The 57,671-nt window shown below is 72.2% G+C and carries 48 protein-coding genes and 1 pseudogene (1 of these 49 cut by a window edge); 24 read left to right on the forward strand and 25 right to left on the reverse strand.

The features are described from left to right. Positions 1-66, forward strand: partial view of a glycosyltransferase 87 family protein gene (locus KBX06_RS12900; protein WP_210834746.1) — the final stretch only. 1,377 nt of this gene lie to the left of the window's left edge; 66 of the gene's 1,443 nt are visible here — the last part of the coding sequence; its start codon lies beyond the left edge, outside the window; the stop codon is at positions 64-66. A 16-nt stretch (positions 67-82) separates the two neighbouring features. Here the strand turns inward: KBX06_RS12900 and KBX06_RS12905 are convergent, their stop codons facing one another. The 4 genes from KBX06_RS12905 to moaC form a co-directional block, all read right to left on the reverse strand. Further along, entirely contained in the window at positions 83-547 is a 465-nt protein-coding gene (locus KBX06_RS12905; RefSeq protein ID WP_210834747.1) for a molybdenum cofactor biosynthesis protein MoaE, read from the reverse strand. Beyond that, on the reverse strand, positions 544-1,803 hold the full coding sequence (locus KBX06_RS12910; protein ID WP_210834748.1) for a molybdopterin molybdotransferase MoeA: 1,260 nt from the start codon (positions 1,801-1,803) through the stop codon (positions 544-546). Before KBX06_RS12910 ends, KBX06_RS12905 begins: the two co-directional genes overlap by 4 nt. Positions 1,804-1,915: 112 nt before the next feature. After that, positions 1,916-2,386: a molybdenum cofactor biosynthesis protein B gene (locus tag KBX06_RS12915; protein ID WP_210834749.1), complete on the reverse strand. Its 471-nt coding sequence runs from the start codon at positions 2,384-2,386 to the stop codon at positions 1,916-1,918. Further along, positions 2,383-2,874: a cyclic pyranopterin monophosphate synthase MoaC gene (moaC, locus tag KBX06_RS12920; protein WP_210834750.1), complete on the reverse strand. Its 492-nt coding sequence runs from the start codon at positions 2,872-2,874 to the stop codon at positions 2,383-2,385. The genes KBX06_RS12915 and moaC overlap by 4 nt, the downstream gene beginning before the upstream one ends. A gap of 903 nt (positions 2,875-3,777) precedes the next feature. Between moaC and KBX06_RS12925 the strand changes: the two genes are divergently transcribed. The 5 genes from KBX06_RS12925 (at position 3,778) to KBX06_RS12945 (ending at position 9,535) form a co-directional block, all read left to right on the forward strand. After that, entirely contained in the window at positions 3,778-6,282 is a 2,505-nt protein-coding gene (locus KBX06_RS12925) for a putative bifunctional diguanylate cyclase/phosphodiesterase (RefSeq protein ID WP_374225625.1), read from the forward strand. Between the two features lie 67 nt (positions 6,283-6,349). Then, positions 6,350-7,666: a glycosyltransferase family 87 protein gene (locus tag KBX06_RS12930; RefSeq protein ID WP_210834751.1), complete on the forward strand. Its 1,317-nt coding sequence runs from the start codon at positions 6,350-6,352 to the stop codon at positions 7,664-7,666. After that, positions 7,663-8,295, forward strand: a complete 633-nt coding sequence (locus KBX06_RS12935; protein ID WP_210834752.1) for a phosphoribosyltransferase — start codon at positions 7,663-7,665, stop codon at positions 8,293-8,295. The genes KBX06_RS12930 and KBX06_RS12935 overlap by 4 nt, the downstream gene beginning before the upstream one ends. Positions 8,296-8,317: 22 nt before the next feature. Then, on the forward strand, positions 8,318-8,737 hold the full coding sequence (locus KBX06_RS12940; protein ID WP_210834753.1) for a zf-TFIIB domain-containing protein: 420 nt from the start codon (positions 8,318-8,320) through the stop codon (positions 8,735-8,737). 111 nt (positions 8,738-8,848) lie between these two features. Further along, positions 8,849-9,535 carry a maleylpyruvate isomerase N-terminal domain-containing protein gene (locus tag KBX06_RS12945; RefSeq protein ID WP_210834754.1) on the forward strand — a complete coding sequence of 229 codons (687 nt, stop codon included), beginning with the start codon at positions 8,849-8,851 and terminating at the stop codon, positions 9,533-9,535. A 36-nt stretch (positions 9,536-9,571) separates the two neighbouring features. Here the strand turns inward: KBX06_RS12945 and KBX06_RS12950 are convergent, their stop codons facing one another. Then, on the reverse strand, positions 9,572-13,744 hold the full coding sequence (locus tag KBX06_RS12950; RefSeq protein ID WP_247685826.1) for a replicative DNA helicase: 4,173 nt from the start codon (positions 13,742-13,744) through the stop codon (positions 9,572-9,574). Positions 13,745-14,154: 410 nt separating this feature from the next. Between KBX06_RS12950 and KBX06_RS12955 the strand changes: the two genes are divergently transcribed. Beyond that, positions 14,155-15,699, forward strand: a complete 1,545-nt coding sequence (locus tag KBX06_RS12955; RefSeq protein WP_210834756.1) for a hypothetical protein — start codon at positions 14,155-14,157, stop codon at positions 15,697-15,699. Positions 15,700-15,819: 120 nt separating this feature from the next. On the opposite strand, the gene rplI is transcribed toward KBX06_RS12955, so the two are convergent. The 4 genes from rplI to rpsF all read right to left on the reverse strand — a co-directional run bounded on the left by rplI (position 15,820) and on the right by rpsF (position 17,473). Beyond that, positions 15,820-16,266: a 50S ribosomal protein L9 gene (rplI, locus tag KBX06_RS12960; protein ID WP_210834757.1), complete on the reverse strand. Its 447-nt coding sequence runs from the start codon at positions 16,264-16,266 to the stop codon at positions 15,820-15,822. A 14-nt stretch (positions 16,267-16,280) separates the two neighbouring features. After that, complete coding sequence (gene rpsR / locus KBX06_RS12965; RefSeq protein WP_007073789.1) at positions 16,281-16,520, reverse strand: 30S ribosomal protein S18; 240 nt, start codon at positions 16,518-16,520, stop codon at positions 16,281-16,283. Positions 16,521-16,561: 41 nt separating this feature from the next. Continuing rightward, the gene (locus KBX06_RS12970) at positions 16,562-17,101 is read right to left on the reverse strand and encodes a single-stranded DNA-binding protein (RefSeq protein ID WP_210834758.1); all 540 of its coding nucleotides are present in this window, start codon (positions 17,099-17,101) and stop codon (positions 16,562-16,564) included. A gap of 81 nt (positions 17,102-17,182) precedes the next feature. Next, positions 17,183-17,473 (reverse strand): 30S ribosomal protein S6, encoded by a 291-nt coding sequence (rpsF, locus tag KBX06_RS12975; protein WP_074315517.1) that lies wholly within the window; start codon positions 17,471-17,473, stop codon positions 17,183-17,185. Between the two features lie 642 nt (positions 17,474-18,115). Between rpsF and KBX06_RS12980 the strand changes: the two genes are divergently transcribed. Together KBX06_RS12980 and KBX06_RS12985 are read left to right on the forward strand one after the other, a co-directional pair. Continuing rightward, positions 18,116-18,907: a deoxyribonuclease IV gene (locus KBX06_RS12980; RefSeq protein ID WP_210834759.1), complete on the forward strand. Its 792-nt coding sequence runs from the start codon at positions 18,116-18,118 to the stop codon at positions 18,905-18,907. Further along, positions 18,904-21,108: a hypothetical protein gene (locus tag KBX06_RS12985; RefSeq protein WP_210834760.1), complete on the forward strand. Its 2,205-nt coding sequence runs from the start codon at positions 18,904-18,906 to the stop codon at positions 21,106-21,108. The genes KBX06_RS12980 and KBX06_RS12985 overlap by 4 nt, the downstream gene beginning before the upstream one ends. Positions 21,109-21,157: 49 nt before the next feature. Here KBX06_RS12985 and KBX06_RS12990 read toward each other — a convergent pair whose 3' ends face one another. The 3 genes from KBX06_RS12990 to KBX06_RS13000 form a co-directional block, all read right to left on the reverse strand. Then, entirely contained in the window at positions 21,158-22,663 is a 1,506-nt protein-coding gene (locus tag KBX06_RS12990; protein WP_210834761.1) for a glycosyltransferase family 87 protein, read from the reverse strand. 118 nt (positions 22,664-22,781) lie between these two features. After that, complete coding sequence (locus tag KBX06_RS12995; RefSeq protein WP_210834762.1) at positions 22,782-25,715, reverse strand: transglycosylase domain-containing protein; 2,934 nt, start codon at positions 25,713-25,715, stop codon at positions 22,782-22,784. Between the two features lie 197 nt (positions 25,716-25,912). Continuing rightward, entirely contained in the window at positions 25,913-26,380 is a 468-nt protein-coding gene (locus KBX06_RS13000; protein ID WP_210834763.1) for a DUF5318 domain-containing protein, read from the reverse strand. Between the two features lie 174 nt (positions 26,381-26,554). On the opposite strand from KBX06_RS13000, the gene KBX06_RS13005 reads away from it, so the two are divergent. Together KBX06_RS13005 and KBX06_RS13010 are read left to right on the forward strand one after the other, a co-directional pair. Then, positions 26,555-27,193 carry a PadR family transcriptional regulator gene (locus KBX06_RS13005; protein WP_210834764.1) on the forward strand — a complete coding sequence of 213 codons (639 nt, stop codon included), beginning with the start codon at positions 26,555-26,557 and terminating at the stop codon, positions 27,191-27,193. 23 nt (positions 27,194-27,216) lie between these two features. Further along, positions 27,217-28,296 carry an inositol-3-phosphate synthase gene (locus tag KBX06_RS13010; protein ID WP_121397427.1) on the forward strand — a complete coding sequence of 360 codons (1,080 nt, stop codon included), beginning with the start codon at positions 27,217-27,219 and terminating at the stop codon, positions 28,294-28,296. Between the two features lie 315 nt (positions 28,297-28,611). Here KBX06_RS13010 and KBX06_RS13015 read toward each other — a convergent pair whose 3' ends face one another. Together KBX06_RS13015 and KBX06_RS13020 are read right to left on the reverse strand one after the other, a co-directional pair. Next, positions 28,612-29,091, reverse strand: coding sequence for a methylated-DNA--[protein]-cysteine S-methyltransferase (locus KBX06_RS13015; protein WP_210834765.1), 480 nt, complete (start codon positions 29,089-29,091; stop codon positions 28,612-28,614). Between the two features lie 88 nt (positions 29,092-29,179). Next, entirely contained in the window at positions 29,180-29,584 is a 405-nt protein-coding gene (locus tag KBX06_RS13020) for a hypothetical protein (RefSeq protein WP_210834766.1), read from the reverse strand. Between the two features lie 334 nt (positions 29,585-29,918). On the opposite strand from KBX06_RS13020, the gene KBX06_RS13025 reads away from it, so the two are divergent. Beyond that, positions 29,919-30,440 carry a hypothetical protein gene (locus KBX06_RS13025; protein WP_307854611.1) on the forward strand — a complete coding sequence of 174 codons (522 nt, stop codon included), beginning with the start codon at positions 29,919-29,921 and terminating at the stop codon, positions 30,438-30,440. 32 nt (positions 30,441-30,472) lie between these two features. Then, positions 30,473-31,990, forward strand: coding sequence for a flotillin family protein (locus tag KBX06_RS13030; protein ID WP_210834768.1), 1,518 nt, complete (start codon positions 30,473-30,475; stop codon positions 31,988-31,990). Between the two features lie 201 nt (positions 31,991-32,191). Here the strand turns inward: KBX06_RS13030 and KBX06_RS13035 are convergent, their stop codons facing one another. Continuing rightward, positions 32,192-33,652 carry a CCA tRNA nucleotidyltransferase gene (locus KBX06_RS13035; protein ID WP_210834769.1) on the reverse strand — a complete coding sequence of 487 codons (1,461 nt, stop codon included), beginning with the start codon at positions 33,650-33,652 and terminating at the stop codon, positions 32,192-32,194. A 134-nt stretch (positions 33,653-33,786) separates the two neighbouring features. Here KBX06_RS13035 and murJ point away from each other — a divergent pair, with 134 nt between their 5' ends. The 7 genes from murJ to KBX06_RS13070 all read left to right on the forward strand — a co-directional run bounded on the left by murJ (position 33,787) and on the right by KBX06_RS13070 (position 42,398). Next, a complete protein-coding gene (gene murJ / locus KBX06_RS13040; RefSeq protein ID WP_210834770.1) occupies positions 33,787-35,538 on the forward strand; it encodes a murein biosynthesis integral membrane protein MurJ in 1,752 nt (583 codons plus the stop codon). 493 nt (positions 35,539-36,031) lie between these two features. Next, positions 36,032-37,636 carry a protein kinase family protein gene (locus KBX06_RS13045; protein WP_210834771.1) on the forward strand — a complete coding sequence of 535 codons (1,605 nt, stop codon included), beginning with the start codon at positions 36,032-36,034 and terminating at the stop codon, positions 37,634-37,636. A 43-nt stretch (positions 37,637-37,679) separates the two neighbouring features. Beyond that, on the forward strand, positions 37,680-38,498 hold the full coding sequence (gene sigM / locus KBX06_RS13050; RefSeq protein WP_210834772.1) for an RNA polymerase sigma factor SigM: 819 nt from the start codon (positions 37,680-37,682) through the stop codon (positions 38,496-38,498). After that, the gene (locus KBX06_RS13055) at positions 38,495-39,598 is read left to right on the forward strand and encodes a hypothetical protein (protein WP_210834773.1); all 1,104 of its coding nucleotides are present in this window, start codon (positions 38,495-38,497) and stop codon (positions 39,596-39,598) included. The genes sigM and KBX06_RS13055 overlap by 4 nt, the downstream gene beginning before the upstream one ends. Positions 39,599-39,775: 177 nt before the next feature. After that, positions 39,776-40,729, forward strand: a complete 954-nt coding sequence (gene trxB / locus KBX06_RS13060) for a thioredoxin-disulfide reductase (RefSeq protein ID WP_210834774.1) — start codon at positions 39,776-39,778, stop codon at positions 40,727-40,729. Between the two features lie 31 nt (positions 40,730-40,760). After that, on the forward strand, positions 40,761-41,084 hold the full coding sequence (gene trxA, locus KBX06_RS13065) for a thioredoxin (protein ID WP_092381342.1): 324 nt from the start codon (positions 40,761-40,763) through the stop codon (positions 41,082-41,084). A 150-nt stretch (positions 41,085-41,234) separates the two neighbouring features. Beyond that, positions 41,235-42,398, forward strand: a complete 1,164-nt coding sequence (locus KBX06_RS13070; protein ID WP_210834775.1) for an N-acetylmuramoyl-L-alanine amidase — start codon at positions 41,235-41,237, stop codon at positions 42,396-42,398. Between the two features lie 98 nt (positions 42,399-42,496). Here the strand turns inward: KBX06_RS13070 and KBX06_RS13075 are convergent, their stop codons facing one another. Further along, positions 42,497-43,162, reverse strand: a complete 666-nt coding sequence (locus KBX06_RS13075) for a GNAT family N-acetyltransferase (RefSeq protein WP_210834776.1) — start codon at positions 43,160-43,162, stop codon at positions 42,497-42,499. A 293-nt stretch (positions 43,163-43,455) separates the two neighbouring features. On the opposite strand from KBX06_RS13075, the gene KBX06_RS13080 reads away from it, so the two are divergent. Next, entirely contained in the window at positions 43,456-44,769 is a 1,314-nt protein-coding gene (locus tag KBX06_RS13080) for a PLP-dependent aminotransferase family protein (protein ID WP_210834777.1), read from the forward strand. 7 nt (positions 44,770-44,776) lie between these two features. Beyond that, positions 44,777-45,775 (forward strand): D-alanine--D-alanine ligase, encoded by a 999-nt coding sequence (locus tag KBX06_RS13085; protein WP_210834778.1) that lies wholly within the window; start codon positions 44,777-44,779, stop codon positions 45,773-45,775. Positions 45,776-46,179: 404 nt separating this feature from the next. On the opposite strand, the pseudogene KBX06_RS13090 reads toward KBX06_RS13085, so the two are convergent. From KBX06_RS13090 to KBX06_RS28365, 3 genes and pseudogenes are all read right to left on the reverse strand, one after another. Then, a pseudogene (locus tag KBX06_RS13090) lies at positions 46,180-46,852 on the reverse strand (hypothetical protein); the annotation flags it as partial. Between the two features lie 1,321 nt (positions 46,853-48,173). Next, positions 48,174-49,232 (reverse strand): ParB/RepB/Spo0J family partition protein, encoded by a 1,059-nt coding sequence (locus KBX06_RS13095; protein ID WP_210834780.1) that lies wholly within the window; start codon positions 49,230-49,232, stop codon positions 48,174-48,176. A gap of 27 nt (positions 49,233-49,259) precedes the next feature. Beyond that, the gene (locus KBX06_RS28365; protein ID WP_307854620.1) at positions 49,260-50,336 is read right to left on the reverse strand and encodes a ParA family protein; all 1,077 of its coding nucleotides are present in this window, start codon (positions 50,334-50,336) and stop codon (positions 49,260-49,262) included. On the opposite strand from KBX06_RS28365, the gene KBX06_RS28460 reads away from it, so the two are divergent. Beyond that, positions 50,218-50,502 carry a hypothetical protein gene (locus KBX06_RS28460; RefSeq protein WP_210834781.1) on the forward strand — a complete coding sequence of 95 codons (285 nt, stop codon included), beginning with the start codon at positions 50,218-50,220 and terminating at the stop codon, positions 50,500-50,502. The genes KBX06_RS28365 and KBX06_RS28460 overlap by 119 nt on opposite strands. Positions 50,503-50,852: 350 nt before the next feature. Here the strand turns inward: KBX06_RS28460 and rsmG are convergent, their stop codons facing one another. From rsmG to rpmH, 6 genes are all read right to left on the reverse strand, one after another. Then, positions 50,853-51,719, reverse strand: coding sequence for a 16S rRNA (guanine(527)-N(7))-methyltransferase RsmG (rsmG, locus tag KBX06_RS13110; RefSeq protein WP_210834782.1), 867 nt, complete (start codon positions 51,717-51,719; stop codon positions 50,853-50,855). Positions 51,720-51,723: 4 nt separating this feature from the next. Continuing rightward, on the reverse strand, positions 51,724-52,314 hold the full coding sequence (locus KBX06_RS13115; protein ID WP_210834783.1) for a R3H domain-containing nucleic acid-binding protein: 591 nt from the start codon (positions 52,312-52,314) through the stop codon (positions 51,724-51,726). A gap of 216 nt (positions 52,315-52,530) precedes the next feature. After that, a complete protein-coding gene (gene yidC / locus KBX06_RS13120) occupies positions 52,531-53,520 on the reverse strand; it encodes a membrane protein insertase YidC (protein ID WP_210834784.1) in 990 nt (329 codons plus the stop codon). Between the two features lie 3 nt (positions 53,521-53,523). Next, positions 53,524-53,763, reverse strand: coding sequence for a membrane protein insertion efficiency factor YidD (gene yidD / locus KBX06_RS13125; RefSeq protein ID WP_210834924.1), 240 nt, complete (start codon positions 53,761-53,763; stop codon positions 53,524-53,526). 44 nt (positions 53,764-53,807) lie between these two features. Continuing rightward, the gene (gene rnpA / locus KBX06_RS13130; RefSeq protein ID WP_210834785.1) at positions 53,808-54,224 is read right to left on the reverse strand and encodes a ribonuclease P protein component; all 417 of its coding nucleotides are present in this window, start codon (positions 54,222-54,224) and stop codon (positions 53,808-53,810) included. Positions 54,225-54,261: 37 nt separating this feature from the next. Next, positions 54,262-54,399: a 50S ribosomal protein L34 gene (gene rpmH / locus KBX06_RS13135; protein ID WP_089002791.1), complete on the reverse strand. Its 138-nt coding sequence runs from the start codon at positions 54,397-54,399 to the stop codon at positions 54,262-54,264. Between the two features lie 635 nt (positions 54,400-55,034). Here rpmH and dnaA point away from each other — a divergent pair. Continuing rightward, positions 55,035-56,879: a chromosomal replication initiator protein DnaA gene (gene dnaA, locus KBX06_RS13140; RefSeq protein WP_210834786.1), complete on the forward strand. Its 1,845-nt coding sequence runs from the start codon at positions 55,035-55,037 to the stop codon at positions 56,877-56,879. Positions 56,880-57,671: the final 792 nt, after the last annotated feature.

Raw genomic sequence — 57,671 nt, forward strand, 5'->3', positions numbered from 1 at the left:
GGCGCCGAGCCGGCCTTCTACGCCGACCGGTTCGGCCGCCAGGCCGCGCCGAGCCTCCGCCGCTGACGGGGTGGCCCGCCCCTCAGGGGCAGTTCACCCACTCCTCGGTGCCGTCGGCGAAGACCTGCCGCTTCCAGATCGGCAGCCGCGCCTTGACCTCGTCGACCAGTCGGGCGCAGGCCGCGAACGCGGCGGCCCGGTGGGCGGTGCTGACGGCCGCCACCAGGGCCGCGTCGCCGATGGCGAGCGGGCCGACCCGGTGCGACACCGCGACCGCGTACACGTCCGGGTCGGCGGCCACCTCGGCCGCGACCTCGCGCAGGATCCGCTCGGCGCTCGGGTGGCCCTCGTACTCCAGGCTGGTCACCGCGCGGCCGTGGTCGTGGTCGCGGACCACCCCCTGGAACGAGACCACCGCGCCGGCCCGGCGGTCCGCGACCGCCGCCTCGTGCGCCGCGAGGTCGAGCGGCCGGTCGGTGACCTCGCCGAACGTCGCGGGCGGTCCGGCGGCGGGCCGGCGCGACGCGTCGGCCGTCGGCGCGGTCACCACGCCCGCTCCCCCGGCAGCAGCGGCAGCGGTACGACCGGCACCCGGTCGCCCGGCTCGCCGGTGGTGCCGGGGCGGACGACGGCGAACCCGTCGGCGCCGGCCAGCCCCCGCAGCATCGCCGAGCCGACGTGCCGGACCGGGTGCGCGGTGCCGGCGGTCCGGTCCACCCGGACCAACGCCAGGTGGGTGTACGCGCCCCGACCGCGCACCGGCTCGGCGAGCGTGACGTGCGGCAGCACCGGCATCGGGCGGCCCGCCAGGCCGGCCACCAGCGGGGCGACCAGCGAGACCAGGGCGACGATGGCCGACTGCGGGTTGCCGGGCAGCCCGGCGACGAACCGGACCCGGCCGTCGGCGTCGGCGAGCCGCGCCAGCAGCATCGGGAACCCCGGCCGCACCGCCACCGTGTTGACCACGTAGTCGGCGCCGAGCGCCTCCAGCGCCGGGTGCAGGTGGTCGACCGGCCCGTGCATCGTGCCGCCGGTGGTGCACACCAGGTCGGCGGTGCCCAGCGCGGCGCGCAGCGCCGCCACGTGCGCGGGAAGCGTGTCCGCCACCGGCCCCACCACGTCCGAGGGACGGACCAGGCAGCCGTACCGGCGCAGCCAGGCCGGCACCGCCGGGCCGAGCGCGTCGCGCACCCGCCCGGCGCCGGGCGGGCCGGCGGTCAGCAGCTCGTCGCCGAAGACCAGCAGCGCGGCGCGGGGCTGCCGCCGCACCAGCAGACGGTCGTGCCCGCAGGAGGCCGCCAGGCCGATCAGCGCCGGGTCCACCGGCGTGCCGGCGGGCACGAGCTCCTCCCCGGCGTACGCCTCCTCGCCCGGCTCGCGCCACTCCGGCGACGGCCGCGGCGTGCCGTCGACGAGCCCTTCCGGCGTACGGCGGGACTCCTCGACCCGCAGCACGGCCGTCGTGCCCTCCGGCACCATCGCGCCGGTGGCGATCTCGACGGTCGTCCCGTCGTCGGTCAGCGGGGCGGGGGTGCCGCCCGCCAGCACCCGACCGACTGCCCGCCACGGCCCGGCGCCCCGCACGGCCCAGCCGTCGACGCTGGAGGTGGGAAAGGCGGGCAGGTCGGTGCGGGTCGCCAGCGGCTCGGCGAGGGTGTGCCCGTCGATCTCGGCGAGCGGCCGGCTGACGGCGGGGAGCGCGGCGGCCAGGCCGACGGCGTACACCCGGGACCGGGCTTCCTCCCAGCCGGCGGGCGGGGGCGCGGTGGCCGTCTCGGCGGCCGGTGCGGTTTCCGTGCTCACCGGCCGAGCCTAACGGTGTGGCAGCGCGGTCGTGCCGTCAGCGGCACCGCGCCCACCGGTCGGAAGCGGCCACCGCCCGACGGCGGCCGGAACCGTCCCGCGGCCGGGTTCGTCAGTGGTCGCCGCCGCGGAGCTGGTCGACGGCGTGGGCGAGGATCGGCCCGAGCACGGCGAGGCCGTCCCTGGCCCCGCCGGTCGAGCCGGGCAGGTTGACCACCAGCATGCGGCCCACGACGCCGGCGAGCCCCCGGGAGAGCGCGGCGGCGGGAACCTTGTCGCGGCTGTGCGCCCGGATCGCCTCGGCGATGCCGGGGATCTCGTGGTCGAGCAGCGCCCGGGTCACCTCGGGGGTGCGGTCGGAGGGGTTGATCCCCGTACCGCCGCTGGTCAGCACCACGTCGATCCCGTCGGCCAGGGCGGCCCGCAGCGCCCCGCCCACGGGCTCGCCGTCGGGCACCACCACCGGCCCGTCCACCTCGCAGCCGAGGTCCCGCAGGCCGGCCACGAGCAGGGGCCCGCTGGTGTCCGCGTACACCCCCGCGGCGGCCCGGTTCGACGCCACCACCACCCGCGCCCGGATCACGGCCGCTCCTCGGGGCGGACCCACCGGCCGGTCCTGCCGCCCTCCTTGCGCAGCACCCGGACCGCGTCGACGCTGGCCGCCGGGTCGACCGCCTTGACCATGTCGACCAGCGCCAGCCCGGCGACGGCCACCGCCGTCAGCGCCTCCATCTCCACGCCCGTGCGGTCCGCCGTCCGCGCGGTGGCGGTGATCTCGACGGTGTCGTCGGTGAGGGTCAGGTCGACCGCGACGCCGTGCAGGGTGATGGGGTGGCAGAGCGGGATCAGCTCGGGGGTGCGCTTCGCGCCCATGATGCCGGCGAGGCGGCCGACCGCCAGGGCGTCGCCCTTGGGCAGCCCGTCGCGGCGCAGCAGCTCGACGACCTCTGGCGTGGTGCGGAGCCGGCCGGCGGCGACGGCCAGGCGGCCGGTGACCGCCTTCGCGGAGACGTCGACCATGCGGGCCGCGCCCGCCGGATCGACGTGGGTGAGCTGCGCGGGATCGGTCACGGTCGCGAGCCTATCTTTCCGTACGCACGGAACCGGCCGCCGGTGCGGGCGGAACCGGCCACCGGCACGGGCACGCCGCGCCACCGCCGGCCGCCGGGTGGCCGGCCTCGCCGCGCGACGGCGCCCGTCTTCGCGGGAGTGGCACACCCGTTCGCGAATTGGCCGGGAGAGAAACGCGTTTCCGCCCCGTCGCCCGGCGACCGTTTCCAACCCGCTTCACGGGTCGGTCCGATAGCCGCCCACGCCGGCGCGACGGTGGGTCGGGATACCGTCCGGTGACCATGTGACGTCATCGACTCTTCACCCACACGGCAGGCGATCATCACCGTCGGGGAATTACCGGCTGCCGATCGCTCGGGAGGGCCGCCGGCAACGTACGGAGTGCATCTTGCCCTGATCACTGCGTGACGTCGCTCGGGTCGACCACGCGTGGCCGTCGACAGAACTGCCTGGTGGACGAGACGTGGCGGCACGCAGGCGGCGGCCTCGGCCACGCAACGTGTCCGAGGGGCGCCACACGACCCGGCGCCGGAGCCATCTTCCGCTGCAAAGTGCACCCTCGTGCCCGATGCCGCCGACGCTCTCGCCGGGTCATTATCTAGCGTTAACCGGAAGCCGATGGAACACAGCACGGAGTTCCCGCTCCGAAGCAGAAAGTCACCCCACAGGGCGCGCTTCTCATCCATTGCCCATAGTCACATATATCCCTCCATAATTGGCCGAACCGCACTTAGGCTGTTGGCGTCGCGGAACACAGCGGCGCAAGGGCCAACGCGAGAGCGGGGAGGGGACAGCGATGTCGGCACACGAGTGGAACTGACGATTGTGGCTGGCGCGTGACCGCAGGTAATCTTGGCGTGCTGAGCAGGCGAGGGCAGTCGGGATGCGGTGACACGACTGAACGTGGGCAAGACAGAGGCCGAGCGGCGGCTGACGCTGCACGTCGGCCTCGTCTGCGTTGTGGCCGCCATCGCGGCCACCGTGTGTCTACGCGAGCTGACCCGCCTGGACTGGTCCCGCACCCACCTGACACTTTCGCTCACGCTGATCTGCCTGGCCTTCCTGGGCATGACGATCAAGTGGCGGATCCGCATCCGCGCGACCCTGCACGCGATCTCCTGGAGTGAGACCGCGATCATCCTGAGCCTGGCCGTCGCGCCGACTCCGCTGGTCATCCTGGCCACCGGGATCGGGGTGGCGATGGCCCAGTCGCTCGCCAAGCTCCCGCCACTGAAGGCCGCCTTCGGAGTGGCCAAGACCATGCTGCTGGCGGTGGGCGGCGGGGCAGCCCTGCACGCCGCCGGCGGGTCGCCACCGGTCACCGACCCCTGGCAGATCCTCGGCCCGATCGGGGTCGCCTACGCCGTCACGGTGGTCCTCGACGAACTGCTGACCCTCCCGGTCATCGCACTCGCCACCGGCACCCGCCTCAGGCACCTCTTCCGCGAGGGCCTCGGGCTGCGCCTGACGAGCGCGCTGGCACGCTTCGTCCTCATCGTCACCACGCTGTTCATCCTGCACGCGGACCCCCGGCTCCTGCTCGCGGTGCCGCCCCTCGTACTCAGCCTCCACCTGCTCTACTCCAACCGGGTGAAGGCCCGCACCGAACAGCAGGCGTGGCAGCGCCTGGCCCGCACCACCGACGCGCTCAACGTGGTCGACCTGGACAAGGTCCTCACCACCGCGGTCACCCGGGCCGCCGAGTTGTTCTCCGCCGACGAGGTGGAGATCGAGCTGCGCGACGGCGGCCGGACCGTCCGCGGTGGCGCGGTCGCCATCACCTACGACGGGCCGGCCGGCGAGCCCACCTCGGTGGACGGCACCGTGGTCCCCGCCGCGCTCGAGGGGCACGACCGGACGGCCGACGTGGGCATACTGCGACTGCGGTTCCGCGGGCCCGTGGAGCTCTCCGAGCGGGAGCAGTACACGCTGCGCACCTTCGCCTCGGCGCTCTGCACCGCCGTGCGCAACGCGCAGGCGTACGCCGAACTGGCCCGGGTCGCCGACCAGCACGCGTACGCCGCCACCCACGACGCGCTGACCGGGCTGGCCAACCGCCGACACCTGCTCGACCGGGGCGGCGAACACCTCGACACCCGGCACGCCGACGGAGTGACCGCCCTGGTGCTGATCGACCTCAACCACTTCAAGGAGGTCAACGACACCCTCGGGCACGCCGCCGGAGACCAGGTACTGGTGCAGGTCGCCGAACGGCTCAGCGGTGCCGCCCAGGACGGCGATCTGGTGGCCCGGCTCGGCGGCGACGAGTTCGCCGTACTCCTGCGGGGTCTGCCGGCCCCGGCGGTGGCCGCACACCGCGCGGAGACCCTGCTCGCCGCGCTGCACGAGCCGTTCGACCTCGACGGCATGCGGATCAGCGTCGAGGCGAGCGGCGGGATCGCCGCCGCCCCCGCCACCGGGGGCATGCCGGAGCTGCTGCGCCGCGCGGACGTGGCGATGTACCAGGCCAAGCGGGCCGGGCAGCGGACCTCGACGTACGCCCCGACCCGCGACACCGCCGACCTCGGCCGGCTCACCCTCGGCGGCGAACTGCCGCGGGCCGTCGCCGACCACGAGTTCACCGTCAACTTCCAGCCCATCGTCGACCTGGGCACCGGCCGGGTCACCGGCGCGGAGGCCCTCGCCCGCTGGCGCCACCCCACCCACGGTATGATCGACCCCCTGAGGTTCCTGGAGGCCGTGGAACGCTCGGGCCTGCTCCCCGCCTTCGCCGAGGCGATCCTCGACCAGGCCCTCATCGCGGCGGGCAGCTGGCGCGACGCCGGCTTCGACGTGCCGGTGGCGGTCAACGTGTCGCCACGCAGCCTGCTCGACGCCCGCTTCCCCGGCTCCGTGCTGGCCCGGCTGCGGGCCCACGACCTGCCCCCCGACCGGCTGGTGCTGGAGCTGACCGAGACGCTCACCCTCAGCCAGCTCGACGTGGTCGACCGGGTGCTCAGCAGGCTGCGCGACGAGGGCGTCCGGCTGGCGCTCGACGACTTCGGCACCGGCTACTCCTCCCTGTCGCTGCTCTCCCGCATCCCCGTGCACGAGTTGAAGATCGACCGCAGCTTCGTGACCGCCATGGAAAGCTCCGCCGAGGCCGCCGCCGTCATCCGCTCCACCCTCGACCTGGGGCGCAGCCTCGGGCTCGACGTGGTGGCCGAGGGCGTGGAGAGCGAGCCGCAGCGCCGGGCCCTCTGGGAACTGGGCTGCACGGCCGGCCAGGGGCACCTCTTCGCCCGGCCGATGCCCGTCGGCGCGCTCCTTGCGGCCTTCCGGCGCGGCTCCGGGGGCAGCCCCGGCACGCTCGCGCCTCCGCTGCACGACGCGGGAGCCGTCATCCGGTTCACCCCCGGCCGCCGGCAGGGCGGGCGCGGGCGCACCGACCGCCACCTGCCCGCCTGACGCGGCGGCAGGTGCCACGCTGCCCGCCCTGACGCGGCGGCACGCACCTGCTGCCAGACTGGCCCGCGTGACCGCCGCCCCGACCACCCGCCGCCGCGGCTGGCAGCCCCTCGACTCCGCCGCCGGCGGCCTGGCCCTCGACCTCGGCCTGTACGCCGCGTCGGCCGCGTTCGCCGCGATCACCGCCGCCGCGTCCACCCTGGTACCGCACCGCGCCTGGGGCGGCGTCGCCGCCGTCGGATATTTCCTCGCCGCCCTCGCCGCGACCGGCCAACTCCTGGCACACCGCCGCGACCCCGGATCGCCGCTGGCCGGACTGCCGTCCCGCTGGGCGGTCACCGGGTTCGCCTGGTTCGGCACCGCCCTGCTGCCGCTGGCCTGGCAGAGCATCCAACGGTCCGGCGGACGCACCGACCGGGCACAGGAGGAGGTGCTGGTCGTCGAGGAGTCCGGCCAGCGGCTGGTCGACACCGGCACGCCCTACCTCGGCCCCGACGCGATCGCCGCCCTGCCACCCGGCGAGCAACTGCTCGGCTACACCCCCTACCAGCCGGGAATGGCGCTGTTCGGGCTGCCCCGGGCAGCCGTCGACGCCTGGTGGACCGACGCCCGCGTCTGGTTCGCCGTCGGCACCGCGCTGGCGCTCACCCTGGCGGTCCGTGCCCTCACCCGCGGCACCAGCCGGCCCGCCAACGACCACAGCGGCGCCGCCCTCCTCCGGGGCGTACAGGCCGCCACCGTCCTCCCCATCTGCGCACTCACCCTCGCCACCGGCGGCGACGACCTGCCCGTACTCGCGCTCTGCCTGCTCGCCCTCGCCCTCGCCGCCGCCGACCGACCGGGCCGGGCCGGCCTCGCGGTCGGCCTGGCCGGGGCGCTGAAGCTCTTCGCCTGGCCGGTCGCCCTCGTGCTGATCGTCTGGGGCCTGACCCGGCGGGCCGGCCTGCGGGTCGCCGCGGGCGCGATCGGCCTGCCCGCCGCCGCCCTGCTGCCGGCACTGCTCGTCGACCGCGACGCGCTGGTCGAGAACGTGCTCCGCTTCCCCCTCGGGCAGGGCCTGGTCACCAGCCCCGCACAGTCGCCGTTCCCCGGCCACCTGATCGCCACCGCCCTGCCCGCCGGCCGCGCCGTCGCCGTCGCCCTGCTGCTCGCCGCCGGGCTGGCCATCGCCGTCCGGCTCGTCCGCCGCCCGCCACGCACCGCCGTCGCCACCGCCCTGATCTGCGGGTACGGCCTGCTCGCCGCGATCCTGCTGATGCCCACGACCCGCTTCGGCTACCTGCTCTACCCGCTCGCCCTCCTGGCGTGGGCCCCCACCCTGGCCCCCCGGTTTACGCCAACTGGCGGGCGGAGGCCCGCGGCACGGCGTAGACCTGAGGCATGACCACCTACCGCGACCGCGAAGAGGCGGGCCGGGCGCTCGCCGACCGGCTCACCGCGCTCATCGGCGAACCGGACGTCATCGTGCTCGGGCTGGTACGCGGCGGCGTGCCCGTCGCCCGGGTGGTCGCCGAACGTCTCGGCGTGCCCCTGGACGTGCTGGTCGTCCGGAAGCTCGGCATGCCGTGGACGCCCGAGGTGGCCTTCGGCGCGCTCGGCCCCGACGACGTGCGGGTCCTCAACGACGCCGTGGCCAGCGGGCTCACGGAGGACGACGTCGCCGAGGTCGTCCGCCGTGAGCAGGCCGAACTGGAACGCCGCGAGCGGCTCTACCGCGCCGGCCGGCCGCCACTCGACCTGACCGGGCGCACCGCCGTGATCGTCGACGACGGCCTGGCCACCGGGGCCACCGCCCGCGCCGCCGTCCAGGTCGCCCGCCACCTCGGCGCCCGCCGGGTCGTGGTCGCCGTCCCGGTCGGCTCGCAGGAGGCGTACGAGATGCTGGCCGCCGAGGCCGACCAGGTCGTCTGCGCCCAGCACCCGCCGGAGTTCATGGCGGTCAGCGCCTACTACGAGGACTTCCACGAGCTTTCCGACTCCGAAGTCACGGAAGCGCTCACCGCGACCGCATGACCGAAGCGGGTACGGTCGGAGGATGAGCATGAAGTGTCCCAAGTGTCACGGGGAAATGCGCCAGTACGAGCGCAGCGGCGTCGTCATCGACCAGTGCGGCGAGTGCCGGGGGATCTTCCTCGACCGCGGCGAGCTGGAGAAGCTGTTCGAGGCGGAGGCCAACTGGAGCCGCCAGCAGGGCGGGGCAGCCCCGGCGCAGCCCACCCAGCAGGGCGGCTACCCCGGTCAGCCGAGCCACCAGCAGGGCGGCTACCCGCCGCCACCACCGCCGCCCGCCCCCGCCCCGCACCAGCCGGGCTACGGCGCCGTCCCACCGCCGCCCCCGCCGACGCACGGCTACCCGCCGGCCCCCGCGTACGGGCACGGCCAGCAGCACCACGGCTACCACGGCCACTACAAGCGCAAGAAGCACAAGAGCTTCCTGGACGAGATGTTCGGCTGAGCCACCCCGTCGACCGGGCCGGCGCACCTCGACCGGCCCGGTCACCATGTTCCGCGCGCTCCCGCCGCTGTCCGCCGTGCCGGCCGACGGCAGCCGTGCGACGCTGCCCCCATGACGCCGCACACGCTGCACCACCCGCTGGCGCAGGCGTACGACGGGATCACCCGGGTCGTCGCCGACCTCGACGACGCCGCCCTGCAACGGCCCACCCGGTGCCGGGGCTGGCTCGTCGCGGACCTGCTCCTCCACGTGCTCTGCGACGCGCAGCGGGCCCTGGTCGCCCTGGCCAGCCCCGCCGAGGGTCCACCCGACGTGGACGACGTCGGCTACTGGCGCGCGTTCTCGCCCGGCACTGACGACGACGGCGGCGACGCGCGACACGCCTGGTGGGTCCGCCGCTCCGCCGTCGCCTTCGACCGCCCCGGCGGGATCGTCCGGCTCTGGACCGACACCGCCCCCGCCGCCGTACGCGCCGCGGGTGCGGCCGATCCCGACGGCCACGTCACCACCCGGGGGCACGTGCTGCGGGTGCCGGACCTGCTCGCCACGCTGACCACCGAGGCCGTCGTGCACCACCTGGACCTGGTGCTCGACCTGCCCGACGCGCCCCTGCCCGGTGCGCTCGCGACGGGCGTCGCCGTGGCCACCATCGACGGCCTGCTCAGCGACGACGCCGTCCGACCGGCCGCGTGGAGTGACGCCGACTACCTGCTGAAGGCGACCGGGCGGGGACCGCTGACCGACCGCGACCAGCTCGAACTCGGCGAGGTCGCCGGCTGGTTCCCGCTGTTGGGCTGACCGGTTCCGCTGTCGGGCTGACCGGCGCGACCGTGCTCAGACGATGGCCATGTCCACGAAGCGCGACAGGTGCAGCTGCGCGGCCACCGTCACCGTGTCGGTCGGACCATTTCTGTGCTTGGCGACAATGAAATCCGCCTCCCCGGCCCGCGGCGACTCCTTGTCGTAGTAGTCGTCGCGGTGCAACAGGATGACGACGTCCGCATCCTGCTCGATCGAGTTGTGGGTGGCGATGCCGTTGGCGATGAAGTTGTGTGTACCGAGGACGGTGGCGTCGAAGACGTCATGGCTGCCGAGTGACTCGATCGACACGATCTCATCCCAGAAGATGTCGTTCGTAGCGTGAAGGTCGAGGTCGGCGGCGTCGAGGACCGAAGCGATCTTCGCAAGCCTGGATCGACTTGGTGCGTGCTTCCACAACGTGCTGCCACAGAACTGGGAGTCGATCGCCGCGGCGAACTCGCGGTGGGTCATGCCGTTCTCCGCCAGGATCTCCCGGACCCGTCCCCACACCTCTCGCGGCACCGTGTCCACGTTGGTGTTGCTGCGCATCGCCGTGAGCGATGTGAGCAGCTCGGCGCAGTTGAGCGCCCTGTCCCCGTGCACGCCGATCTCCCGGAGGAACCGCAACTGGTCGTCCCGTCCGGAAACGTCCAGCGTGTACTGAGGTCGGTGACGTTCGACCGGCACCACTTTGATCCGAGCGGTGATGCCGTATCGCAACAGCAGCCGGGATATGTCCTCCAGCATCCGGCGGCTTGTCGACGAGAAGTATATGCGGCCACCGCGGCCGGACTTGTTCACGGTCACCGAGCCGTCCGTGGCCCACAGGTGCCGGAGGAAGAGGATGATCTGCTCCTTCGGCATGCCAAAGACCGGCGCCGGGATGAACTTCTCATGCGGCCGCAGGCCGAACAGTCCCAGACCGTCCAACCACTCGGCGATCGGATTGCGCCCGCCGCGAGCGAGACGGTAGGGAGCGGGAAGCCGCAGGGTGGTGACCCTGGCCGCCTCGTAGTCGTCACGGATGGCGGTGATGCCGAAATGTTTGGCGGCCTCCGCCACTGCCTGCAGATTGCCTTCGTCGCGGCTCGCGTACCGAATGGGCTGCCGGCGCACGAACGAGCCGTCGCCCAGCAGGTGCGCCAGCAGGACGACCTCCGGCTCCGCCCACGGTCGGATCGTGAGTGGAGGCGGAACGTGCCGGGGGGTGGCGAGACGCGTTCCCGGCGCCAACTCCCCGAGCGGCAGCCATCCGGCAAAGGTGAGAAACGGATGGTTCGACGTCGCGTCGATCTGCTTACCCGAGGCCAGCTTCATGCGGAACACCTCCCGATTGCCGCTCGGGAAGACATGGGTCATCGTTCGCGGGGTGTAGCGCAGGGTCTCGTCGAGCGCCCATACCGGAACGTCCTTGGCTCCGTCGGCGAGCAACTCGCCGAGGGTCACTTCGGAGTTGTTGTCGGCCCGGATCAACCGGGTCTCCGCCGTCAGGCAGCCCGATTCGCGCAAATCGGACAATTGCGGTCGCTTGTCGGTGCGCTGCTCCGGACCACGGTTCAGCTGACTCACCGCGATCACCGGGCACTCGACCTCCTTGGCCAGCAGCTTCAGGCCACGGGAGAGGTCGGCGACCTCCTGCTGCCGGCTCTCGGTGCGCTTCGGGGAGGTCATCAGCTGGAGATAGTCGACCACGATCAGCTTGAGGTCGTGCCGCTGCTTGAGCCGGCGGGCCTTGGCCCGGATCTCCATCAGGTTCATGCTCGGCGTGTCGTCGACGAAGAGCGGCGCCTCGCTGATCTCGCCCATGCAGCGGGCGAGCTTGGTCCAGTCGTCGTCGGAGAGCTGGCCGCTGCGCAGGACGTGCAGGGGCACGCGCGCCTCGGCCGACAGCAGTCGCATGACGATCTCGACCTTGCTCATTTCCAGCGAGAAGATCGCCGCCGCCTGGTTGGCTCTGATCGCGGCGTTGCGAGCGAAGTCCATGCTCGCGGTGCTGTTGTGTGTCGGGATCATCGCCCGGCCGGCGAGGTACAGGTGGTCGGAATTGTCCACCGTGACGCACCGGACCGGCACGCTCGGAACCGCTCGGACGTCGACAATGAAGCGGCTGTCCGTGCGGGAGTTGCTCTCGCCACGACGCCGCAACCGGTGCACCTCCCGTTTGCGCGGCAGGCGGAAGACCTCGTCCCTGGCCGTGAAGGTGAGGTCGAAGGCGATCGAGCTCTCCGCGGTGCGCCCCTTGACGGTCCTTCGCGCGACCGAGCAGCGGTACCCGAGGCTGACGACCAGCTCGTGCACGTCTTCGGCGAGGCGGGGCGAGGTCGTGGTGAACTGCACGTTCCCGCTGACGGTCACGGTGCCGTCGGTGTCGAGCAGCCCGGCCAGCAACGCTCGCCGCTGCGCCTCCGAGGCCCGCAGGTACGCGGTGGGGATGTGCTTGTCGCCCAGCACTCCCGCCGCGCGCAGATAGCCGAGGAAGGTTCCGTACCGGCTGTGGCAGTCACGGCACCCGCGGCTTGCGTTCCAGGCCCCGGCGCCCACCGCCCCGCAGTGCGCGCAACCTTCGCGCCGCGCCTCGGGGACGAGCCCCTTCGACCGGCCGCCGCACGACTGGCCGCAGGTGTGGACCGCCGGGCCGCGAGGGGTGAGGACCGCGTGGCAGACGACACATTCACGGGCCGCGATCACGGGCAGCCGAGGCGGACGGACGGTGTAGACCATCGGCCCCGAAGGTCGAACCTCGAAACCGTCGGACTCGATCAAGGCCAGGATCTCCGGGTCGACGGTGGTGACCCTTCCCGCCGCCGTGTGGCCGTCACCCAGCCAGACCCCGAGCGTGTACGGCGCGAGCGGGAGCTCCCGTTCCGGGAGGCGGAGCGCGGCGGCGTTCTCGACCGCATGATTCAGCCGCCGGTCAGCCGTGTCCGTGCGCAGGGTCGCCCGGATCTGCTCCGTCGTCACCACGTCCGGCAACTCCGCCGCCGACAGGCTGTCCGACCACTGCTCGACGCGGGCCGACAGGCGACGGTGGAGGCGCCGGGACGGATAGGCCCTGGCCGGGCGTACGCGTGGGCGCCGGCGCATGACGACGGGCAAGTCGTCGGCGATGTCGTGCGCCACCCGGTGGGCGGTGTGCGTGAACTCCGGACCGAGCACGGCGGCCAGTTCCGCGATCGTGACGTCGTCGCCGGGGGCCGCGCCTGCCGCTGCCTGCCGCAGTCGTCGGACGGCTTCGGGGGACCAGTGGTTGCGCCGGCGGGCCGGGGCAGCGCGGCGACTTGCCCGCGTGGTGGTCTTCCACAGGTGTTCACCGTCGGCGACGATCACCGAACCGTCGGAGAACTCGACCTCGTAGCACGGCCGGTCGTACCGCACCTCGAACGCGGCGGTGACCTTCGTGGGCAGGCCGTCGGCGCCCAGCAACTCGTCGCCGACCTGGACCTCCCCCATCGTGGTCCAACCCGTCGGCGTGGGGAGCGGGGTGTCCAGTGCGAGCGCCTTGCCCAAGCCGGGGCGTCCGGCGACGATCACGAGCTGTCCCGCGTGCAGGCCGTTGAGCAGGCGGTCCAGGTCGGTGAAGCCGGTGGGGACGCCGGTCATCACGCCGCCCTGGGCGCCGACCGCCTCGATCTCGTCCAGCGTCGGCTGGAGCATGTCGGCGAGCACGGCGAAGTCCTCGCTGACGCGGCGCTCCGTGACGTCGTAGACCGCCTGCTGGGCGAGGTCCACGATGTCGTCGACGTCGCGGCTGCCGCCCTGGCTCGTGCCGTAGCCCAGTTGGACGATCTTGGTGCCGGCCTCGACCAGGCGCCGCAGGACCGCCCGCTCGCTGACGATGCGGGCGTAGTACGCCGCATTCGCGGCGGTGGGCACGCTGGCGATCAGCGTGTGCAGGTAGGGAGCGCCGCCGATGCGGACGAGATCGCCGGAGTCGGCCAGGGCCGCCGCCACGGTGATGGAGTCGGCCGGCTCGCCGCGACCGTAGATCTCCAGGATGGTGTCGAAGATGGTGGCGTGCACCGGCCGGTAGAAGTCGTTGGTCTTGAGGATCTCGACGACGTCGGCGATGGCGTCCTTGGACAGCAGCATGCCGCCGAGGACGCACTGCTCGGCGGCGACGTCCTGGGGCGGGGTCTTGTCGAACTGGCCGTCGCGCTGCGGCGGTGGGGACGCCTGCCCCCCGCCCGATCGCGACTCCGCCCGCATGTCGTCGGTGACCGACACGGGTTCCCCCTCCACTGCGTCGGATCCGGATTCAGCCCTACCGTCGAGGTACGACGACCTCGACCTGCCGGTCGATCGGGGGTCATCGCACGGCCGGTCGGGGGCCAACCATACGGAACCCGAGGTCAGCCGCTCAACCACGACGGTGGACGAGCCTCGGGACAACCTGTGGACGCCGGTGGACGAGCTGTGCGCAGGGTGTGCACAGCCTGTGGACAACGGCTGGGGAATTCTCGGGCGCAGAGCGCTGAGCTGCGGAAACGTAATCCCCAGCCTGTGGATAGCAAGTTTTCGGTCGAACTGCGCGATCGAACGTCCCGTACTATCTCCAGCGAACGGCTACACCTGGACAGCGGATTGCGCCATCGGTTGAGAAGGGTCACGCTCCGGCCGTGAGTTACCGGGACTGGGGACGCGGAGAGAGTGCTCCGCGCGAGCGACGGCCGGTCGCCCCCTGGGACGATCCCGCCGACCCCGCACCGGCCGATCCCCACGAGCGCGCCCCCGCTCGGCACCGCACGCCGAGTCGCCGCCGGGCCGCCGAACGCGGCCAGCGGGAGCCGGTCGACAGCTACCTGCCGCGTTGGGCGCTCGAGTCGGGCGTACGCAGCGCGGACGGCAGCGGCCGGCACGCCGCGCCCGACGACGAGGCGCGGGCCGGGGCCGACCATCCGTCTTCCGGTGCCGCCTGGCGGGCCACCGAGACCACGAGCAGTTGGCGTCGGGTCAGCGAGACGAGCTGGCGTGCGGCGTCGGCGCCCGGCACGGCCCCCGAGTCGGAGTCGGAGTCGGAGCACACCGGGGAGTGGACGTTCGACCACCTGCGGGAGCGGGGCTACTCCGGGCGCCGGCGGGCCGAGGACGACCCCGTCTCGGGGGCGGCGCCGCCGAGCCGGCCGAGGCGCTCGCCGTCGCATCGGCCGCAGGTCGTCTGGTCGGGGCTGGAGGAGGCGGAGGCGTCCGGCCCCGTACCGGACCGGGAGGCCCGCCGGGGTCGGTGGGCGCCGGAGGATCGACCTGCTGTCGATCCCTGGGACCGGGGGGCTCGTCCCGCCGCGTCCGAGCTCCCGCCCTCCCGTCCGCCGGCCGTCGATGCGTGGGACGCCTCGGGTGTGCACGCGTGGCGTCCGCCCGGTGAGGTCGACCGTTGGGAACACGCGGGCACGGGCCGGTGGGACGAAACCGACGGCACCGGCCGGTGGCAGGGGTCCGACGGCACGGGCCGGTGGGAGCGGTACGCCGACACCGGCGGATGGGACCGGACCGCGCCGGGCTCCGGCACCGAGGAGGGCTGGTCCTGGCCGGGGCGGGACGACCGCGACGAGGGCTTCTGGTCGGGCATCCGGCTGGCGGACGACGATCCCCGGTGGACGGGTCCGCCGGTGTCGGCGCCCCGGTCACCGGTGGCGCCCTACACCGCACCGCGTCCGGCACCGGGTCGGCGGGTGACGGAGCCGTTCGGTGCCCCGAGGGCGGCGGAGCTGTTCGGTGCCCCGAGGGCGGCGAGGCCGGCCGTACGCCGTCCGGCGGGGACCGCCGGGGCGGGGGCCCGCAGCCGGCGCATCGAGGACGACCTGCTCGATCCCGATCCGGGCGGGCCGTGGCGGTCGCTGCTCTACACGCTCGCCTGCTATCTGGCGCCGGCGGTGCTGATCTTCGTGTGGTTGCTGACGCTGGACGGGCAGGTGCCGGCGGGGTGCGTCACGGACATCAGCGGAGGGGGTTGCGACTCGCCGAGGTCGCGGGCGCTGGGCTCGCTGGTGTCGGGCCTGCCGCGCTTCGGGTTGGCACTGGCCAGCAGCCTGGTCGTGGCGCTGCTGCTGCGCCGGGTCGGGACGACGTGGCGTTCGGCAAGCGTCGCGCTGGCGGCGGCCGTGGTCGGCGGTGGCCTGTCGACGGTGATGATCAGCGCGGTGACCGGTCAGCCGATCGGCTGACCCGCCGGTGGAAGGTCACGGGGCCGCCCGAGGTCTACCAGGTCAACCTCGTCGGCCTACGGCGGAACAGGGCCCGCACCGGTCGGTGCGGGCCCTGTCGCGTGGTGCTGGGATGAGGTGTCAGCCCTGGACGACGTTGAGGTCGAACTTGGCGGTCACCTCGGGGTGCAGCTTGATCTGCACCGGGTAGGAGCCGGTCGACTTGATGGGACCGGACACCTCCAGCCGACGACGGTCGAGGACCGGACCACCGGCGGCCTTGACGGCGTCGACGATCTCGGCCGGGGTGACCGAGCCGAAGAGCCGGCCGCCGTCACCGGCGCGGGCCTTCAGGCTGACCTTGAGGCCCTCGAGCTGGCCCTTGACCTCGTTGGCGTGGCCGAGGTCGCGGATCTCCCGGGCCGAACGGGCCCGCTTGATGACCGTGACCTGCTTCTCCGCACCCTTGGTCCAGGCGATCGCGAAGCCCTGCGGCAGCAGGTAGTTACGGCCGTAGCCGTTCTTGACCTCGACGATGTCGCCCGGGGCACCGAGGCCGGACACCTCCTGAGTCAGGATGATCTTCATATCGGTGCCCCCTCTCAGCGGGCCGTGGCCGTGTACGGCAGGAGCGCCATCTCACGGGCGTTCTTGACCGCACGGGCGATCTGCCGCTGCTGCTGCGAGGTGACGCCGGTCACCCGCCGAGCGCGGATCTTGCCGCGGTCGGAGATGAACTTGCGCAGCAGCGCGGTGTCCTTGTAATCGATGTAGGTGATCCCGTCCTTGTCGAGCGGGTTCACCTTCTTCTTCGGTTTGCGAAGTGCAGCGGCCTTGGCCATTGCTCGTGCTCCTGGTTTGCGATCGCGGGCGCTCGGCGCCATTAGAACGGGGGCTCCTCGTCGAAGTTGCCGCCACCCGAACCACCGCGCGAGGGTGCCGGTGCAGCCGAGGCCCAGGGGTCGTCGAAGTTGCCTCCGCCGCCGCCCTGGTTACCTCCACCACCACCGCCGCCGAAGCCGCCGCCACCGCCGCCGGAGCGGGACATCTTCTGCACCTTCGCCGTGGCGTAGCGCAGCGACGGGCCGATCTCGTCGACCTCGAGCTCGATGACGGTGCGCTTCTCGCCCTCGCGCGTCTCGTACGACCGCTGACGCAGCCGGCCCGAGACGATCACGCGGGCGCCCCGCTGGAGCGACTCGGCGACGTGCTCCGCCGCCTGCCGCCACACGGTGCACGCCAGGAAGAGCGGCTCGCCGTCCTTCCACTCGCCGGAGGCCTTGTCCATGAACCGGGGCGTCGAAGCGACCCGGAACTTGGCGACCGCCGCACCGGAGGGGGTGAACCGCAACTCGGGGTCATCGGTCAGGTTGCCGATGACCGTGATGGTGGTGTCTCCTGCCATGACCATCTCCTCGCGCACTCATCTGTTCTGCCGTACAGGCTCTCAGAGCCCTCCGACAGCGCCGATGAGGCTGATCCGGGTGAACCGGGTTGAATGCTTTTAGCGCATCTCCGGCCGGATGACCTTGGTGCGCAGCACGGACTCGTTGAGCCGCAGCTGACGGTCCAGCTCGGCCACCGCTGCGGGCGTCGCCTGCAGGTCGACGACGGCGTAGATGCCTTCGGCCTTCTTGTTGATCTCGTACGCGAGGCGCCGGCGGCCCCACACGTCGGTCTTCTCCACCGAGCCACCCGCGGTCCGGATCACGTTCAGGTACGTGTCGAGCGACGGGGCGACGGTGCGCTCCTCGAGACTGGGGTCGAGGATCACCATTACTTCGTAATGACGCAAGACGTGCTCACCTCCTGTGGGCTAAGCGGCCACGGTCCTTCCGTGGCAGGAGGTCTGCGTCGCGGCCCACGCCGGTTCCGGGGGAACCCGGCCGGACGCGGACAACCGGACCAGGATACCCGGTCCCGACGATCATGCCCGGGGTGGTCGCGGGGGCCCGCTCGCCGGGCAGGGCGACGGGGGCCCGCCTCGACGTCGCTGTCGATGCGAGCCCCCGTGCACGAGGCCGCGGGGCGTCCCGTCCGCATTCCTTGGGTGGGACCTGGGGAGGAACGACCACACCGATGAGGTTGGACCGGGGACGCCCCGCGGAGCTTTATCGTGTTGTTACCTGACGTTACAACGGCTCTTGCACCTTGTCGGGGTAAATGGCGGAATTCTCCGACAAATTTCCCGGCGTGTTCCGCTTCCGTCAGGGCGGGGCTCCCGCCGCGCCGGGCCGCACGACGGGAGTGCCCCTGCTCTCGGGCGGGTTCACGCGGACGGTCGGCGAGGCCGTCCGGCGGCCGATCCGGGCCGGCTGCGGTAACCGTGGATCCCACCCGCAACAACGACCGCCGCCGCCGGGAGGTGACGCGTGGGTCGGCGAGTCCGTCACCGCCGTCAACCCGGCTGTCGGGGACGCGACGTAGGCTCCCGTGCATGCGTATCGGAGCCCACGTCGATTCGACCGACCCGATGGCGGAGGCGACCGCCCGAGGGGCCGAGGCCGTGCAGTTCTTCCTCTCCGACCCGCAGGGGTGGAAGGCACCGCAGCCGCGGGAGGACGCGGACCGGCTGCGCGCCGCGGACGTCGACCTCTACGTGCACGCGCCGTACGTCATCAACGTCGCGACCCTCAACAACCGGATCCGGATCCCCAGCCGCAAGCTGCTGCTCGGGCACGCCAGGGCGGCCGCCGCCATCGGCGCGAAGGGGCTGATCGTGCACGGCGGGCACGTCAACGCCGGCGACGACCTGGCCGTCGGGTTCGACAACTGGCGCAAGACCTTCGCGTACGCGGCGGACTCCGGCGGCTTCGACCTGCCGGTCCTGATCGAGAACACCGCCGGCGGTGACAACGCCTGCGCCCGGCGACTCGACGCGCTCGCCCGGCTCTGGGACGCCGTGGGCGACCACGAGGTTGGCTTCTGCCTGGACACCTGCCACGCGCACGCCGGCGGCGAGGAGCTGCTCGGGCTGGTCGACCGGGTCAAGGCCATCACCGGACGGATCGACCTGGTGCACGCCAACAACTCCAAGGGCGCGTTCAACTCCGGCCAGGACCGGCACGACAACCTCGGCGGCGGCACGATCGATGCGGAGCTGGTGGTGGCGGTGATCCGCGCGGCCGGCGCACCGGTCATCGTCGAGACCCCCGGTGGGGTCGACGGCCAGAGCGCCGACATCGCCTTCCTGCGTGACCGGCTGGGCACGGGGAGCCCGGCGGCATGACGACCGAGCAGTCCGCCGCCGGCGGCCCCCGTCCCGACGCCGCTGCCGGGAACGCCGACACGGCCGGGAAGAAGGACACCGCCGGGAAGACCGGCACGGCCGGTGCCACGCCCGACTCGGCGGCCGGGACCGGCGGGGCCGAGCCCAAGGCTGGGCAGGCCGATCGTGACACCGGCGAAGCCCCACCCGGCGCCGACACGACCCCAGCCACGGCTGGGGCACGAGCCACGGCCGGCGAGGCCGAGAAGATCGACACGACCGAGACCGGCAAGGCCGGGACCGACAAGGCCGGGACCGGCAAGGACGGCACCAAGGCGGGCGGGGCCGACCAGGTCGGACCCAGCACCGGCAGGACCGACACCGAGGCGGACGCGGCCGGCAAGACGGACGCCAAGGACGAGGACGGAGGCGACCAGAAGGAAGAGCCGGACCGGTGGGACGCCTTCGCGTCCGCCCCCGAACCGGTGCCCTCCCGGCTCGGGCGTGCCGCACGGGCGGTCGGTCGCCTGCTGGTCCACGAGTGGACGCTCGCGACGCTCGCGACGCTCGCGTTGGCCGTGCTGCTGACCTGGCCGACGCTGCGCTACCCGCGCCACACCCTGCCGCAGGACTACTGGGACCCCAGCCTCCAGGCGTGGCAGATGGCCTGGTCGGGCCACATCCTGCTGACCAACCCGGCGCAGCTGTGGCAGTCGAACACCTTCTTCCCGGAGCCGTGGAGCTTCGCCTTCTCCGACACCCTGCTCGGGTACGCCCCGGCGGGCATGATCGGCACCGGCCCCGAGGGCGCCGTGCTCCGCTACAACATCATGTTCGTGCTGGCCCACGCGCTCGCCACGCTCGGGGCGTACGCGCTGGCCCGGCAGCTCGGCGCGGGCCGGATCGGCTCCGCGGTGGCCGGGGTGAGCTTCACGTACGCGCCCTGGCTGCTGGCCCAGGCCGGGCACCTGCACGTGATCTCGAACGGCGGCATCCCGCTGGCGCTGGCCATGCTCGCCCGGGGACACGGCTGGTCGCTGCGGCACGGGTACCGTCCGGAACGCCGGCACGACGGCTGGGTCTACGCCGGCTGGCTGGTCGCGGCGTGGCAACTCAGTCTCGGCTTCGGCATCGGGCTGCCGTTCGCGTACTTCCTCGCCGGGACCGTGCTCGTCGCGGCCGTCACCTGGTTCCTGCGACGCTGGGTCGTGCGGCCGGTCAAGCGCCCGTTCGGCCGCCGGCTGCTGATCGCGGACCTGGTCGGCGGTCTGCTCTTCGCCGGCGTCGGCGCGCTGCTGGCCTACCCGTTCTTCACGGTGGCCGAGGCGCACCCGAACGCGAAGCGCTCCATCGGCGACATCGCCATCTTCTCCCCACCGGCGAGCGGCTTCTTCACCGCGCCCGCCGAGTCGCGGGTGTGGGGCGGGCTGCACGAGGGGGCGAGAGCGTTGCTGCCCTGGCACCCGGAGATGACCCTGTTGCCCGGCTTCGTGCTCTACGCGCTCGCCGCCGGGGGGCTCTTCTTCTCGGTCTGGAAGCTGCGCCACCGGCTGCTGCTGCTGGCCGGGGTGGTGGTGACGATGGTGCTCGCCATGGGCACCCGGTTCTTCGACGGCACGTTCACCTACGTGCCGCTGTTCGAGCACCTGCCCGGCTGGAACGGCCTGCGTACGCCGGGTCGGCTGATGCTCTGGACGACGCTGCTGCTCGGGCTGCTCGCGGCGGGCGCGGTCAGCGCGTTCGCCACCCGGGTCCGGGAGATCTCCGCCGAGCGGATCCCCTCCTGGCCGAGCCCGTGGCTGCGGCTGGCCACGCTGCTGCCGCTGGTGCTGGTCATCGGCGAGGGGTTGAACTCCACGCCGCATCCGATCGTGCCGCCCCAGCCGGCCGCGATGCGGACGGTGGACGGGCCGCTGCTGGTGCTGCCCAGCAGCCAGAGCCTCGACCAGCCGGTGATGCTGTGGTCCACGACCAGGTTCCAGGACGTGGTGAACGGGGGAAGCGGCTTCACCCCGCGGCAGCTCGACGACGTACGCCGGGTGACGCTCGCCTTCCCCGACCAGACCAGCGTCGACTACCTGCGCGTCCTCGGGGTCCGCAACGTGCTGCTGATGCGCGACCACATCGCCGGCACGCCGTGGGAGATCACCGTGGACGCGCCGGTCGACGGGCTGGGCATCACCCGCGAGGAGATCGGCGACGTCGTCGTCTACCGCCTCTGACCGGCGTTCTCCCGGCAGTCAGGGTCGCCCCTGGCTGCCGGGAGGAGGGTCAGACGGCGGCGGGCGTCGGCTCGGCGGGTGCCACCCGACGGCGTCTCCAGCGGTCGAGCCAGGGCGCGTCCGGGGCGCCGTCGAGCAGGCCACCGTCCGGATCGTCCGGATAGGTCTTGCGGACCGCGTCCGACCCGGGGTTCAGGATCTCCCGGACGACCAGCACGCAGAGCACGACCACGGTGGCCAGCCGCAGGGTCGACGCCAGCACGAAGACGCCCTCCGGGAAGACCGGCTTGCTCGTCGCCGTACCGAGCAGTTCGCCGTAGAAGGCCACGAAGTAGCAGACCTCGGCCACCTGCCAGGCCAGGAAGGCGCCCCACTTCGGGCGGGCGAGCACCACCAGCGGCAGCAGCCAGAGCACGAACTGCTGCGACCACACCTTGCTGAAGATCAGGAACGCGGCGACCACCAGGAACGCGAGCTGGGCGAGCCGGGGCCGGCGTGGGGCCAGCAGCCCCAGCGCGGCCACCCCGAGGCAGGCCAGCCCGAAGAGGGCGTACGACAGGGTGTTCAGCGTGGGGATGTTGAGGTTCAGCCACTCGAAGGGCCCGAGATCGGCGGGGTTGCTGCTGCCGACCTTGCCGTCCAGGTAGCGGCCGATGTACCAGAGGGTGCCCCAGTCGATGGGCCGGGTCGAGTTCAGCTCGAAGAAGCGGTCCCAGTTCTCCCGGTAGGGAATGGCGACCGGAAGGTTCACCAGCACCAGGGAGACCAGGGCGGCGCCGAAGGCGGTGAGGGCGGCCCGGAGCCGTCCGGCGCGCAGCGCCAGCACCAGGATCGGGCCGAGGATGAACAGCGGCCACATCTTGGCCGCCCCGGCGAGTCCGAGCAGGACGCCGGCCGCCAGGGGTCGGCTGCGGGCCCAGGCGAAGAGACCGAACGCGGCCAGGCCGATGGCGAGCAGGTCCCAGTTGACGGTGGCGGTGAGCATCAGCGCGGGGGCGAGCGCGAAGAGCGCGGCGTCCCATGGTCGGCGGCGGCGCAGGGCGAGGAGCACCGCCACCGTGGCGACGGCCAGCGCGCCGAGCACCAGCGCGTTCAGGTTGTAGAACCACATGGCCTGGTTGAGCCCCGGGTCGTTCTCGCCGAGGGCGTGCACGGGCAGGCCGAGGGCACCCATGAAGTACCCGGTGAGCACCGGATACTCCACGGGGTGGTCCTGGTAGGGGACAGCGCCCTCGTTGAGCCGCTCGGCGTAGTAGAGCGCCAGCACGTCGGTGTAGCAGAACCGGGTGTACTGCACGTTGTTCTGCCAGGCGCCGTCCTGGCAGGGCGACTTCTGCACCCAGTGCAACGCCAGGGTCAGGCAGACCAGGGCCAGGACGATGCGGGTCGCCGTCCAGAACCTGTTCTCCCGCCCGACGGGCCGGTCCAGCGCGACGGCGTGGTCGCCCAGTGGGCCGCCGATCGCGCCGGAGACGCCCCGGACGAAGCCGTCGGAGCGGGACGGATGGTCAGGGGCACCGGCGTCGTCGATGCCTCGCGTCGACTGCGTGCTCATGAAGGTGCATCCTGCCGTACATCGGGGCTCCGCGTCCCCTCCCGCTCACGACACGTCGGTACGCAAAACGCCGACGGCGGCCAGAGCAGGTGCTCCGGCCGCCGTCGGCGTTCGTCGATCAGTCGTTGTCCGGTCTGGGTGTCAGGCTCGGTAGCAGCCCACCGCCGCCGCCGTCCCGGCCGGGGCGCGGGTCGGTCGGGTTGGTGGGGCCACCCGGGGGGCCACCAGGGTTGGTGGGGCCACCCGGGTTGTTGCCGCCCGGCGGGCAGAACAGGCCGAGGGGATCGCAGGGCGGCTGGCCCGAGGGGGGCGGCGGGGGCGGCGGCTCCTCGCCGTTGCCGCTCTTGGGGTCGCCGACGTTGGCCGCAGGCGGGAAGTCCTTCTTGTCCCGATAGAATTCCCCGGTCTTGTGCGCCTTTTCCATGAACTGTTCCCAGATGTCACCCGGAAGGTTGGCACCGCTGACGCGGCGGCCGTCCTTGAGCTTGAGCGGCAGTCGATTCTGCAAGTTACCGACCCAGACGGCGGTGGCGATCTGCGGGGTGTAGCCGATCATCCAGGCGTCGCCGTTTTCCGGACTGTCCGGCTTCTGTTCCCAGGTGCCGGTCTTGGAGGCCGCCTTTCGGCTGTCCTCCAACCGGTGATTGACCTGCGCTGGATACTGCTCGAGCACCGACGTCACGTCGGCGACGACATCTTTGTCGACACGCTGCTTCGGGTTGAGCTTCTCGCTGCCGACCTTCTTCCACTTTCCGGTGATCTCGTCCCGTGCTTCCACCGAGTAGAGGAAGTGGGCCTTGTTGTAGACGCCCTCATTGGCGAAGGTGGCGACGCCGTTGGCGTGGTCCAGGACGGTTACCGGATACTGGCCGTAGCCCACCACGTGGAAGAACGGGTCGGGGGCGATGTCCTTCGGGTCTTCCTTGGTCAGGTCGTAGGCCTTCGCCGGATTGGTGTCCGTTCGCCACATGGTGGTGACGCCGGCGTCGGCAGCCATCTTGATGACCTTGTCCGGCCCGATCTCCTGGGTCACGTGGTAGAAGGGCACGTTGAGCGACTTGAGCGTGGAGACCTTGAGCGTGCAGGAGTCGCCGCACTCCGGGTTGTCAACGCCGGCATTGCTGACCTTGAACTTGGTGCCCTTCGGAGTGAACGCCTTACCCTTCCAGCGCGACTCAAGGGCCTTGCCCTCCTTGAGCGCCGCCGCCAGCGTGTAGATCTTGAAGCTGGAGCCCGGCGAGTGGCCTCCCGAGACGTTGCCGGAGGCGTCGGTGTTCTTGCCGGCGTAGTCGGTTCCCGTGCCGTTGTCGCCGCCGTAGTAGGCGAGCACCCGGCCGTTGTCCGGGTGGATCGCCACTACCGCCGCCATGAGGTTCTTTGGCTGGCCGTTCAGTTTCGAGCCCTTGGTCTTGCGCTGGGCCGTCTCGACCGCCGCCGCCTGGATCTCCGTGTCGATCGTCGTACGGATTCGATAGCCGCCGGACATCAGGGCCTGCGAGCAGAGCTTCTTCTGATCGGTGACCTTCGACTCGTCGTCGACGCAGAGACCCTGGTCCCGCATCTCCTGCTTGACGTAGTTGATCACGTTGCCGTACGGGGTGTTCACGCCGTAGTCGATGCCGGCGCCGGCCTGGCTCGGCTTCTTCAGCGTCTTGGTCGGGTACTCGGCCACGGTGGGAGCCTGCTGCTTGCCGGGGGCGTTCAGCCAGCCCTCAGCGACCATGCCGCTGATGACGTACTCCCAGCGGGACTTGGCGTCGGCGGGGTTGACCGCCGGGTCGTAGCCCTTGTGGCCCGCGTTGGCCTCCGGCTGCTTGATCAGCGCGGCGAGGACCGCGCCCTCGGCCACGCTCAGCTTGTTCGCCGGTTTACCGAAGTACGTCTGCGCCGCCGCCTCGATGCCGTGCGCACCCCGCCCGAAGTAGATGATGTTCAGGTAGTGCTGCATGATCTGCGGCTTGGTGTACTCGTCGTTCAGCTTGGAGGCGAGGATCGCCTCCTTGACCTTCCGGGCGTAGGTGTCGTCCTTCAGGTTGTCGAACGCGTTGCGGGCGTACTGCTGAGTGATCGTCGACGCGCCCTGCTTGCTGCCACCGGAGACGTTGTTCCACGCGGCCCGGACGATGCCCTTGTAGTCCACACCCGAGTGCTCGTAGAAGTTGCGGTCCTCGGCGGCCGCGACCGCGTCCTGCACGTGCGTCGGAATCTGGTCGATGGTGACCAGGGTCCGGTTCTGCGTGCCGACCTTCGCGATGATCGTCTTGTTGTCGAACGCGTAGAGAGTGGTCGCCTGCGGCGGCGTGGTGTCCTCGGGAAGCACGACGTTGGTCGAGTAGTAGGTGAAGCCGACGACGCCGAGGCCGGCGAGCATGATGAAGACCGCGAAGCTGGCGATCAACAGGTTCATCCGCTTGCGCTTCTTCGCCCGCGCCGCGCCGGCCGGGTCGCCCGCGCCGCGCGCGCGTCGGCCGGGGCCGGTCGGCCCGCCGGGCCCGCCCGGTCCGCCCGAGACCGGCGAGACGCTCGCCCGCGCCGTGGCCCGGCCGCTGACGCCGCCGACGGCCGCCGGTCCGACGCTGGCCCGCCCGGCCGGGGCGGCGCCCACGGCGGCTGAACCCACCGAGGCGCGTCCGGCCGACCCGCCGGCCGCCGGGGAGACCGGCACCGACGCGCGACCAGCGCCGGGCGCCCGGCCCGCACCGGGCACCGGCGGCACCGGCACGGAGGCCCGGCCCGGTCCCGCCCGGCCCACGGAGGCGGAGCCAACCGAAGCCGAGCCCACCGAGGCCGAACCGGCAGCCGAGCCGTGGCGCGGCGGCACGGCCGCCGACGCCGAACCGGAGCCGGGACGCGGCGGCACGGCCGCCGAGCCGCCGACCGAGGCCCGCCCGGTACCGGCGGCCCGGGGCGTCACCGAGGCGCGGCCCGCGGGTGCCGTACCCTCCTGTGCAGCCGACCAGCCGCCCCCGCGGGCGTCACCGCCGGGGTCGCCGTGCTGGCCCGGAATCTGGGCCCGCCCGCGCGGGGAACTGGGATCGCCGTACGAGTTCATTCCTCACACCCTGCCGTCGCGGTGGGACGCGGCTGCGCCGCCACCGGTTTGCCGTGAGATGGGACACCCGTCGAGGGCGGCACGAGCGTGCCGGTCGACCGGTGCCACTTGCAAATCAATCGGGCCAATCAGACCAACGATCCGTCGGTCTCCCCGGGCGTGCGTACCCTGGCCAGGGTCGGCCGATCGAGCGAAGATCACCGTTGCGCCTCTCGCCTCCGTCGACTGCCCGCACCGTTGCCCGAGGCGGCCGTGCCGCCCACCGCGTCCTGGTCCGGCCCGCCCTCCGGGCTCCCGGTCAGCCCGTCCCGGCCGAGCAGGTACTGCTCGACGAGATGGTTCCAGTCACAGCCGAGACACACCTCCACCACGAAGACCTGGAACTCACGCACCGTCATCGCCAGCACCGGCAACTCGGCCAGTGTCCGGGCCTGGCCGGCGGACTGCCTGAGTTCGTCGCCGTAAATGTAGTGGACGTGGGTCAGGTTCTCGCTCCGGCAGATCGGACACCGCTCGTCGGTCGGCTCGCCGTGGAAGCGGGCGGCGTTCTTCAGGTAGGGCGAGGCGTCGCAGACGTCGTACGTGCCGACCCGGCCCGCGAGGAGTTCACGCAGCACCGCTCGCTTCCGAAGCGAGTAGTCGACCACCTGGCGCTGCGTACGCATGCGGAGAAGGGTACGCGGTCTCGTCGGGCTGGGCGACCACGGTGACTATGCGTGACCGGGGAACCTCGGAGTGGGGATTTGCCCTGATCACGGTGATCCGCTAGCGTGCGATGTATCGGTCCGATACATCGCGGCGGTTACCGCTCCGCGTAGAGGGTACAGAGAGGATGGCCCGTGCTCGAGCTCGCCATCCTCGGCCTCCTGCAGGAGTCTCCGATGCACGGCTACGAACTGCGCAAGGAGCTGACCGCCAAGCTCGGTGCGATCAGGGCGGCGATCAGCTACGGCTCGCTCTACCCGACTTTGCGCCGGTTGCAGGCGGCAGGGTGGATCACCGAGGCCGCCGACCCACCCGCCACCGCCGAGGAAGTTCCCGCGTTGACCAGCCGGCGAGGTCGGGTGGTCTACGAGATCACCGCGGAGGGCAAGGAACGCTTCGCCCAGTTGATCGCACAAACCGGGCCGGAGACGTACGACGACACGGGATTCGGCGTGCACTTCGCGTTCTTCGCCCGGACCGACCAGGCGACCCGACTCCGCATTCTGGAGGGTCGCCGGCGGAAGATCGAGGAACGCCGCGAAGGGCTTCGCGACGTGCTCGGCCGGGCGGCCGAACGCCTCGACGCCTACACGCTGGAACTGCAGCGCCACGGCCTGGACGCCTGTGAGCGCGAGGTCCGCTGGCTGGAGGAGCTCATCGCCAACGAGCGCTCCGGCCGTGCCCCGGCGGTCCCGACAACCGGGACGGCCGGCGGCCGACGAGAAGACAACAGCCCGCCTCCGCCTGGAGAGTCCAGGAAAGAGCGGCCGTGATGAAGAAGAAGGAGGCAGACGCTATGGGCTCCGTCCGCGTCGCCATCGTCGGTGTGGGTAACTGCGCCTCGTCCCTCGTACAGGGCGTGGAGTACTACCGGAACGCCGACCCGAACGACCGCGTCCCGGGTCTCATGCACGTCACCTTCGGCGACTACCACGTCTCGGACGTGCAGTTCGTCGCGGCGTTCGACGTGGACGCCAAGAAGGTGGGCATGGACCTCGCCGAGGCGATCGTCGCCAGCGAGAACAACACCATCAAGCTCTGCGACGTGCCGCCCACCGGCGTCACCGTGCAGCGCGGTCCGACCTTCGACGGCCTGGGCCAGTACTACCGCGAGATCGTCGAGGAGTCCGACGCCAAGCCGGTCGACGTCGCCCAGGCGCTGCGCGACGCGCAGGTCGACGTCGTGGTCTCGTACCTGCCGGTCGGCTCCGAGCAGGCCGACAAGTTCTACGCCCAGGCCGCGATCGACGCCGGCTGCGCCTTCGTCAACGCGCTGCCGGTCTTCATCGCCTCCGACCCGGAGTGGGCGAAGAAGTTCGAGGACGCGGGCCTGCCGATCGTCGGTGACGACATCAAGAGCCAGGTCGGCGCCACCATCGTGCACCGCGCGCTGGCGAAGCTGTTCGAGGACCGGGGCGTCGAGCTGCTGCGCACGTACCAGCTCAACTTCGGCGGCAACATGGACTTCATGAACATGCTGGAGCGCAACCGCCTGGTCTCGAAGAAGATCTCGAAGACCCAGTCGGTCACCTCGCAGATCCCGCACGAGATGAGCAAGAGCGACGTGCACATCGGCCCGTCGGACCACGTGCCGTGGCTGGACGACCGCAAGTGGGCGTACATCCGCCTGGAGGGTCGTTCCTTCGGCGACACCCCGCTCAACGCGGAGCTCAAGCTCGAGGTGTGGGACTCGCCGAACTCGGCCGGTGTCATCATCGACGCCGTCCGCGCCGCGAAGATCGCGCTGGACCGCAAGATCGGCGGCCCGATCCTGTCGGCCTCGTCGTACTTCATGAAGTCCCCGCCGGTGCAGTACGCCGACCACGACGCGCACGCCGCCGTCGAGGCGTTCATCGCCGGCGACGTCGAGCGCTGACGCGCCGACACCAGCACCGCCGAGGGCCGGGTCCGCAGGGACCCGGCCCTCGCCGTGTCCGGCCCTCCCGCAGCCGTACGCGCAACGGGCCACCGCACGGGCTGCTCCTCGCGGGTAGGACCGGCCAGGCATGCGTCTTCGGCAGCGTCCGGGCGGCGACGTCACGGTGGGAATCGGCGCGCGGATCGCCGACGGCGGCTGCCTGCCCGCCGCGGACTGACCCGTCCTGCTCGCGCAGGAATCCGTCCCCGGCCCGACGGGCGGGGGCGGAGGGGGCCCGGGCCGACCGGGCGGGGGCGGAGGGGTGCCGCCGCGTCAGGACCAGGCGCGGCGCAGGGCGACCCCGGCCTCCAACTCCAGCAGCTTCACCTTCCGGTCCAGGCCGCCGCCGAAACCGACCAGCTTGCCGCCGGCGCCGACGATCCGGTGACACGGCACGAGCACCGGGATCGGATTGCGGTTGCAGGCCACCCCGACCGCGCGGGCGGCGCCCGGGTCGCCGAGCCGGCGGGCCACCTCGCCGTAGGTGAGCGTCTCCCCGTACGGGATGCGGGTCATCTCCCGCCAGACGCCCCGTTCGAAGTCGGACCCGCCCGGTGCCGCCAGCGGCACCGCGAAGCCGGTCAGCCCGCCCGCGAAGTACGCCCGCAGCTCCGCCAGCGCCTGTCGGGCCGCCTCGTCGCCCGGCTCCTCGGCGGCGCCGTCGACCCGGCCGAAGTGGGCCCGGCACACGTGGGCGCCGTCGGTGGCGACGGAGAACTCGCCGATCGGGGAGTCGAGCACGGTCCAGCGCATCCCGCCATTGTCCCCGGCGCCCCGACAGGGTCTCCCGGCCGAGGCGCCGGGCGGGCCACGGAGCGCCCGGGCCCTCACGAGGAACCTGTCAGAGCAGGGTGAAGCCGAGCAGCAGGGCACCGGCGCTCAGGCTGGCACCGCCCGCCACGGTCAGCCAGATCAGCTTGTTCGGCTTCGTGTCCCGGGGACGGGCCACGGAGAGGAAGAAGCCGAGCGGCATCAGGATGGGCGCGGCCACGAGCAGGGCGCGGATGAGCGTACGGGTGCCGTCGGACGCGTCGGCCTGGTCGACGTAGGGCAGCACGGCCAGCGCGAAGAGGACGAGCACCCCGGCGTGCGCGTGCCCGGCCGTCCAGAGTCCCCGGCGCACCGGGTTGTCCAGGTAGCCGGCCTTGCGCCGGGTGAGGTGCATGAGCAGGGTCAGCCCGCCGTACGCGATCGTGACGACGGTGATCAGCAGGATGCCGGCGGTGGTCAGGGTTGCCGAGGACACGGGCGCCTCCTTCTTGTCGATGTCAAGATTGACGATCCGCCGGAATCTTGTCAACAGCTAGATTGGCTGCTGCACCGCGTCGGCCGGGCGGCAGAGCTGGCGCTGGTCGACCTCGACGGACGGGAACTGGCGCGGCAGGCCCTCCCCGCGTCGTTGGACGTCAACCTGACCCTGGCGGTCGCGCTCCGCTGAGCGGCCCACGTCAGGGCGGCCCACGTCAGGGCGGCCCGCGTCGCGGTCCCGCTGGGCGGCCCCACGTCGCGTTCCGCCGAGCAGCCACGTCGCGCCCCGCTGGACCAGCGACGCCCGACCGACGTTGCGGGGCACTTATACCGTGCAGGCCGTGGCCACGGGGACGCTGATCTTCCTCATCATCGGCGGCGTGGGCGTCGCGGTTCTGGCGCTCGCCCTGCTCGGCGGCGAGCTGCTGCACTTCGGCAATCCGGATTTCGACGGTCCGGTGTCGGTGGAGGCGGTCGCCGGCTTCACCGGAGCGCTCGGCTTCGGCGCCGCGATCGTCAACGAGCTGATCGGTGGGCGTACCCCCGGCATGATCGCGTTGGCCCTGGCCGGCGGCGTCGTCGCGGCCGTGCCCACCGCGTGGGCCGCGGCCCGGCTGAGCCGGGCCGCCCGCGACATGCGCACCGATCCCACGCCCACCCGCCACCACCTGGTCGGCGCGCTCGGCCTGGTGGTCACCCCGGTGCCCGCCGACGGCTACGGCGAGGTCCGGGTCCGGGTGGCCGGCCAGCCGGTCAAGCTCAACGCCCGCGCCGACCGCCCGATCCCGGTCGGCGCGCAGATCTTCGTGGTCGAGGCGCTCAGCGAAACCAGCGTGCACGTCGAGACCTACTGACCCCCCCTCAGACAAAGAAACAGGACGGTCACATGCCCCTTCTCATCGCCATCGGCGGCGCGGTCCTCCTCGTCCTCGTGCTCGTGCTCTTCGTGCTCTCCAGGATCAAGGTGGCCGGGCCGAACGAGGCGTTCATCGTCACCGGCCGCAAGGGCCGCACCACCCAGACCGCCGACGGCGGCCGGTCGACCGACAACTCCGGGCAGAAGGTCGTGCTGGGGGCGTCCGTCTTCGTCCTGCCCGTGGTGCAGAAGCTCCAGTCACTCGACCTGTCCAGCCGGCGGATCGACGTCGGCATCAAGGGCGCCGTCAGCAAGCAGGGCATCCGCGCCGACCTGCACGGCGTCGCGATCGTCAAGGTCGGCGGCACCGAGGACGCCATCCGCGCCGCCGCTCAGCGCTTCCTGCACCAGCAGGACGAGATCGAGGACTTCACCCGGGAGGTGCTGGCCGGCGCGCTGCGCTCGATCGTCGGCCGGCTCACCGTCGAGGAGGTGATCCGGGACCGGGCGGCGTTCGCCAGCGCGGTCGCCGAGGAGGCCGAGCACTCGATGACCAACCAGGGCCTGGTGCTGGACACCTTCCAGCTCCAGGACATCCTGGCCGAGGGCTCCTACCTCCAGGACCTGGGCCGGCCGGAGGCCGCCCGGGTACTCAAGGACGCGGCCATCGCCGAGGCCCGGGCCCGGCAGCAGGCCGAGCAGGAGCGGCTGCTCGCCGAGGAGGCGATCGCCGAGGCCAACCGGAACCTGTCGCTGAAGCAGGCCGCCATCCAGTCGGAGATCGACGCGGCCAGGGCGAAGTCCGCAGCCGCCGGGCCGCTGGCCCAGGCCGAGCGGGACCAGGCGATCCTCTCCGAGCAGCAGAAGGTCGCCGAGCGCAACGCCGAGCTCAAGCAGCGCCAGCTCGACACCGAGGTGCGCAAGCCCGCCGACGCCGCCCGATACAAGGTGGAGCAGGAGGCCGAGGCGGCCCGCAACGCGGCCGTGCTGAACGCCGACGCGCAGCGCCAGTCCGTCATCGCCGCCGCCCAGGCCTCCGCCGAGCAGGCCCGGCTCACCGGTGAGGGCGAGCGGGCCCGCCGGGCCGCGCTGGCCGAGGCCAACGCGATCGAGGGCGCCAAGGAGGGTGAGGCCGAGCAGCGGCGCCGCTCGGCCATCGCCGAGGCGGTCGAGCGGGAGGGCGCGGCCGAGGCCGCGGCCATCCTGGCCAGGGGTCAGGCCGAGGCCGACGCGATGGCCCGCAAGGCCGAGGCATTCGCGGCGTACGGCGAGGCAGCGGTGCTGGACCTGCTGGTGAAGGTGCTGCCGCAGGTGGTCGAGGCGGCCAGCGCCCCGATCGGCGCGATCGACAAGATGACCGTCATCTCCACCGACGGCGCCTCGTCGCTGACGAAGTCGGTCGCCGGCAACGTGGCCCAGGGGCTCCAGCTCGGCAGTGACCTGACCGGCATCGACCTGGCCGGCCTGCTGTCGAAGCTCGGCTCCGCGGCAGCGACCACCGGCAACGGCAAGCCGCCGGTCGACGGCAACGCCGTCGAGACCCGCTGACACCACCCGCGCAGCGGTCGGACCGCTGAGCGCGACAGGGCGTCGCCCCGGCAGGGACGGCGCCCTTTCCGTGCCGGAGCCGCTGCTTCGGTGCCGGTGGCCGCCCTGTCCGTCGGCCGGATCGACCAGGCCGACCCGGTCGGCCAGATGCCTCGTCCTCCGGCACGGTCCGTCGGACGCGCCCGGCGGCACCCGGCCGGACTATCCGACGATGCCCTCGTCGCGGGCCCAGCGCAGCAGCTCCGCCTCGGCCTCGTCGCGGTCCAGCGGGCCGCGCTCCAGGCGCAGCTCCTTGAGGTGCTTCCAGGCCTGCCCGACCACAGGCCCCGGCGGTACGCCCAGCAGCTCCATGATGGCGTTGCCGTCCAGGTCGGGCCGGACCCGTGCCAGGTCCTCCTCGGCGGCGATGCGGGCGATCCGCTCCTCCAGCGCGTCGTAGTCGGCGGCGAGCTGGGCCGCCTTGCGCCGGTTGCGGGTGGTGCAGTCCGACCGGGTCAGCTTGTGCAGGCGCGACAGCAGGTCGCCGGCGTCCGCGACGTAGCGGCGCACCGCCGAGTCGGTCCACTCGCCCCGGCCGTAGCCGTAGAAGCGCAGGTGCAGCGCCACCAGCGCGGTGACCTTGGAGGTGATCTCCTTCGGGTAACGCATCGCCTTCATCCGGGCCTTGGTGAGCCGGGCGCCGACCACCTCGTGGTGGTGGAAGCTGACCCGCCCGTCCGAGCCCACCGCCTTCGTCGCCGGCTTGCCGACGTCGTGCATCAGCGCGGCCATCCGCAGGACGAAGTCCGGCCCCTCGGTCTCGTACGAGACGGCGTTGCTCACCACCGTCAGGGTGTGCTCGTAGACGTCCTTGTGCTGGGCGTGCTCGTCGATCTCCAGCTTCAGCCCGGTCAGCTCCGGCAGGAAGCGCTCGGCGAGCCCGGTGTCGACCAGCAGCCGCAGCCCGGTGATCGGGTCCGCGCCGCAGAGCAGCTTGGTGAACTCGTCGCGGATCCGCTCGGCCGTGATCCGGTCCAGGTCGGCGGCCATCCGGCTCATCGCCGCGTACGCGTCGGGGTGCACGGCGAAGCGCAGCTGGGCGGCGAACCGGGCCGCGCGCAACATCCGCAGCGGGTCGTCGCCGAACGACTCCGCCGGGGTGCCCGGGGTGCGGATCACCTTGGCGGCCAGGTCGTCCAGCCCACCGTGCGGGTCGGTGAACCGGTGCTCGGGCAGGCTGACCGCCATCGCGTTGATGGTGAAGTCGCGCCGCCTCAGGTCCTCGGCGAGGTCGGTGCCGTACTCGACGACCGGGTTGCGGCTGACCTGGTCGTACGACTCGGCGCGGAAGGTGGTGATCTCCAGCCGCAGGCCGTCGCGCTGACACCCGATGGTGCCGAACTCCCGGCCGGTCTCCCAGATCGACTCGGCCCAGCCGCGTACGACGCGCAGGGTCTCGTCGGGGTGCGCGTCGGTGCAGAAGTCGAGGTCGTCGCCGAGGCGGCCGAGCAGGGCGTCGCGTACCGAACCGCCCACCAGGTGCAGTTCGTGGCCGGCCCGCGCGAACCGGCGGCCCAACTCGTCGGCGACCGGGGAGACCCGGAGCAGTTCGGCGACGGCGTTGCGCTGCGCGGCGGTGAGTTCGCGGCGGTCGGCGGCGTGGGGAGCGGAGGCGTCGGACATGGGAGCGCCAGCCTATCGGTCCCGGCGGGGATGTGGTCCGCCGGGCGCGGGTGACGGGTGGCCGTTGACTATCGTCTGTGACGTGCCGGCCGTGCCCCGGCTCCGACGTACCTATCTGCCTTGGAGGCGACAAGATGAGCGGCGGTCTCTACCGCAGCGCGAACGCCGCCCAGGGCGGCGCCGCGCCCGGCCGGCCGTCGGACGGCGCCACGTTCATCTCCGCCGAGCCGCTCAACCAGCCGGCCATCGAGTCGGTCGCGCCGCCGCAGGAGCAGGTGGGCGAGGCCAGCGCCGCGGCCAACAGTGCGGTGATGGCGATGGGCAGCCTCGTCAGCCGGGGTACGGGTTTCCTGCGCAACCTGGTGATCGCGGCGGCGCTCGGCGGCGCACTGGTCGGTGACGCGTACACCACCGCGCAGATCCTGCCCGGAATGGTCTACGAGTTCCTGCTCGGCGGCGTGCTCACCAGCGTGCTGATCCCGGTTCTGGTGCGCCGGCGCAAGGCGGACGCGGACGGCGGCCAGGCGTACGCCCAGCGGCTGCTCACCCTGGCGGTGCTCGCGCTCGGCGTGGCGGCCATGCTCGCGGTCGCGTTCGCCTCGACGCTGACCTGGCTGTACGGCAGCGGCGAGTCGACCGGCGGCTACTCGGACCTGGTCACGGCGCTGGCTCGCCTGATGCTGCCGATGATCTTCTTCTCCGGCCTCAGCGCGCTGATCAGCGCGGTGCTCAACACCCGGGGCCACTTCGCCGCCCCCATGTGGGCGCCGATCCTGAACAACCTCGTGGTGATCGGCACCGCCGGCCTCTACATCGCCGTGTTCGGCGCGGAGATCATCCGGCCGGAGGAGATGACCACAGGGCGGATCCTGCTGATCGGCGGCGGCACCCTGCTCGGCGTGGCGATCCAGGCGGCCGGGCTGCTGCCGGCGCTACGCAAGGTGGGTTTCCGCTGGAAGCTGCGCTTCGACTTCCGTGCGTTGGGCCTGCGCGAGCTGGGCCGGCTCGGGATGTGGATGATCTGCTACGTCGCGGTCAGCCAGATCGGCCTGATCGTGTTGTTCAACCTGCTGAACCGGGCCGGCCGGGAGAACGCCGCCGGCCCACTGATCTACAACAACGTCTTTCTGCTGCTGATGACGGCGCACGGCATCATCGCCGTCTCGATCATCACCGCGCTGATGCCCCGGATGAGCGCGGCCGCCGCCGACGGCCGGTACGCGGATCTGGCGGCCGACCTGTCTCGGGGCGCCCGGACGGTCACCGCGGTGCTCGCGCCGATCGCCGTCTGCTATGCCGTCCTCGCCACCCCGATCGCGTTCACCCTATTCCGGCACGGCGCCTTCACCGCGGACAACGCCACCGCGACCTCGGTGGTGCTGCTCGCCGCCGCGCTCGCCCTGGTCCCGTTCGCGGTCAGCCAGCTCTTCACCTTCGCCTTCTACGCGCTGCCGGACACCCGCACCCCGGCGCTGATCAACATTCCGGTGGTGGCGCTCCGCATCGGGGTACAGATCGCGCTCTTCGTGGCTTTCTCGCCGAGTTTCGCCGGCGCCGGCATGATGATCGGCAACGCCGTCTCCTACCTGGCCGCCGCCATCGTCTCCGCCTGGTTGCTACGGCCCCGGGTGGGCCGGATCGGCCTCGGCGAGATCATGCGGACCGGCGGGCGGGTCGCGGTCGCGGCGATCGGCGCGGCGGTGGTCGGTCTGATCGTGGTCAAGCTGCTGCCCGGCGACGACACGCCGACCCTCCTGGAGGCCATCGTGCAGCTCGTGGTCGGTGGCGCGGTGATCGGCGGAACGTACCTCGGGCTGGCGATGCTCCTGCGGATCGGCGAGATCACCGAGGTCGTGGGCATGGTCCGCCGTCGGCTGGGCCGCTGACAGCAGGACGTCGGACGACACGCGCGGGGCGACGGACAGCCCCACTTCGGTCGACCGGAGCGCCCAGGAGGGACTGCACTCTCTGTGAACGAGGATCACCAGCCTGGGGATGCGCCTGTGGATAACTCCGCGATCCAGCGCTCAGCCACCGGATCGGCCTGTGGATAACCAACCGTACGGCTGAGCATGGGCGGCCCGGTCGGCGGGAACCCGGCGGCGTCGGCGCGATCCGCCGTACCGGCTGGCCCCTCCCTTCGGGTGCTTGCGGTCGACCTCTAGATTGGCCAGTACATGTGCCAGCAACGTGGCTGACAACGGGCGCAACCGGACAAGCTGGTTGCCTGCCGGCAGCTCTGCCCGGGAGCGGCGCGAAGATGACATGTCGGGGAGACGGCCAACCCGGGTAAGGTCGCTCTCGACGGGTACGGCAGGCGCCGACGCTCCGCGTCGACACCGGTCGGCCGGTTCCTTCGAAGGCAGAGCGGGAAGCCACATGCCCAGCAGCGCGGGTCCATCGATCGACACGATCACCGAGGGAGGACGGGTGACCCAGGTCGGCGAAGGTCAGGAGGCGGAGGAGAGCGCTCCTCAGGTCATGACCTTCGGTGCTCCCACGGCCGGTGAGATCCTCGCCGAGCGTTACGAGCTGGTCGAGCACATCAACAACGACAGCGCCGGTCGGCTGGTCTGGCGCGGGGTCGACGTCATCCTGCGCCGTCCCGTCGCGGTCGTGCTGCGCTACCCGGGTGGCGACTCGGCCACCGAGATGCTCCAGGGCGCCGTCGCGGCCAGCCGCGTCATCCACCCCAACCTGGTCGGCGTCTACGACGCGATCGACGAGGCCGAGCGGGCGTACGTGGTGCGGGAGTGGGTCGACGGGCAGTCGCTGCGCGAACTGGTCGCCGACGGCCCGATGGACCCGGTCCGCGCCACCGCCATCGGCAACGCGGTCGCCAGTGCCCTCGCCGCGGTGCACGCCACCGGCATGGTGCACGGCAACGTCCACCCCGGCACGGTGATGATCAGTGACGACGGCCGGGTGGTGCTGGCCGACGCGCGTACCGACGGCGCCGACAGCCAGCAGAGCGACGTCCGCGCGATCGGTGGGATCCTCTACTTCGCCCTGACCGGGCACTGGCCGCACGCCGAGGCCCCACTGCGGGGCGCCACGGCCGGTCACGGCCGGGCCGCCATCCCCGACGCCGTCCGTGACGAGGCCGGCGCGATCGCCGCTCCCCGGCAGGTCCGGGCGGGCGTGCCGGCGTACCTCGACGACCTCACCATGGACCTGCTCGACGCCGAGATCGAGCCGCCCTCGTCGGACGTGCTCGCGGCCGAGCTGGCCCGGCTGGACGTGCCGGCCGACGAGCATTTCCTCGACAACGGCGGCCCGCTGCGCTTCACGGCCGACACCGGCGAGGAGCCGTCGCCGCTGGCCGCCGCCGGCGGACGCAAGGTCGCGATCGGCATCGCCGGCCTGCTGGCGGTCGCCCTGGTCGGCCTGCTGATCGGAATCACCACCCTGGGCGGCGGTGACGACGGCCCGCAGACCAACCCGGTCGCCGCGCCCTCGTCCAGCGCTCCCGGCGACGACACCACTCCCGCCGCCGTCACGGCCGGGCCACTGAAGATCAGCGCCGCCCGGATCATCGACCCGGAGGGCGACCGGACCGAGGTCAGGAACGCCGACAGGGTCTTCGACGGCAACGAGGACGAGGGCTGGGAGACCCAGACCTACCGGGGACGCGCCAACTTCGGCAACCTCAAGAAGGGCATGGGCGTCTGGATCGACCTCGGCGGCGAGCACACCGTCAGGTCCGTGCAGGTCCTCCTCTCCGCCCGGGGCGCCTCCGCTCAGCTCTACGCCGGCACCACCGACCGGCCGTCGTCGTCCTCCGGCGACGCCCAGCTCTTCGCGGACTACAAGAAGACCGCGATCGGCCAGCCGTTCGAGGAGCACGAGGGCACCAAGATGACCTTCAACGGCTTCAACGCCGACCAGAAGTACCGCTACCTGTTGTTCTGGATCACCGAGCTGCCGCCGAGTGACGGCGGCTACAAGCTCGGCGTCCAGGAGATCACGGTCCAGGGGTCGTGAGCTGGCCACCCCGCTCCGGGCACCGCATCCGCCGGACGTGGTGATGGGCGCACGCGGGGAACGCGAGACCGGTGGACCGGTGGGTCCACCGGTCTCGTCGTCGGCGCCGCCGTCCGCAGCGGCGGACCTCGACCTCCTGCACGCCCACGCGGGCGGCGACCCACACGCCTTCGCCGAGCTCTTCCACCGGCACCGGGACCGGCTCTGGGCGGTGGCCCTACGCACGCTCGGCGACCGCGAGGAGGCCGCCGACGCCCTCCAGGACGCCCTGCTGTCCGCCCATCGGGCCGCCGGCCGGTTCCGGGGCGACTCGGCGGTCACCACCTGGCTGCACCGGATCGTGGTGAACGCGTGCCTGGACCGGATCCGCCGCCGCCAGGCGCACCCCACGGTGCCGCTGCCGGACGGGGTCCGCGACACCGATTCCGGCACCGGGGGCGTCGAGCCGGCGGCGCCCGTCCAGGACCACGACACGGCGCTCGTGGTCCGGCAGGCGCTCGCCGAACTGCCGACCGAGCAGCGGGCGGCGCTGATCCTGGTCGACGTGCAGGGCTATCCCGTCGCCGAGGTGGCCCGGATCCTCGGCGTGGCCGAGGGAACGGTCAAGAGCCGGTGCGCCCGGGGCCGGTCCCGCCTGGCGAGGCAGCTCGGTGACCTGCGCCCGCGCCCCACCCCGCAGCAGGCAGAGCCTCGGCCCACCCCGCAGCGGACCGAGGAGCAGGCCACTCCGCGGCGGGCCGAGCCGGCCCCGACGGCGGGTCCGAACGTGCCGACCGTCACCCGAGGGAACCCACGGTCGCCTCAGGGCGTCCGATCGGGGTCGGGACGGTCTCGGCGTGATGCCCACCAGGAGGACGCGTGACGGCCGGGGGGTTCAGGGAGGTCGACCACGACCTGCTCGCCGACTACCTGGGCGGGGCGCTGGACGGCACCCCGGACGAGGATCTCGTCGCCCGGCTGGTCGACGAGGACGCTGACTGGGCGCAGGCGTACGCGCTGCTGGGCCCCGCCGTGGCGGACGTCCGCGCGGGCCTGGCCGCCTGGGGCTCCGCCGCACCCGAGATGCCGACCGACGTCGCCGACCGGATCGTCGCCGCGTTGGCCCACGCCACCGCGGCCGGCAACGACACCGACGCCGCGGCCTGCGAGCCGGGCAGCAGCTCCGAGCCGGTCCTCTCGGGGAAGGGCCGCTCCGAGCCGGGCCCTTCGGGGTCAGGCCGCGAAGGGGCGGGACACGACGGAGAACCCGCCGAGGCACAGCCGGCGGTCATGACGGGCGTCGGCGTGGTGCCGACGCAGCCGCTCGGCGGGTCCGGGAGACGGCCTGCCGGCGTACCCCGGTCGGAGCCCGGCCCCGGCGGGACCACCGGCCCGGGTCGACGGCGGCGCCGCTGGAACCGGCTGGCCGGGCCGGTCGCGCTGGCCGCCGTGTCGATCGCGGCGGTCGGGCTCGGCGTCAGCCAGTTCTCCGGGAGCCGGCAGACGGGCGGAGCCGCGGACACGGCGTTGCCCGACACCGCGCACCGTGAGGAGGCCGGCCCCGCCGCCGCCACGCCGTTCCGGGTCACCGGCGAGCCCTCGGTACGCAGCGGGACGGACTACACGCCGGAGTCGCTGGCCGCCCTTCCGGCGTCGCCGAAGTCACGGCCGTACACCGCCGCTCCGCCGGTGGAGCAGCCCGGCGTTCAGGCGGAGGGCGGGCGGCGACCCGACTCAGCCGTCGGGCTCGAACGGCTCACCGACCCCGCCGCGCTGGGCGCCTGCATCGGCGCGATCACCGCCGAGCACGGCAACGGTCCGCTGGTGGTCGACGTGGTCGACTACGCCCGTTTCCAGGGGCGCCCGGCGCTGATCGTGCGCTTCACCGACGCCACGGGAGCAGGATGGGCCTGGGCGAGCGGGCCGGAATGCGGTGTGCCCGGGTCCGGCTCGGACAGCCGCCACCGAACGCGGGTAGGGTGACTTCGCAGCCACCGGGCGGATGACCGTCCACGTGACCTGACCCACCGGATGACCGGTTCGGGAATCCCCGGTTCGTACGATGACGTTCTGCACATCGAAGTGCCGGCACGGTGGGGCGTCGGCATCGGATCGGCATCGGTGCGCGCCGATGGCGAACAACACAATCGGGAGACGGCAGTGGACGAGGTCCGCAACCTGATCATCATCGGCTCCGGGCCGGCCGGTTACACGGCGGCGGTCTACGCGGCGCGCGCCAACCTCAAACCGCTCATCATCGAGGGCGTGCAGTCCGGCGGTGCGCTGATGACGACCACCGAGGTGGAGAACTTCCCCGGTTTCGCCGACGGCATCCTCGGGCCCGAACTGATGGACAACATGCGCAAGCAGGCCGAGCGGTTCGGTGCGGAGTTCCTCACCGACGACGTGACGCGGGTCGAGCTCAAGGACACCGGCAGCCTGGGCTCCGACGCCGTCAGCACCGTCTGGGTGGGCCAGACCGCGTACCGGGCGAGGGCGGTCATCCTCACCACCGGCTCCGCGTGGCGTCCGCTCGGCGTACCCGGCGAGCAGGAGTACCTGGGCCACGGCGTCTCGTCCTGCGCGACCTGTGACGGCTTCTTCTTCCGCAACCAGCACATCGTGGTCGTCGGCGGCGGTGACTCGGCGATGGAGGAGGCCAGCTTCCTCACCCGCTTCGCCGACTCGGTCACCATCATCCACCGCCGGGACTCGTTCCGAGCCAGCAAGATCATGGCCGAGCGGGCGCTGGGCAACGACAAGATCAAGGTCGAGTGGAACACCGTGGTCGAGGAGATCCTCGGCGACGACGGCAAGGTCTGCGGGGTGCGGGTACGCAACACGCACACCGGCGAGGCGAAGGTCCTCGACGTCACCGGCGTCTTCGTGGCCATCGGCCACGATCCGCGCAGCGAGCTCTTCCGGGGGCAGGTGGAACTGGACGACGAGGGCTACGTGAAGGTCGAGGCGCCCAGCACCCGGACCAGCGTGCCCGGCGTCTTCGCCGCCGGCGATCTGGTGGACCACACCTACCGGCAGGCGATCACCGCCGCCGGCACCGGCTGTGCCGCCGCGCTGGACGCCGAGCGGTTCATCGCCACGTTGCAGGACTGAACAACCGAACACATCGGAGGAGAGGGTCATAGTGGGAGCAACGAAGTCGGTCACCGACGCGAGTTTCGCCGCCGACGTGCTGAAGTCCGACAAGCCGGTCCTGGTGGACTTCTGGGCCGAGTGGTGCGGTCCGTGCCGCAAGGTGTCGCCGCTGCTGGAGGAGATCGCCGGCGAGATGGGCGACCAGGTCAGCATCGTCAAGCTCAACATCGACGAGAACCCGGAGACCGCCCGCGCCTACCGGGTGATGTCGGTCCCGACCCTCACCGTCTTCAAGAACGGCGAGCCGGTGCAGTCGATCGCCGGTGCCAAGCCGAAGGGCGAGCTCGTCAAGCTCATCGAATCGGCGCTCTGAGCAGCACCGACACGCGTCGACCCCGTACCCGGTCCGCCGGGAACGGGGTCGGCGCGTTTTTCGCGACGTAGGACACCCGGAGCCCTCGGAGCGCATAACCTCAACCCGGGGCCGCCCGGCCAGCAACCGTCCGTGCAGAGGGGGTCGTGCGTGCGTCCGATCCGACCCGGTGACCGTGGACCCGCGGTGACCGAGATCCGTACGGTGCTGACCGGCCTCGACCTGCTCACCCCGACCGTGCCGGACGCCGACGAGTTCGACACGCACACCGAGCGGGCCGTGCGGGCCTTCCAGCAGTCCCGGGGGCTCAGCGTGGACGGCCGGGTCGGTGCGGAGACCTGGCGGGCCCTGGACGCCGCCCGCTGGCGGCTCGGCGCCCGCACGCTCTACCACGCCGTTCCGGAGCCACTCACCGGTGAGGACGTCCGTTCGCTGCAGGAACGACTGCTGGAGATGGGGTACGACGTCGGGCGCGCCGACGCCATCTACGGCGTACGGACCTCCCGGGCGGTCGCCCAGTTCCAACGGGAGGTCGGGCTGACGCCCGACGGCTCGTGTGGTCCGCACACCATGAACGCGCTGCGCCGGCTCGGCCGCAAGGTCGTCGGCGGGCGGCCGCAGTGGCTGCGCGAGTCCGACGCCATCCGGCAGTCCGGGCCGACGCTGGTGGGCCGGACCGTCGTCATCGACCCCGGGCACGGGGGTACCGACCCGGGCGTGCTGGTGCCGGACGGGTCGCTGCGGTGGACCGAGGCGGATCTCGTGCACGACCTGGCCAGCCGGTTGGAGGGCAGGCTCGCCGCCTCCGGCGTCCGGGTGCAGCTCACCCGCGGGCCGGCCCCGGAGGAGTGCCTGCCGGACGTCGGCCGGGCGGAGCTGGCCAACTCCCTCGGCGCCGACGTGTTCATCTCGCTGCACGTCGACGGGCACCCCAACCCGGAGGCCGAGGGGGTGGCGACCTACCACTACGGCACCGACAACGGGGTGACCTCGGCGACCGGGGAGCGGCTGGCCGGGCTGGTGCAGCGGGAGATCGTCGCCCGCACCGGGCTGCGCGACTGCCGTACGCACGCCAAGGCGTGGGACCTGCTCCGGCTGACCCGGATGCCGGCCGTACGCGTCGAGGTCGGCTACCTCACCTCACCCGCCGACCGGAGCCGGCTGGTCGACCCCCGGTTCCGGGACCGGGTGGCGGAGGCCATGGTCGCCGCCGTGCAGCGGATGTACTTCCCCGTCGAGCGGGACGTGCCCACCGGCTCGATCGACGTGAGCGAGCTGCGGGCGGTGGTGGCCGCCGGCACGGTGGTGGACTGACACGGTGGTGGATCGAACCACCCGCCGTCGCCCGGCCGCCGGTCGTGACGTGCCGGCCGCCTACCGGTCGGGACGCCTCCGGCACGCCCGGGACCGGGTCAGCCGGCGGTCGAGCGGGTGGCGGGGGCCGGACGCACCGGGCGGAGCAGCGTCTCGGGGCTCATCGAGCCGAGCAGCTTCTCCAGGGCGTACTCGACGTCGGACTTCCAGCTCAGCGCGGTACGCAGCTCCAACCGCAGGCGCGGGAAGCGCGGGTGCGGGCGGACCGTCTTGAAGCCCACGGAGAGGAAGAAGTCGGCCGGGGCGACGCAGGTGCCGGCGGGGTCGGCCGCGTCGCCGAACTTGGCGTCGCCGAACGCCTCGATCGCCTTGATGCCGCGCTTGGTGAGGTCCCGGGCGACGCCCTGGACCAGCATCCGGCCCAGCCCGCCGCCGGCGAAGGCGGGCACCACGTTGGCCGTCATCAGCAGCGCGGCGTCGGCGGATACCGGGGAGGTGGGGAAGGCCATCGAGCGGGGTACGTACGCCGGCGGGGCGTACAGGACGAAGCCGGCCGGCATGCCGTCGACGTAGACGAGTTTGCCGCAGGAGCCCCACTCCAGCAGCGTCTGCGAGACCCACGCCTCCTTCTCCAGCCCCGGGTCACCGGCCGCGCAGGCCCGATCGGCCGAAACCGGATCAAGCTCCCAGTAGACACACTGGCGGCACGGACGGGGCAGGTCCTCCAGGGTGTCCAGGGTCAGGCTGACCAGACGTCGCGACATTGGTGCATCCCCACACTAGGCTCGGAGGTGAGACCGGCACGGAACGACAATGCCGCCTTCCTACCCCCGACGAGCGATCGTACGCCGCAAACGGACGCTGCGGGAGGGGACGCGCGAAGGCCCCTCCCGCCGAGGGGCCGGCGAGGTCCGCGATGTGGACGCCGGCCACCGTCGCGGTGGCATTTTGGCAGGCTGCGACTAGGATCGACAACCGGCGTCCCGCGTCGCCATGGTCGCCGGTGTCCCGGAAACGCCGAGGCGGGAGCCACCCGAGCAGCCATCGAGGTGATGTCATGACCGGCACGACGCTCGACGACTACACCGACCGGTACGCCCGCCGGGTGCGGGGCATGACCGCCTCGGAGATCCGCGCGCTCTTCGCGGTGGCCAGTCGGCCGGAGGTGGTCTCGCTCGCCGGCGGCGCTCCATACATCGCGGCGCTGCCGCTCGACGCGGTCGGCGAGATGCTCGGCCGGCTCGGCGCGGAGCACGGTGCCACCACCCTCCAGTACGGCATCGGCCAGGGCACCCTGGAGCTACGCGAACGCATCTGCGAGGTGATGGCCCTCTCCGGCATCGACGCCGCGTGCGGTGCCTCCCCGGACGACGTGGTGGTCACCGTGGGCGGTCAGCAGGCCCTCGACCTCGTGGCCCGGCTCTTCCTCGACCCGGGAGACGTGGTCCTCGCCGAGGGCCCCACCTACGTCGGCGCGCTCGGGGTGTTCCAGGCCGCCCAGGCGCAGGTCGCACACGTGCCGATGGACGACGACGGGCTCATCCCGGAGGCGCTGGAGGCCGCCATCGCCGAGTTGGCGCGCGCCGGCCGACGGGTCAAGTTCCTCTACACCATCCCGACCTACCAGAACCCGACGGGCGTGACGTTGACCGAACAGCGGCGGGAGCGGGTGCTCGACATCTGCGAGCGTGCCGGCCTGCTCGTGGTCGAGGACGACCCGTACGGTCAGCTCGGTTTCGAGAGTGAGGCGCCGGCACCGCTGCGCGCGCGGCGCCGCGACGGGGTCTTCTACCTGAGCACCTTCTCCAAGACCTTCGCCCCCGGCCTGCGGGTCGGCTGGATCCTCGCGCCGCATGCCGTCCGCGACAAGCTGGTCATCGCCAGCGAGGCGCAGATCCTCTGCCCGAGCGGCTACGCGCAGGCCGCCGTCTCCACCTACCTCGGCACCATGCCCTGGCGGGAACAGCTCAAGGTCTACCGCGAGGTCTACCGGGAACGGCGCGACGCGATGCTCGCCGCACTGGACGACCTGATGCCCGCCGGCACGACCTGGACGACGCCGGGCGGCGGGCTCTTCGTCTGGGCGACCCTGCCCGACGGCCTCGACTCGAAGGCGATGATGCCCCGGGCCATCGCCGCCCGGGTGGCGTATGTGCCGGGCACCGGCTTCTACGCCGACGGCACCGGCACCGGCAACATGCGGCTCAACTTCTCGTTCCCGTCCCCGGATCGGATTCGCGAGGGCGTGCGCCGGCTGGCCGGCGTGATGGAGCAGGACATCGCCATGCGGCGGGTCTTCGGCACGGTCGGCCGCCCCGGGGCACGACGCGGGCAGGCCGGCTCGGACACGCCGGGACCCGACTTGGCATGATTCCGGCATGGTTTCCACCGCTGCCGAACGTTCCGTCGTGACCGACCCCGCCGTCGCCGCCGACCTGCGGGTGCTGGTGCTCGCCGGCGGGCTCTCCTATGAACGTGACGTCTCGCTGCGGTCCGGGCGCCGGGTGCTCGACGCGCTGCGGGCGGTCGGCATGGACGCCGAGTTGCGCGACGCCGACGTGACACTGCTGCCCGCCATCACCGCCGATCCGCCGGACGCCGTCGTGATCGCCCTGCACGGCGCCACCGGCGAGGACGGATCGCTGCGCGGCGTACTCGACCTCTGCGGCATCCCGTACGTGGGGTGTGACGCCCGCGCGTCGCGGCTCGCCTGGGACAAGCCCTCGGCGAAGGCGGTGCTCCGCGAGGCCGGCATCCCCACGCCCGACTGGGTCGCCCTTCCGCACGACCGGTTCTCCGAGCTGGGCGCCGTGGCGGTGCTGGACCGGATCGTCGAGCGGCTGGGACTGCCGCTCATGGTGAAGCCCACCCAGGGCGGTTCGGGGCTGGGCGCCGCCGTGGTCCGGGACGCGGCATCCCTGCCGGCCGCAATGGTCGGCTGCTTCGCGTACGACTCGACGGCGCTGGTCGAGCGGTACGTGCCCGGCATGGACGTGGCGGTCTCCGTGGTCGACCTGGGCGACGGTCCGCGCGCCCTGCCCGCGGTGGAGATCGTGCCCCGCAACGGCGTGTACGACTACGCCGCCCGCTACACCGCCGGCCGGACGACCTGGCACACGCCGGCGCGGCTGGATCCGGAGGTGGCCGCTACGGTGGCCGACGTCGCGCTGGCCGCGCACACCGCGCTGGGGCTGCGCGACCTGAGCCGCGTCGATCTGATCGTGGACTCCGCCGGGCAGCCGCACGTGTTGGAGGTCAACGTCTCGCCGGGGATGACCGAGACCTCGCTGCTGCCGCTGGCGGTCCAGGCCGCCGGCCTCGACTTCGGCAGGATGGTTGGAACCCTGGTGTCTCGCGCCGTGACCCGGCGTCCCTGACCGTACGCCCCCCCACCGGCGACCGCCCGCCGTGTGGCCGGTGCGTCGCGGGCTGTCCTCAGGCCACCGGTCCGCTGCGCGGCTGTCGTCACGCCGCCGGACTGTCGCGCCATCGTGGCCACGCCGGGGTGCATGGCCACCCGGGCCGCCGCAGGGGTGGCGGCACGAGGGTGGCGGCACGGGGTGGCGGCACGGGGTGGCCTTCGGGCGGGTGGCCCAGCCGTGAGGGCACGCGCGGCCCCGGAGGCCACTTCGGGCGCGTGCGCGGGGCGGCCCTCATGTCCGCGCCTGCACGAACCGGGCGGTGTCCCGGAGGACCCCCTCGGAGGGTCGGCGCCTGCGCGGCTAGGCGTCTGATCGCCCGGCGTCGGTGGCGGGCCTCTCGCCCGCTGACTCCTCTGCCGGCGGGGTTTCCTCGGCGGACTCGATCACCGATACCGCCTCACCCTCCATCGGCTCGTCCTCGACCGGGGACTGCCCGGTGAAGCTGGAGGGCGTCTGCCACTGGATGCGCGGCGGCTCGGCCAGCGGGCGACCCCCGAACTCCGCCAGCCAGGCCGCAACCATGGCGAGGTTCTCTCGCCATTGCGCCTCGGAGATGGGCGGCAGGATGGAATCCCACAGGGAGAGGAAGGTCCCCCGCAGCTGAAGCTGCCCGTAGGGCCGGGCCAGGAACCACATGTGCAGGTGCGCCGAGCCGTCGCCCCAACGGTTCACGTGCACCCGGGCGACGCCGTCGAGGGAGCGGATGGCCCGTTCCAGCCGTACGGTCATCACTCCCAGTTCGGCGGCGAGCAGATTCGGCAGGTCGCCGAGATCCAGGTGCGAGCGGGATTCGAGGATGAGCACCATCGGCAGCCCGGTGGGGCGGTCCATGGCGCGTACCCGCCATCTCTCACCCACCCAGATATAGGCGTCGTCCGGGGCATTGCAGGCCGTGCAGTCCCGGTGCCCCTCGCCCTTGCGCGGCGGCTCGACCGGGACCGGGTCATCGAGTTGCCTGACACGAAGGTCGCCCTCGAAGGGAAAGGACGGCCACTGGGTGAAGTCCGGAACGGAGGCAGGGATGTCGTGCACGACGCTGACACTAACCGGTTCCGGCACCGCTGTCCCCACCCGAACGATCGACGAAGCGGCACCGCTCCGGCCGTCACGCGGGAACGGGGGGCGACTTTATCCACAGGCATGCCAGACATCCACAGGCTGATGAGACCCCGGACACACGCCGTCATCCACAGGCTGCCACCCCGTTCCACGCGGGGTTTCACGTGAAACGGGGTGGCCTGTGGATAACCCCTGTGGATAACTTGGGCCCCGAACCCCACAGGCTTGGGCCAGAACGATCCGCTCGGTTCCACGTGAAACCAGAGAACGCCGAATGTGGTCCGCCTGCACCTGCGACCCCGTGCGGCACCTTTCCCCGTCCCTCGCGATCGCCGTTCCGTGCCGTCCCTGTGGCGCCGCCGTTTCCATCGCGCCCTCGTGACCGCCGGGCTTCCCTGTCGCCGACGCCGTCGTCGTGGTCGTCACGGCCGTCGTCGTGGTCGCTGTCGTCAACATCGTTACCGTCACCGCCGTCGGCCGAAGCCGGGGGCACTCATCTGTCGGGCCTGCGTCGTCGCCGCAGAGCTCCCGGGGGTGACCGCCTCCCACAGCCCGACGTTCGAGGGAACCCCGAGGGGAGTGCCGCGACCGCGACAGACCATCCTTCCGCACGGGGGCGGAACGGCTTGGAAGGCACGGGCCGACGTGGCCCGGCGAGACCGACCAGCGCCACACCGGTCGGCCGCCCAGTCTTCGACCGGTGCGGCCACCGTCAGCCTGCTCGGGCTGAGGCCCGCAGGACGCTCTGACGGCCGAGGGTCCAGGGGGAGGGCAGGGATACGCCGATCGTGCAACTCGTCGAGCGGCAACGTGAGCCACGTCAGCGAGGCAGTGGCGTAGCAGCTCCGCTCTTGAGAGCCGACCCGAGCCCTCGCGATCGGTCGCGGTCGAGCTTCGGCACCCTTCGGCCCTCTGCCGGTTCAGCCGGAGCGCAGAACGCAGGCACCGGGTCCCGTTTCACGTGAAACGGTCCGCTGGCTCGAGAGCTGCCTGGACTTCGCCTCACGGTTTCACGTGAAACGCCGCGCCTTCCGTGACCGTGATTCCCTGCACCGACACACCGAGAACACCCACGCCGGCGCCGGCGGCGCGGCTGGTGGGCGCTGCGGCTGGCGAGCGCAGCGGTGGACAGCGCAGCGGCTGGTGGCGCTACGTGAAGCCAAGATGCCGGCCGGTGCCTCGATTCGCGCTACACGGATCGGCCGCGTGATCCCTGGGATCACGCGGCCGGCGATGCTGCCGTTCGCACCTCGATACCGGAGCCGTCACGAAGTCGGACCGCGGCCTACACCGGTCAGGCCTCCGGCTCCTCCTCCTGCCCGACGCCGATGAGGCCGACGATCCGCTCCAGGTCGTCGACCGTAGCGAACTCGATGGTGATCTTGCCCTTGCTTCGGCCGATGTCCACCTTCACGCGGGTGTCGAACCGGTCGGAGAGCCGATCGGCCAGATCCGTCAGAGCGGGGGCGTGCGGCTTCGGGCGGCGCTTGGCCGCCTCCTTCCTGCTCGTACCGTCGCTCAGAGCCAGCGCGACGATCTCTTCCGTCGCGCGGACCGAGATGCCCTCGGCGACGATCCGGAGTGCGAGCTGTTCCTGCGCCTCGGGCTCGTCGAGGCTCAACAGCGCCCGGGCGTGCCCGGCGGAGAGGACGCCGGCGGCGACCCGCTTCTGTACCGGTGCCGGCAGGTTGAGCAGCCGGATGGTGTTCGAGATCTGCGGCCGGCTTCGCCCGATGCGGCGCGCGAGTTCCTCGTGGGTCGCACCGAACTCGTCGAGCAGTTGCTGGTACGCGGCGGCCTCTTCCAGCGGGTTCAGGTTCGCCCGGTGGATGTTCTCCAGCAGGGCGTCGCGGAGCATGGCGTCGTCGCGGGTGTCCCGGACGATCGCCGGAATGTTCTCCCGCCCGACGGCCTGGGCGGCACGCCAACGCCGCTCGCCCATGACCAGCTCGTACTTCTCCTCGTCGAGCTGGCGTACGACGATCGGCTGGAGGAAGCCGACCTCCTGGATCGAGGTCTTCAGCTCCTCCAGGGCGTCCTCGTCGAAGACCTGGCGGGGCTGCTTCGGGTTGGGCACGATCGCGTCGACCGGGATCTCGGCGAACCGGGCTCCCGGCACCGGGCTGAGCACCGGCTGCGGCTCCGGCTGTGGCTCCGGCTGCGCCGCTACGGGCGGGCTCGACACGGCGGGCGTCGGCTCCGTCGTGGCGCCGCTTGCGGCACCCGCCGGCGCCTCAGCGCTCGCTGGCGACGCGACGGTGGTGGTCGGCTCCACCACAGCGGCCGGCGCCGGCCCGGTCGGGATGAGGGCCCCCAGGCCCCGTCCCAGCCCGCCCCGCGGACGGTTCTTCATGCCACGCCTCCCAGCGACTGTTCCGCACTACGCATTCCGGCCCACCGGCTCCTTGACGCCACGCTCAGCGATCTCCTGGGCGGCTTCGAAGTAGCTCGTCGCCCCCCGCGATCCCGGATCGTAGGTCATCACGGACTGGCCGTAGCTGGGTGCCTCCGAGACGCGGACGTTGCGGGGGATGACCGCCTGGAGCACCTTGTCGCCGAAGTGGTTCCGCACGTCCTGCTCGACGGCGTCAGCCAGCCGGGTACGCCGGTCGTACATGGTCAGCAGGATGGTGGAGACGTCGAGCTTGGGGTTGAGGTGCTGGCGAACCAGGTTGATGTTGTTGATGAGCTGGTTCAGCCCTTCCAGCGCGTAGTACTCGCACTGGATCGGAATGAGCACCTCCTGCGCGGCCACGAGCGCGTTGACCGTGAGCAGGCCGAGCGAGGGCGGGCAGTCGATGAAGACGTAGTCGAAGTGGCCGGGATAGGCGTCGATCGCCCGGGACAGGCGGGACTCTCGGGCGACCACCGACACCAGCTCGATCTCCGCGCCAGCGAGGTCGATCGTCGCGGGTACGCACCAGAGGTTGGGGATGCCCTCGACGCCCTGGGCGACCTCCTCCAGCGGCACGCTGTTGATCAGGCAGTCGTAGACGTCCGGCACGCCGGTGTGGTGTGGGACGTTCAGCCCGGTGGAGGCGTTGCCCTGCGGGTCCAGGTCGACCACCAGCACCCGGTTGCCGTGCAGGGCGAGCGCCACCGCAAGGTTGACCGTGGTCGTGGTCTTTCCCACGCCGCCCTTCTGGTTCGCGACGCACATGACCCGGGTCCGTTCCGGTCGAGGCATGGTCACCTCGCCACTCGGATTAAGGATCTGCACGGCGCGCATCGCCTCCATAGCCAACGGTGGGTCATCCTCTTCGCGCGTCGGGGTTTCACGTGAAACGTACGCGGCCTCGGCCACGACGGCTCCCTGGGAGCCGGTCGGGGTCGCGGACGTGTCGGGAACGGAAACGGGTTCGGGGGCCGCGTCCGGCACGGAGTCCGGGGTGGGCTGCTGCGGTACGGCGGACTCGAAGCGGGCCGAGGCCGAGGCGTTGCGCCGGATCGGGATCACCCGGCCGCCGGGTGAGTTGCCGGCTCGCGGCACCTCGGGAGCGTTGCGCGTCGACGAGGGCTCCGGCCCGGCCGCCTCGACGTCGGACGACCGGACGGACGAGTCCCGGCCCGGTGTCCGGAGCGACGCGCCCTGGAACGGCCCGTCGGGCGACCAGCCCGGGTAGTCGGTTTCACGTGAAACGGGGTCGCCCGCTGACCCGGTCACGCGTGGATCGTCGTGCCTTCCGTCGTCATGCACCTGTCATCCCTGCCCGCTTCGGATGGTCGGTCCGCACCCCGTCAACTGGCCGCACGCGGACGCACCGCGGAGCGTACGGCCCGGCGGGAGCGGCGGGCCCGGTGAACGTCCGTTGCCGCCCGCTCCACACTATCGACGCGCAGCCAGCCTACGGCTCACGGGCGCAGCCGGTCCACGTCGGGTTCTCATCCTTCCGTCCACCCGTACCGGTTCAACGACGCAACCGTCGACCGGGAAGCCGGTACGCGCACATCCGGCACGGCGTTCGAGCGGGACTCAGTGCCGCCGGGACCGGCCGCCTCGCGACCTCTTCGGGGCCTTCGGCCGGGCCGGGCCGACCATCCGCTTCCGTACGATCTCCACCACCGTCGTCGGCGGATCGAGCACGCCCTCGCCGCAGCGGTGCACCTCGGGCTCGCCGCCGCCGAGCCGGGCGACGGTCTGCGCGTGCTCGGCAACCTCGTCGGCGGCGGACGCGCCCTTCAGGGCGATCAGCCGGCCGCCCGACACGGCCAACGGCAGGCACCACGTCGAGAGCCGGTCCAGCGGCGCGACGGCGCGCGCGGTGACCACGTCCCCGCTCAACGGGCCGAGGCCCGTCGACCCGGTCGCCGCCTCGTCGGCCCGCCCCCGGAACACCCGGACCATCTTCGCCAGCCCGAGGTGCTGCACCGTCTCGATGAGGAAGGAGGTACGGCGGGCGAGCGGTTCGATCAGGGTCACCGTCAGATCGGGTCGCGCGATGGCCAGCACGAGGCCGGGCAGCCCGGCTCCGGAGCCGACATCGAGCACCGTCGCCCCCTCCGGGATCCGCTCGGCGACCGCCGCGCAGTTGAGCAGGTGGCGGTCCCAGATCCGGGGTGCCTCGCGCGGACCGATCAGGCCGCGGACGACGCCGTCGGTGGCGAGCAGTTCGGCGTACGCGGCGGCCAGGTCGAGCCGGTCGCCGAAGAGGGTGCGCGCCGCACCGGCCAGCTCCGGCGGCAGCACCGCCACGGCCGGAGACGGCGCGGCCCCGGGAGCCGGGGCAGCGGACGGCACGTTGTCGGGGTCTACGGGCGGCTCGGGCCGGACAGGCGACGGCCCGGGCGGCGTGCCACCCGGGCCGTCCACGGCACCGGCCGTGGTGTCGTCGTGGGTCACCCGGTCAGTCCGCGGGCCGGACGATGATGCGTCGGTTCGGCTCGACGCCCTCGGACTCGCTCTCCACGCCGCTCATCGCGTTGACGACGTCGTGCACGCACTTGCGCTCGAACGCGGACATCGGCTCCAGGCGCACGGGCTCGCCGTACTCCTTGACCTTCTCCACGGCGTTCTTGGCGACGGCGGCGAGTTCCTTGCGGCGGGTCGCCCGGTAGCCGCCGACGTCGAGCAGCAGCCGGCTCGGGGTGCCGGTCTGCCGGAAGACGGCCAGCCGGGCGAGCTCCTGGAGTGCCTCCAGGGTGGCACCGCGCTGGCCGACCAGGTTCTGCAGGCGGCCGCCGACCACCTCGACGACGGGGCGACCGCCGGAGACCAGCTCGTCGATGTCGCCGTCGTAGTCGAGGATGTCGAGCAGGCCCTCGACGTAGTCGGCCGCGATCTCGCTCTGCCGGAACAGCTCGCTCTCGCCGACGGTCTTCTTCTCCTTGGGGCTCGACTCCTCGTCGTTCTCCTCGGGCTCGCCGTTCGCCGCGGTCGGCTCAATCCCCTCCTCGTCCAGGGACTCGTCGGCGCGGGGGGTGCTGGTGTCGGTCACGGTCTCATCTCCGTACTCGCTCGGCCGGACCGTCGGGTCCGCTGGTTTCCCGGGGCCGGCGGGAGGTCGCCGGTGTCCACGGGCACGTCTGTCGTACGGGCCAGTCTCGCCCGTGGGCCGCGCCGCGCGCGGCGGTTCCGCCCGGCGCCGGCCGTACGGCGGCTGCACGGTGCGGAACGGGCCGCCGTCGGTCTACCGACGGCGGCCCGGATGTCCTCAGCCCTGCCGCTTGGCGGGGCGGCTCTTCTTCTGGTTGACCGGCTTGACGCCCGGCTTGGGGCCGGCGACCTTGGGTGCGACCGGCTTGGCCGGGGCCTGGGGGGCCGCCTTGGCGCGACCCAGCAGGCCGCCGGTCTTCGCCGGCTGCAGGGGGTTGCGGGCCGAGGTGCCCGGCTTGCCGGCGGCGGTCGGCGGCGGCGGGAACTTCCGCAGCACCCACTGCTGCTGCGCCAGCGTGAAGAGGTTGTTGGTGACCCAGTAGATGATCACACCGATGGGGAAGATCGCGCCGGAGATGAGCAGCGACAGCGGGATGCCGTAGAGCATCAGCTTCTGGATCATCCGCTGCTGCGGGTCCTCGGCCCAGCCGGTCTTGAGGATCATCTGACGGCTGGTGAGGTAGGTGGTGCCCATCATCACCAGGACGAGGATGCCGGCAATGATCTTCACGGTGGTGCCGTTGGCGCCCAGCCGGGACAGTTCCTCGGCGGTGGAGCCGAACTTGCCGGCGATCGGGGCGGTGAAGAGCTTCGCCGCCGAGGCGCTCTCGAACTGGCCGAGCGTCCAGCCGTAGAGGGTCTTCCCGGCCTCGCTCTTGTCCGGGTTGAGGCGACGGAGCACGTGGAAGAGGCCCAGGAAGACGGGGATCTGGAGGAACATCGGAAGGCAGCCCATGAGCGGGTTGGCCTTTTCCTTCCGATAGAGCTCCAGCGTCTCCTTCTGCAGCGTCTCCCGGTCACCCTTGTGCTTCTCCTGCAGCGCCTTCACCTTCGGCTGGAGCGCCTGCATCGCCCGCTGCGACTTGATCTGCTTGACGAAGACGGGGAAGAGGATCACCCGGACGGTGACCACCAGGAAGATGATGGCGAGGATCCAGGCCCAGTTGGTGCCGATCACCGCCGCGTCCGGCACCCCGATGGCGTCCCAGGCCCCGTGCCAGGCGAGCAGGATCCACGAAATCGCGTAGTAGATCCAGTCGAGACTCAATTCTCAGGCTCCAGTCACATCGGCACGGCGGCGGCCGCCCGGCTCCGGCACCGGGTCGTGTCCACCTGGGTGGAAGGGGTGGCAGCGCAACAACCGCCGGGCCGTCAGGCCAACTCCCCGGATCGCGCCGTGCACCGCCACCGCCTCCAGGGCGTAGGCACTGCACGACGGGTAGAACCGACAGCGGGCCGGCAGGGCCGGACTTATCCACCGACGGTACGCGACGATCGGCCCGCTCAGCACCCGGGCACCGATCGTCGCCGGCCGGGCCCCGGTCGATCCGCTGGTCACCGGGACCGCCGCCCACGGGGCGCCTTCGCGGCGGCGATCGCCGCGTCCAGATCGGCACCGAGTCGCGGGTACGACGCGTCGGCCGCGGCTGGCAGCGCCCGTACGACCAGGGTGCTGCCGGCGGGCAGGGCGGCCAGCCGCTCGCGGACCAGGTGTCGCAGGCGACGCCGGACCCGGTTGCGGACCACGGCGTTCCCGACGGCCTTGGACACGACGAAGCCGGCGCGGGCCGGTGCGGAGGGTTGCTCCGTACCGTTGCTCCGCGCCGGCTCCGGCGAGGTTGCTGTCGCGAGGTCGGGGGTCGTCGGCTGGCTCAGGTGGACGACGACGGCGCCACGGCCGGCGCGTCGACCACCCCGGACCGCTGCGGCGAAGTCAGTGCTGCGCCGCAGTCGCTGTGCGGCCGCCAGCACGACTGCCCACGTCCCCCGGACCTGACCCGGTCGGCCCTCAGGCCGACAGGCGGGCGCGGCCCTTGGAGCGACGGGTCGAAAGGATGGCGCGGCCGGCACGGGTGCGCATGCGCAGCCGGAAGCCGTGGGTCTTCGCGCGCCGGCGGTTGTTCGGCTGGTAGGTGCGCTTGCTCACGTCAGGCTCTCCGTTTTCGTACGCCCCGGGCGAGGGGTCGCCGGGATCGTGTGGTGGTCCAGGCCACCTCGGCGGTGGCCCCCGATCGGTGCTGTCCGGCGGCGCGGGAACCTCGGCGATGCGGGGAAGCGACCGCGGACAGCAAGCACCTATCACCCTAGCAGAGGGGGAGAGAGCAGCCATTCCAGCCTACGCAGGGCGGCAACCACCGTCAAACAATCCCAGCAGGGCGGACACCGGGCCGCCGGGGCGACCGATGCGGCGGTTTTCGCTGATGTCGCCAAGGGTCGGCGCGCGTCGGCGGTTGATGGCGCGCGGACAACGCTGTTACCGTGCCCGATTGCGGTCAGCGTCGAAAGGTCCGGTCGTCGCCGGCGGGCAAGACCGGACAAGGTAGTGAATCGTTCGGCACGGTGAACCCGCTTCAGCGCCCGTTCAGGCAGGGGGCAGGTCCGACCCGCGTCCGGCGGGCGGCCACAATCGGCACGTACACAGGCTGTGGATAACTTGTGGACGAGGGCCGGTCGGGCCGCCCGGTGGGTGTCGTTCCACCCGCGCGTACGTGGCGGGCCCGGGACGGCCGACCGGAGATGACGGCGGCGTCGGCGGAGCAGAGGCGAGGGGGTGGCACGACGGTGACCGGTACGACCGACCTTGCCGCGGTGTGGACGGCGACGACCGACGAACTCGCCGACGAGATCATCTCCGCGCAGCAGCGGGCGTACCTGCGGCTGACCCGGCTGCGGGCCATCGTCGAGGACACCGCGCTGCTCTCCGTCCCGGACGCCTTCACCCGGGACGTGATCGAGTCCCGGCTGCGCCCGGCGATCACGGATGCCCTCACCCGCAGGTTGGGTCGGCCGATCCAGGTCGCGGTGACCGTACGCGTGCCCGAGGACGGCTCCGGCCGCCCGGCGGGAACGGTCTACCGCAGCGTCCACGAGACGGGATCGACCGACCACGACGGAAGGCCGCTCGACCACCTCGACCCACCGGCCGGGTTCGACGCGATGGGCGGTCAGCGGGACGGCGGGGCCTTCCACGACGGCCAGCCTCCGCTCATCCCCGGGCAGGCGCACGGCCAGCGGCGGCCCGACGCGCCGAGCCCGACGCCGGACGACGGCGGGCACCGGCCGGGCGACCGGGGCGGGCAGGAGGCCCTGTTCAGCACCGCCTTCGCCGAGCCGCAGCGGCCCGACCGGTCGCCGCTGCGGCACCCGGGCGAGCATCGGGGCTACGACGAGCGGACCGCCCGGCTGGACCCGCCGGCCACCGACGCCCGGGGGTACGAGCCCCGCTACCGCGAGGATGCCGTCTCCCCCCGGGACCAGCACGTGATCCGGGCCCTGCCCCGCGACACCGGCACCGACAACGGGCCGGGGCGGGGTGGCCCGGATCATCACCGGCCCGGCGGCCGGGACGACCGCCGGCTGCCGGGCGCCGACGGCGGCGGCAACCGGCTCAACCCGAAGTACATGTTCGAGACGTTCGTCATCGGCTCGTCCAACCGCTTCGCCCACGCCGCGAGCGTCGCGGTCGCCGAGTCGCCCGCGAAGGCCTACAACCCGCTGTTCATCTACGGCAGCTCGGGGCTGGGCAAGACGCACCTGCTGCACGCCATCGGGCACTACGCCACGACGCTGGGCAACGCGCGCTCGGTCCGGTACGTCTCGACCGAGGAGTTCACCAACGACTTCATCAACTCGCTCCGGGACGACAAGACCAGCGCGTTCCAGCGGCGCTACCGCGACGTCGACATCCTGCTGATCGACGACATCCAGTTCCTGGAGAACCGCGAGCGCACGCAGGAGGAGTTCTTCCACACCTTCAACACCCTGCACAACGCCAACAAGCAGATCGTGATCACCTCCGACCGGTCGCCGAAGCAGCTCGCGACCCTGGAGGACCGGCTGCGTACCCGCTTCGAGTGGGGGCTGCTCGCCGACATCCAGCCGCCGGACCTGGAGACCCGGATCGCGATCCTGCAGAAGAAGGCGGCGCAGGAGCGTCTCTACGCCCCGCCGGACGTGCTGGAGTTCATCGCGTCGCGGGTGTCGAACTCGATCCGGGAGCTGGAGGGCGCGCTGATCCGGGTCACGGCGTTCGCCAGCCTGACCCGCTCCACCGTCGAGCTGGCGCTGGCGGAGGAGGTGCTGCGGGACTTCATCCCCGACGGCGCCGGGCCCGAGATCACCGCCGACCAGATCATGGTCTCCACCGCCGACTACTTCGGCGTGAGCCTGGAGGACCTGCGCGGCCACTCCCGCTCCCGGGTGCTGGTGAACGCCCGCCAGGTGGCCATGTACCTGTGCCGGGAGCTGACCGACCTGTCACTGCCCCGGATCGGGCAGGCCTTCGGCGGCCGCGACCACACCACCGTGATGCACGCCGACCGCAAGATCCGCCAGCAGATGGCCGAGCGTCGCTCGCTCTACAACCAGATCGCGGAGCTGACCAACCGGATCAAGCAGAACACCTGAGCGACGGCTTCAGGTCGCGGCGCGGCGACGGACGCGCCGATCCGAAGCCCTCGGTCGCATACCCCCGCCGCCCCGGCGGAGAGGGCGACGGGACGCGCCCGGCCGGACCATCGGCCGGGCGTTCTTCGTTCTCCACGACCCGTCCGGCTCGACTCTCGACATGGTGTGCGCCACAGCATCGCAGCCGTGTCCGTCCACGACCCGGATCGTTGTCCACAGCTCGTTGTCCACCGCCTGTGGAAAACTACCGTCCGTCCACGTCGCGGTTACCCACAGGCTGTGGACAAACCCTGGGGACGACCTGTGGACGCCTGTGGACGCCTGTGGACGACGTCGCGAGTTTTCCACCGACGCCGGTCGGCCTGTGGGCAACCTGTTGAAGGTTCTGGGGACGACGCCGTCCGTACGGCATCCGCCTGTCCACAGGTCTGGGGAGAAAGTCGGTGGATAACCGGTGGATAACCGGTGGACGACGGTGGACAACTCGGGGGACGACCACCGCCTGTGGACCGGGAGGCAAGTTGTACCCCGGGTTCTCCACAGGTAAACCACCGGTGGATAACGTGTCTGAGCTGCGCAGACGTTAGTTCTCCACAGTTTCCACAGGTGCGATGAAGATGACGAGTTATCTCTTCTAAGACAACAAAAACCAATCATCACCGTTGGACTTCCTGTGGATTGGCCGGAACGCCGTCGTCGGTGGCTCTCCGGCACCGGAAGTCCACGGGGTCGGGCGCACAGCCGATGCCCACGCGCCCTAAGGTGCGATGGGTACCCGCACGGACAGGCGGG

The organism is Micromonospora sp. C31 (assembly GCF_018070575.1).
GTDB lineage: Bacteria > Actinomycetota > Actinomycetes > Mycobacteriales > Micromonosporaceae > Micromonospora.

Coding starts and splice junctions, on each gene's coding strand:
- KBX06_RS12935 (WP_210834752.1), top strand. CDS start 7,663: ATGACCACCTACCGCGACCGCGAAGAGGCGGGCCGGGCGCTCGCCGAC.
- KBX06_RS12940 (WP_210834753.1), top strand. CDS start 8,318: ATGAGCATGAAGTGTCCCAAGTGTCACGGGGAAATGCGCCAGTACGAG.
- KBX06_RS12945 (WP_210834754.1), top strand. CDS start 8,849: ATGACGCCGCACACGCTGCACCACCCGCTGGCGCAGGCGTACGACGGG.
- KBX06_RS12950 (WP_247685826.1), bottom strand. CDS start 13,744: ATGCGGGCGGAGTCGCGATCGGGCGGGGGGCAGGCGTCCCCACCGCCG.
- rplI (WP_210834757.1), bottom strand. CDS start 16,266: ATGAAGATCATCCTGACTCAGGAGGTGTCCGGCCTCGGTGCCCCGGGC.
- rpsR (WP_007073789.1), bottom strand. CDS start 16,520: ATGGCCAAGGCCGCTGCACTTCGCAAACCGAAGAAGAAGGTGAACCCG.
- KBX06_RS12980 (WP_210834759.1), top strand. CDS start 18,116: ATGCGTATCGGAGCCCACGTCGATTCGACCGACCCGATGGCGGAGGCG.
- KBX06_RS12985 (WP_210834760.1), top strand. CDS start 18,904: ATGACGACCGAGCAGTCCGCCGCCGGCGGCCCCCGTCCCGACGCCGCT.
- KBX06_RS12990 (WP_210834761.1), bottom strand. CDS start 22,663: ATGAGCACGCAGTCGACGCGAGGCATCGACGACGCCGGTGCCCCTGAC.
- KBX06_RS12995 (WP_210834762.1), bottom strand. CDS start 25,715: ATGAACTCGTACGGCGATCCCAGTTCCCCGCGCGGGCGGGCCCAGATT.
- KBX06_RS13000 (WP_210834763.1), bottom strand. CDS start 26,380: ATGCGTACGCAGCGCCAGGTGGTCGACTACTCGCTTCGGAAGCGAGCG.
- KBX06_RS13010 (WP_121397427.1), top strand. CDS start 27,217: ATGGGCTCCGTCCGCGTCGCCATCGTCGGTGTGGGTAACTGCGCCTCG.
- KBX06_RS13015 (WP_210834765.1), bottom strand. CDS start 29,091: ATGCGCTGGACCGTGCTCGACTCCCCGATCGGCGAGTTCTCCGTCGCC.
- KBX06_RS13030 (WP_210834768.1), top strand. CDS start 30,473: ATGCCCCTTCTCATCGCCATCGGCGGCGCGGTCCTCCTCGTCCTCGTG.
- KBX06_RS13035 (WP_210834769.1), bottom strand. CDS start 33,652: ATGTCCGACGCCTCCGCTCCCCACGCCGCCGACCGCCGCGAACTCACC.
- murJ (WP_210834770.1), top strand. CDS start 33,787: ATGAGCGGCGGTCTCTACCGCAGCGCGAACGCCGCCCAGGGCGGCGCC.
- KBX06_RS13045 (WP_210834771.1), top strand. CDS start 36,032: ATGCCCAGCAGCGCGGGTCCATCGATCGACACGATCACCGAGGGAGGA.
- sigM (WP_210834772.1), top strand. CDS start 37,680: ATGGGCGCACGCGGGGAACGCGAGACCGGTGGACCGGTGGGTCCACCG.
- KBX06_RS13075 (WP_210834776.1), bottom strand. CDS start 43,162: ATGTCGCGACGTCTGGTCAGCCTGACCCTGGACACCCTGGAGGACCTG.
- KBX06_RS13080 (WP_210834777.1), top strand. CDS start 43,456: ATGACCGGCACGACGCTCGACGACTACACCGACCGGTACGCCCGCCGG.
- KBX06_RS13085 (WP_210834778.1), top strand. CDS start 44,777: ATGGTTTCCACCGCTGCCGAACGTTCCGTCGTGACCGACCCCGCCGTC.
- KBX06_RS13095 (WP_210834780.1), bottom strand. CDS start 49,232: ATGAAGAACCGTCCGCGGGGCGGGCTGGGACGGGGCCTGGGGGCCCTC.